The 57361-nt window shown below is 70.5% G+C and carries 46 protein-coding genes and 2 pseudogenes (1 of these 48 cut by a window edge); 18 read left to right on the top strand and 30 right to left on the bottom strand.

Annotated elements, in window-relative coordinates:
• The 4 genes in view from ABD331_RS47965 to ABD331_RS47950 are tightly spaced (at most 10 nt apart) and all read right to left on the bottom strand, a layout consistent with a single transcriptional unit that may run on beyond the window.
• Positions 1-188: the start of a CocE/NonD family hydrolase gene (locus tag ABD331_RS47965; RefSeq protein ID WP_344491361.1), read on the bottom strand. 1510 nt of this gene lie to the left of the window's left edge; the window shows 188 of its 1698 coding nt (coding positions 1-188); it begins with the start codon at positions 186-188; the stop codon falls past the left edge of the window.
• Positions 185-1207, bottom strand: a complete 1023-nt coding sequence (locus ABD331_RS47960) for an ABC transporter permease (protein WP_344491358.1) — start codon at positions 1205-1207, stop codon at positions 185-187. Before ABD331_RS47960 ends, ABD331_RS47965 begins: the two co-directional genes overlap by 4 nt.
• Before the next feature lie 4 nt (positions 1208-1211).
• Positions 1212-2717 (bottom strand): sugar ABC transporter ATP-binding protein, encoded by a 1506-nt coding sequence (locus ABD331_RS47955; RefSeq protein ID WP_344491355.1) that lies wholly within the window; start codon positions 2715-2717, stop codon positions 1212-1214.
• 10 nt (positions 2718-2727) lie between these two features.
• Positions 2728-3807 (bottom strand): sugar ABC transporter substrate-binding protein, encoded by a 1080-nt coding sequence (locus ABD331_RS47950; RefSeq protein WP_344491352.1) that lies wholly within the window; start codon positions 3805-3807, stop codon positions 2728-2730.
• 199 nt (positions 3808-4006) lie between these two features.
• On the opposite strand from ABD331_RS47950, the gene ABD331_RS47945 reads away from it, so the two are divergent.
• On the top strand, positions 4007-5008 hold the full coding sequence (locus ABD331_RS47945) for an alpha/beta hydrolase (RefSeq protein ID WP_344491349.1): 1002 nt from the start codon (positions 4007-4009) through the stop codon (positions 5006-5008).
• Positions 5009-5032: 24 nt separating this feature from the next.
• On the top strand, positions 5033-6082 hold the full coding sequence (locus ABD331_RS47940) for a helix-turn-helix domain-containing protein (RefSeq protein WP_344491346.1): 1050 nt from the start codon (positions 5033-5035) through the stop codon (positions 6080-6082).
• Here the strand turns inward: ABD331_RS47940 and ABD331_RS47935 are convergent.
• On the bottom strand, positions 6079-8232 hold the full coding sequence (locus ABD331_RS47935) for an alpha/beta hydrolase-fold protein (protein WP_344491343.1): 2154 nt from the start codon (positions 8230-8232) through the stop codon (positions 6079-6081). The genes ABD331_RS47940 and ABD331_RS47935 overlap by 4 nt on opposite strands.
• Positions 8233-8254: 22 nt before the next feature.
• Positions 8255-9568, bottom strand: coding sequence for an extracellular catalytic domain type 1 short-chain-length polyhydroxyalkanoate depolymerase (locus ABD331_RS47930; protein ID WP_344491340.1), 1314 nt, complete (start codon positions 9566-9568; stop codon positions 8255-8257).
• Positions 9569-10015: 447 nt separating this feature from the next.
• Between ABD331_RS47930 and ABD331_RS47925 the strand changes: the two genes are divergently transcribed.
• Entirely contained in the window at positions 10016-11455 is a 1440-nt protein-coding gene (locus tag ABD331_RS47925; protein WP_344491337.1) for an endo-1,4-beta-xylanase, read from the top strand.
• Positions 11456-11526: 71 nt separating this feature from the next.
• On the opposite strand, the gene ABD331_RS47920 is transcribed toward ABD331_RS47925, so the two are convergent.
• Positions 11527-14313 (bottom strand): glycosyl hydrolase family 95 catalytic domain-containing protein, encoded by a 2787-nt coding sequence (locus ABD331_RS47920; protein WP_344491334.1) that lies wholly within the window; start codon positions 14311-14313, stop codon positions 11527-11529.
• A 588-nt stretch (positions 14314-14901) separates the two neighbouring features.
• On the opposite strand from ABD331_RS47920, the gene ABD331_RS47915 reads away from it, so the two are divergent.
• From ABD331_RS47915 to ABD331_RS47905, 3 genes are read left to right on the top strand one after another with little or no spacing between them, the layout of a single operon-like run.
• Positions 14902-17610: a beta-L-arabinofuranosidase domain-containing protein gene (locus ABD331_RS47915; RefSeq protein WP_344491331.1), complete on the top strand. Its 2709-nt coding sequence runs from the start codon at positions 14902-14904 to the stop codon at positions 17608-17610.
• 35 nt (positions 17611-17645) lie between these two features.
• Complete coding sequence (locus ABD331_RS47910) at positions 17646-19622, top strand: family 43 glycosylhydrolase (RefSeq protein WP_344491328.1); 1977 nt, start codon at positions 17646-17648, stop codon at positions 19620-19622.
• An 11-nt stretch (positions 19623-19633) separates the two neighbouring features.
• Positions 19634-21079, top strand: coding sequence for a non-reducing end alpha-L-arabinofuranosidase family hydrolase (locus tag ABD331_RS47905; RefSeq protein WP_425566234.1), 1446 nt, complete (start codon positions 19634-19636; stop codon positions 21077-21079).
• A gap of 41 nt (positions 21080-21120) precedes the next feature.
• Here the strand turns inward: ABD331_RS47905 and ABD331_RS47900 are convergent, their stop codons facing one another.
• Genes ABD331_RS47900 through ABD331_RS47890 form a run of 3 tightly spaced genes read right to left on the bottom strand, consistent with a single transcriptional unit; the run spans position 21121 to position 24165 of the window.
• Positions 21121-21948, bottom strand: a complete 828-nt coding sequence (locus ABD331_RS47900; protein ID WP_344491325.1) for a carbohydrate ABC transporter permease — start codon at positions 21946-21948, stop codon at positions 21121-21123.
• Positions 21948-22892 carry a carbohydrate ABC transporter permease gene (locus tag ABD331_RS47895; RefSeq protein WP_344491322.1) on the bottom strand — a complete coding sequence of 315 codons (945 nt, stop codon included), beginning with the start codon at positions 22890-22892 and terminating at the stop codon, positions 21948-21950. The genes ABD331_RS47900 and ABD331_RS47895 overlap by 1 nt, the downstream gene beginning before the upstream one ends.
• Position 22893: 1 nt before the next feature.
• A complete protein-coding gene (locus tag ABD331_RS47890) occupies positions 22894-24165 on the bottom strand; it encodes an ABC transporter substrate-binding protein (protein ID WP_344491319.1) in 1272 nt (423 codons plus the stop codon).
• A gap of 197 nt (positions 24166-24362) precedes the next feature.
• On the opposite strand from ABD331_RS47890, the gene ABD331_RS47885 reads away from it, so the two are divergent.
• The 3 genes from ABD331_RS47885 (at position 24363) to ABD331_RS47875 (ending at position 27902) form a co-directional block, all read left to right on the top strand.
• Complete coding sequence (locus tag ABD331_RS47885) at positions 24363-25406, top strand: LacI family DNA-binding transcriptional regulator (protein ID WP_344491316.1); 1044 nt, start codon at positions 24363-24365, stop codon at positions 25404-25406.
• Between the two features lie 215 nt (positions 25407-25621).
• Positions 25622-26626 (top strand): LacI family DNA-binding transcriptional regulator, encoded by a 1005-nt coding sequence (locus ABD331_RS47880; protein WP_344491313.1) that lies wholly within the window; start codon positions 25622-25624, stop codon positions 26624-26626.
• A 259-nt stretch (positions 26627-26885) separates the two neighbouring features.
• Complete coding sequence (locus ABD331_RS47875) at positions 26886-27902, top strand: LacI family DNA-binding transcriptional regulator (RefSeq protein ID WP_344491310.1); 1017 nt, start codon at positions 26886-26888, stop codon at positions 27900-27902.
• A 49-nt stretch (positions 27903-27951) separates the two neighbouring features.
• On the opposite strand, the gene ABD331_RS47870 is transcribed toward ABD331_RS47875, so the two are convergent.
• Together ABD331_RS47870 and ABD331_RS47865 are read right to left on the bottom strand one after the other, a co-directional pair.
• Positions 27952-29082 (bottom strand): ricin-type beta-trefoil lectin domain protein, encoded by a 1131-nt coding sequence (locus ABD331_RS47870; protein ID WP_344491307.1) that lies wholly within the window; start codon positions 29080-29082, stop codon positions 27952-27954.
• A gap of 71 nt (positions 29083-29153) precedes the next feature.
• Positions 29154-30485, bottom strand: coding sequence for an extracellular catalytic domain type 1 short-chain-length polyhydroxyalkanoate depolymerase (locus ABD331_RS47865; RefSeq protein ID WP_344491304.1), 1332 nt, complete (start codon positions 30483-30485; stop codon positions 29154-29156).
• Positions 30486-31024: 539 nt separating this feature from the next.
• Here ABD331_RS47865 and ABD331_RS47860 point away from each other — a divergent pair.
• Positions 31025-31882 carry an SAM-dependent methyltransferase gene (locus tag ABD331_RS47860; RefSeq protein ID WP_344491301.1) on the top strand — a complete coding sequence of 286 codons (858 nt, stop codon included), beginning with the start codon at positions 31025-31027 and terminating at the stop codon, positions 31880-31882.
• Between the two features lie 222 nt (positions 31883-32104).
• On the opposite strand, the gene ABD331_RS47855 is transcribed toward ABD331_RS47860, so the two are convergent.
• The gene (locus ABD331_RS47855) at positions 32105-32920 is read right to left on the bottom strand and encodes a cytochrome P450 (RefSeq protein ID WP_344491298.1); all 816 of its coding nucleotides are present in this window, start codon (positions 32918-32920) and stop codon (positions 32105-32107) included.
• Positions 32817-33272, bottom strand: coding sequence for a cytochrome P450 family protein (locus ABD331_RS47850; protein WP_344491294.1), 456 nt, complete (start codon positions 33270-33272; stop codon positions 32817-32819). Before ABD331_RS47850 ends, ABD331_RS47855 begins: the two co-directional genes overlap by 104 nt.
• Positions 33273-33376: 104 nt before the next feature.
• Between ABD331_RS47850 and ABD331_RS47845 the strand changes: the two genes are divergently transcribed.
• Positions 33377-33955, top strand: coding sequence for a hemerythrin domain-containing protein (locus tag ABD331_RS47845; RefSeq protein WP_344491291.1), 579 nt, complete (start codon positions 33377-33379; stop codon positions 33953-33955).
• Positions 33956-34144: 189 nt separating this feature from the next.
• Positions 34145-34708: a hemerythrin domain-containing protein gene (locus ABD331_RS47840; RefSeq protein WP_344491288.1), complete on the top strand. Its 564-nt coding sequence runs from the start codon at positions 34145-34147 to the stop codon at positions 34706-34708.
• A 101-nt stretch (positions 34709-34809) separates the two neighbouring features.
• On the opposite strand, the pseudogene ABD331_RS61155 reads toward ABD331_RS47840, so the two are convergent.
• Together ABD331_RS61155 and ABD331_RS47825 are read right to left on the bottom strand one after the other, a co-directional pair.
• Positions 34810-35534: pseudogene (locus tag ABD331_RS61155) on the bottom strand (SigB/SigF/SigG family RNA polymerase sigma factor).
• 126 nt (positions 35535-35660) lie between these two features.
• Positions 35661-36908, bottom strand: coding sequence for a PP2C family protein-serine/threonine phosphatase (locus ABD331_RS47825; RefSeq protein WP_344491285.1), 1248 nt, complete (start codon positions 36906-36908; stop codon positions 35661-35663).
• Positions 36909-37658: 750 nt separating this feature from the next.
• Between ABD331_RS47825 and ABD331_RS47820 the strand changes: the two genes are divergently transcribed.
• Genes ABD331_RS47820 through ABD331_RS47810 form a run of 3 tightly spaced genes read left to right on the top strand, consistent with a single transcriptional unit; the run spans position 37659 to position 40165 of the window.
• Positions 37659-38456, top strand: a complete 798-nt coding sequence (locus tag ABD331_RS47820) for an ATP-binding protein (RefSeq protein WP_344491282.1) — start codon at positions 37659-37661, stop codon at positions 38454-38456.
• Entirely contained in the window at positions 38449-39831 is a 1383-nt protein-coding gene (locus ABD331_RS47815) for an ATPase domain-containing protein (protein WP_344491279.1), read from the top strand. The genes ABD331_RS47820 and ABD331_RS47815 overlap by 8 nt, the downstream gene beginning before the upstream one ends.
• Before the next feature lie 31 nt (positions 39832-39862).
• Positions 39863-40165 carry an STAS domain-containing protein gene (locus ABD331_RS47810; protein WP_344491276.1) on the top strand — a complete coding sequence of 101 codons (303 nt, stop codon included), beginning with the start codon at positions 39863-39865 and terminating at the stop codon, positions 40163-40165.
• 691 nt (positions 40166-40856) lie between these two features.
• Here ABD331_RS47810 and ABD331_RS47805 read toward each other — a convergent pair.
• Entirely contained in the window at positions 40857-41027 is a 171-nt protein-coding gene (locus ABD331_RS47805; RefSeq protein WP_344491273.1) for a hypothetical protein, read from the bottom strand.
• A 99-nt stretch (positions 41028-41126) separates the two neighbouring features.
• Here ABD331_RS47805 and ABD331_RS47800 point away from each other — a divergent pair, with 99 nt between their 5' ends.
• Positions 41127-42308: a CaiB/BaiF CoA transferase family protein gene (locus ABD331_RS47800; protein WP_344491270.1), complete on the top strand. Its 1182-nt coding sequence runs from the start codon at positions 41127-41129 to the stop codon at positions 42306-42308.
• 190 nt (positions 42309-42498) lie between these two features.
• A complete protein-coding gene (locus tag ABD331_RS47795; protein WP_344491267.1) occupies positions 42499-42708 on the top strand; it encodes a hypothetical protein in 210 nt (69 codons plus the stop codon).
• 149 nt (positions 42709-42857) lie between these two features.
• On the opposite strand, the gene ABD331_RS47790 is transcribed toward ABD331_RS47795, so the two are convergent.
• The 12 genes from ABD331_RS47790 to ABD331_RS47735 form a co-directional block, all read right to left on the bottom strand.
• On the bottom strand, positions 42858-43286 hold the full coding sequence (locus ABD331_RS47790; RefSeq protein ID WP_344491264.1) for an organic hydroperoxide resistance protein: 429 nt from the start codon (positions 43284-43286) through the stop codon (positions 42858-42860).
• Positions 43283-44077: an aspartate/glutamate racemase family protein gene (locus ABD331_RS47785; protein WP_344491261.1), complete on the bottom strand. Its 795-nt coding sequence runs from the start codon at positions 44075-44077 to the stop codon at positions 43283-43285. The genes ABD331_RS47790 and ABD331_RS47785 overlap by 4 nt, the downstream gene beginning before the upstream one ends.
• Before the next feature lie 2 nt (positions 44078-44079).
• Positions 44080-45174 (bottom strand): NAD(P)H-quinone oxidoreductase, encoded by a 1095-nt coding sequence (locus ABD331_RS47780; RefSeq protein ID WP_344491259.1) that lies wholly within the window; start codon positions 45172-45174, stop codon positions 44080-44082.
• Between the two features lie 182 nt (positions 45175-45356).
• Positions 45357-46811 (bottom strand): 2-hydroxymuconic semialdehyde dehydrogenase, encoded by a 1455-nt coding sequence (locus tag ABD331_RS47775; RefSeq protein WP_344491257.1) that lies wholly within the window; start codon positions 46809-46811, stop codon positions 45357-45359.
• Entirely contained in the window at positions 46804-48738 is a 1935-nt protein-coding gene (locus ABD331_RS47770; protein ID WP_344491254.1) for an ATP-dependent acyl-CoA ligase, read from the bottom strand. The genes ABD331_RS47775 and ABD331_RS47770 overlap by 8 nt, the downstream gene beginning before the upstream one ends.
• On the bottom strand, positions 48735-49889 hold the full coding sequence (locus ABD331_RS47765; RefSeq protein ID WP_344491251.1) for a thiolase family protein: 1155 nt from the start codon (positions 49887-49889) through the stop codon (positions 48735-48737). Before ABD331_RS47765 ends, ABD331_RS47770 begins: the two co-directional genes overlap by 4 nt.
• A 94-nt stretch (positions 49890-49983) precedes the next feature.
• Complete coding sequence (locus ABD331_RS47760; RefSeq protein WP_344491248.1) at positions 49984-50940, bottom strand: ABC transporter substrate-binding protein; 957 nt, start codon at positions 50938-50940, stop codon at positions 49984-49986.
• 89 nt (positions 50941-51029) lie between these two features.
• Complete coding sequence (locus ABD331_RS47755; protein WP_344491245.1) at positions 51030-51833, bottom strand: ABC transporter ATP-binding protein; 804 nt, start codon at positions 51831-51833, stop codon at positions 51030-51032.
• Between the two features lie 21 nt (positions 51834-51854).
• Positions 51855-52670, bottom strand: coding sequence for an ABC transporter permease (locus ABD331_RS47750; protein WP_344491242.1), 816 nt, complete (start codon positions 52668-52670; stop codon positions 51855-51857).
• Positions 52667-53551, bottom strand: a complete 885-nt coding sequence (locus tag ABD331_RS47745) for an ABC transporter permease (RefSeq protein WP_344491239.1) — start codon at positions 53549-53551, stop codon at positions 52667-52669. The genes ABD331_RS47750 and ABD331_RS47745 overlap by 4 nt, the downstream gene beginning before the upstream one ends.
• A 25-nt stretch (positions 53552-53576) precedes the next feature.
• A complete protein-coding gene (locus ABD331_RS47740) occupies positions 53577-55220 on the bottom strand; it encodes a thiamine pyrophosphate-binding protein (RefSeq protein WP_344491236.1) in 1644 nt (547 codons plus the stop codon).
• A complete protein-coding gene (locus ABD331_RS47735) occupies positions 55220-56029 on the bottom strand; it encodes a cyclase family protein (protein ID WP_344491233.1) in 810 nt (269 codons plus the stop codon). The genes ABD331_RS47740 and ABD331_RS47735 overlap by 1 nt, the downstream gene beginning before the upstream one ends.
• Before the next feature lie 128 nt (positions 56030-56157).
• On the opposite strand from ABD331_RS47735, the gene ABD331_RS47730 reads away from it, so the two are divergent.
• Entirely contained in the window at positions 56158-57150 is a 993-nt protein-coding gene (locus tag ABD331_RS47730; RefSeq protein ID WP_344491230.1) for a LysR substrate-binding domain-containing protein, read from the top strand.
• Between the two features lie 18 nt (positions 57151-57168).
• Here ABD331_RS47730 and ABD331_RS47725 read toward each other — a convergent pair.
• Positions 57169-57361 (bottom strand): annotated as a pseudogene (locus tag ABD331_RS47725) (methylmalonate-semialdehyde dehydrogenase (CoA acylating)); the annotation flags it as partial.

Raw genomic sequence — 57361 nt, 5'->3', positions numbered from 1 at the left:
GCGCGCACGATCTCCAGCCCGACGATGTGCTGCGCCATGAACGACGATGACTTGTCGTAGGGCATCCGCTCCAGCAGCACGGGAACGGGACCGTCGCGGTCGGGGAGCCAGATGTCGGCACGCAGCAGGACACCGTCGCTCATCGGCACGTCGGCGTCGCGCCGGACGGTGTAGGTCGCGGCGCTCATCGCAGGCCGCTCAGCAGGCTGGCGCGCAGCCGGTCGAAGGCGACCGCGAGGATGAGCAGCGAGCCGGTGGCGACCTGCTGCCAGGACGAGTCGACGTTCATCAGCGTGAGGCCGTTGCTGAGCACGCCCACGATGAGCAGCCCGATGATCGTGCCGAACACTCCCCCGGTGCCGCCCTGGAGGCTGGTGCCGCCGAGGATCACCGCGGTGACAGCGGCCAGTTCCAGCCCGGTGCCCGTGGTGCCGGAGGAGGAGCCGATGAGCGAGGTGTTGAGCAGCCCGGCCAGCGCCATGCACAGCCCGGAGATGACGAAGGCCAGGAACAGGTTGCGCTTGACGCGGATGCCGACCAGGCGGGCGGCGTTCGAGTTGGCGCCGATGGCGTACATCTCCCGCCCGTAGACGGTGAAGCTCATGATCAGCGCGAAGACGACGGCCACGGCGACGAACACCAGGGCCGGGACCGGGAGGTCGAGGAACGGGCGGGCGATGGCCCAGTCGAAGCCGTTCACCGCGATGTTCTGCCCCTCGCCCACGGCGAGGGTGAGCCCGCGGAAGATCGCCAGCGTGCCGAGTGTCGTGATCAGCGCGTTGATGCCGAGCACGTTGACCAGGAAGCCGTTGAGCAACCCGATGGCGACGCCGCCGGCGACCGCGACGAGGACGGCCTGCGCCGTACCGAGATGGGGTTGCAGCTCGACCAGCAGCAGCCCGACGAAGCCGACGCCGCTGCCTACGGACAGGTCGAACTGCCCGGAGACGAGCAGCAGGGTCGCGCCGGCCGCGAGCACGCCGGTGATCGAGATGGCCGTCAGGATGTTCGTCGCGTTGTCCCAGTTGAGGAAGTACGGGGAGTTGGCGGCGAAGAAGACGATCTCCAGGATCAGGAAGACCACCAGCGCGGCGCTGTTGGGGATCTTGGCCAGCGCGGGGAGCCGGCCGGCCGATGGTTCCGGCGTCGCCGGAGGCCCGCCCGCGGCCACCGCGTGCGGCCCGGGAGTGACGGCGCTATCGGACACCGGACTATCGGACACTGAGGGCTCCTCCTGCGGATTCGGTGAGTCGGTCGATGGTGACGTCGGCGCCGTCGAGCACGGCCACGACGCGGCCGCGCACCATGACGGCCGCCTGGTCGGCGACCGCGACGATGTCCTCGTAGTCGGAGGACGCGACGACGACGGCGGTGCCGTCCGCGGCGAGGCGGCGGATCGCCTGGTAGATCTCCTGGCGGGCGCCCACGTCTACGCCGCGGGTGGGCTCCGCCAGCACCAGCACGCGGGAGCCGCACTCCAGCCAGCGGGCGAGCAGGACCTTCTGCTGGTTGCCGCCCGACAGGGTGCCGATGCGCTGGTCGGGGTCGTCGCGTGAGCGGACGGACAGCGCGTCGTGCCAGCGCCGGTAGGCCCGCGACTCCCGCGCCCGCGTCATCAGGCCGCCGCGCCCGGCCAGCCGCCGCCAGCTCGGGGCGGCCAGGTTCTCGGCCACCGACCGGCCGGGCAGCACGGCCTGGCCCTGCCGGTCAGGCGGCAGGAAGCCGATGCCGTGGCGGATCGCGTCCGCCGGCGTGCGCAGGCGGACGGCCCTGCCGTCGAGACGGAGTTCGCCGGCGGCGAGTCCGCGCATGCCGAACAGTGTCTCGGCCACCTCGGAGACGCCGGAGCCGATCTTGCCGTACAGGCCGACCACGGTGCCGGGCACGGCCGGTAGCGACACGCCGGCGAAGTTGTCCCCGGACGCCTCGTGCAGGGTCAGCACCGCCTCGGCTCGCTGAGCGTGCTCGCCGGCCGGCTCGACGAACCGGCGGGCGGCGACGGCCCTGCCCACCATGGCTTCCACCAGGTCGGCCGTCGTGACCTCGGCGACCGGCCGGTCGAGTGAGATGCGGCCGTCGCGCAGCACGCAGGCCCGGTCGGCGATGCGGAAGACCTCGTCGAGCCGGTGCGTGATGTAGACGATCGCCACGCCGGCCTCGCGCAGGCCCGCGATCAGCTCGAACAGCCGCCCGGCCTCGACGTCGGACAGCGCCGCCGTCGGCTCGTCGAACAGCAGGCACCGGCTCTCCCCCGCCAGGGCGCGGGCGATCTCGACGATCTGCCGCTCGCCCAGCCGCAGCCGGCTGACCGGGCGGTTCAGCGGGATCTCCGCACGCAGCCTGGCCAGCGACTCGGCGGCGCGGCGGTGCGTCTCCTTGCGGCTCACCACGCCCAGCCGCCGGGGCCAGGCGCCGAGCACGACGTTCTCGGCGACGGTCATGGTGCCGGCGTCGGCGATCTCCTGCGAGATGAGGCGGATGCCCGCGGCGCGGGCGCCGGCCACGGAGCCGAACCGGCTGCGCCGGCCGCCGATGAGGATCTCGCCGCCGTCGGCGTCGTGGTCACCGGCCAGGATCTTGACGAACGTGCTCTTGCCGGCGCCGTTCTCGCCCAGCAGGGCCACCACCGAGCCGGCTTCGGCGGTGAAGTCGATGCCGTGCAGCACCTTGACGGGGCCGAAGGACTTGGTGATGCCGGAGGTCTTCAGGAAGGGCATCGGGGCGCTCCTAGCAGGCGTACGCGGGGTAGTGCTGCTTGACCGTCTCCTTGGTGACGAACTCGTGCGGCACCAGGAGCTCGGCCGGCAGCTTCTCGCCCTTCATCGCCTTGATCAGGTTCGGCACGAGGAGCTGGCCGTACTTCTCCGGGAAGTAGGCGACGCTGCCGAGCCAGTGCGGGGCGGTGTAGATGACGCAGTTCTTCGGGTTGAGGTTCTGCACGCCGAGGTACAGGTCGTCGGTCCGGTTCTGGACGCGGGCGGCGGCCAGCGCGCCGATGATGACGTCCTCGTTGATGCCCACGACGATCACGTGCTTGGCGCCTGGCAGGGCGGTCAGCGTGTCGGTCATCAGCCGCTGCGCCGGCTCGCTCAGGCCGCCCGGCCCGGTGTCGAGGGTGCGCAGGTTCCTGACGGCGCCGCAGACGCTCTCGAAGCCCTTGCGGATGCCGCCCATCCGCAGCTCGTTGACCTGGCCCACGGCCTTGGACTCCAGCGAGACGAACGCGTCGTACTCACAGTCGTTCTGCTGGGCGAAGTAGAGGCCGACGTTGTAGCCGACGAGCTGCCCGGCGTACTCGTTGGCGGCGCCCACGAATGTCGTCTGGCACGGCTTCTGCTCGATGTCCACGGCCAGCACCGGCACTGGCGGGCCCGCCTCGCAGATGCGCGGAGCGGCGTTGGCGTCGGCCTGGAAGGTGATCAGGCCTTTGACGCCCTGGGTCTTGAACTGCTTGGCGCAGTCCAGGGCCACGGCCGCGTCGGCCTTGGAGTCGCAGGTGATCAGCTTGGCGCCGGCCTTGCGCGCCTGCTCCTCGACGCTGCGCTGGACGTCCTGGGGGAATCCGACCGACAGGTTGAGCTGGGTGAAGCCGATGGTCAGGCCGTCCCCGCTGCCGGGGGCCGCGTCCTCGAACTTCGCGACGCCCGCCGGCGCGACCGGCGGCGGCGCGCTGGTGCGTGCTCCCCCGCCGCCGGCCGTGGTCGTGCCCGGCTCCTCGCCGCCGCCGCCGCACGCGGCCAGCGTGGCCGCGAGCACGAGGGACGCCGCGGCGGCGGCGACTGCCCGCGCCCGACTCCTTACCAACATGGATCCTCCAGTGCGTGATGATGCGCCGGTCGCCGCCCGGGGTATCGTGATCGATCCGGGGCTGACCAGGGCCGGCGTGGTTCCGGCACGTTGGGGAAACCATCACGCAACACGGCGTTCACCTCCACCCGACGCCCGTCGGGTATCGCCCGACAGTTGTCGGGTGCAGGGCGGCGGCTCGACCGGGACAATGGGCACCATGACAGACACGGGCAGCGCTCCCGCGCGGGTGACCGGACCGCCCCCGCCCTTCGACGCCGAGCTCGCCGCCGGGCTGGCCGTCGTCCAGGGCGGCGCGCCGGTGACGCTGACCCCGGACCTGATCGGCGCCCTGCGCACCGGCCACGTCGCCGCCCACGAGGTGGACGACGACGGCCTGCGCAGGGGCGGCGCCTACACCTTCGCCGACCATGTCGTGCCCGGACCGCCCGGCGCACCCGACGTGACCGTGCTGGTCTGCACTCCGGCAGCCGCGGGCGCGCCCGCCCCGGTGATCTACCACATCCACGACGGCGGCATGGTCGCCGGCACGCGCCGGTCGGGCATGACGCCGATGCTGGACCTCGCCGAGCCGCACGGCGCGATCGTGGTCTCCGTGGAGTACCGCCTGGCGCCGGAGCATCACCACCCCGCCCAGGTGGAGGACTGCTACGCCGCCTTGAGCTGGATCGCCGGGAACTCCGGCGCGCTCGGCGCCGACACCGGGCGCATCGTGATCGCGGGCGTCAGCGCCGGCGGCGGCCTGGCGGCGGCGGTCACGCTGCTGGCCCGCGACCGCGAGGGCCCCGCTCTGTACGGCCAGTTGCTCGGCTACCCGATGCTGGACGACCGCAACGACAGCTACTCCACGATCCAGATGCGCGGGTTCGGCGTCTGGGACCAGACCTCGAACGAGACCGGATGGCGGGCCATGCTGGGCGCGGCCCACGGCGGCGCGGACGTCTCACCGTACGCCGCTCCCGCGCGGGCCACCGACCTGTCCGGGCTGCCGCCCGCCTACATCGACGTGGGCTCGGCCGAGATCTTCCGCGACGAGGCCATCGCGTACGCCGACCGGATCTGGCAGGCCGGCGGCGACGCCGAGCTGCACGTCTGGCCGGGCGGTTTCCACGCCTTCGACGCCTGGATGCCGCAGGCCGCGCTGTCCCAGGCCCTGACCCGTGCCCGGCAGGACTGGCTGCGCCGCCTGCTGGCGACCTGAGCCGCAACGAAACACCATGGAGCCATGAGAGAGCTGGTCGGCCGCCTGGAGGCGCTGGACCCGGATGCCGGGGCCGCGCTGCGGGTCATCACGTACTTCGACCAGCTCATCGAGCGCCGGGCCGGGCTGGAGAACGTGGTCAGGGGCGCCGCCGTGCTGTCCGGGCATCCCGCCGTGCTCATCGACACCGAGCGCGGCCTCAGGATCCGCGTGACACCTGACGGCGCACGCACCGAACAGTCTCCGGCCACGCTCCCGGCCGAGTGGTGCCGGCTGACCGTCGACTCGCACATCACCGTCTTCCTGGAGCATCCTGGGCCGGCCGGGCCGGTCGAGGCGATGGTGCTCGAACGCACCGCGATGGCGGCCCGCACGATCCTGGACCGCACCCGCAGCCGCGCCCGGCCGCGCCCGCACCACGACGCCGAGCTGGTGGAGGTGCTGCTGGACGCCTCAGCGCCGGTCGAGGACCGCTGTCACGCCGCCAAGTCGCTGGGTCTGAGCCGGTCGGCGCCCGCACAGGTGATCGCCGGATTGGACGGCTCGCTGCAGGTCATCGCCGCCACCGCGGACGCGCTGCCGGACGGCCCGCGGGCCGGCGTCGGTCCCGCCGTGCCCCTGCTGGAGCTGCCGCAGACGGTCGCCGCGGCGCGGGCGGCGGCGCGCTTCACCGCCGACGGCACCCCCGCCGATCCGGGACCGCGGGTCGTCCACGCCGAGGACCTCGGCGGCCTGATCATGCTGGTGGCCGCGGTGGACGCCGGGCTCGGGGCCGGCCCCGACCTCGCGGCGGTGGAGCGGACGGCGGCGGCGGCCCCGTGGATGCCGGCGACCCTGGACCTGCTGGCCGGCGGGGCCAGCCTGCGCACGTCCGCCGCGGTGTTGCGGGTGCACCACTCGACCCTGCACGAGCGGATGGCCCAGGCCGAGCGGCTGCTCGGCTGGTCCCTGCGCGAGCAGCCCGGCCGGTTGCGGCTCACCGTCGCTCTCATGCTGCGCCGGCTGCACCGCAACACGGCGGCGAACCCCGTCCAGGGTGGACAGGCCGGTGAGTCGCACCGGCCTGTCCACTAGCGTTTGAACAGGCGTGGCGCCAAGTCGATGAGGTTCTTCTGCCACACGTCCCAGCCGTGCGGCCCCGGGGTGACACCGTCGAACTCGTAGCGGATGCCGAGCTGGTTCAAGGTGGTCAGGGAGGTCATGAACGCCGGGTGGACGAAGTCCGTCTGGTCGCCCACGTACAGGCGCAGCAGCTTGGTGCCGTTGTTGATCGCCTCGGCGTCGACGCCGGCGTCGCTGCCGAACCATGCCGAGAACACCGCGACGTAGCCGAACCGTCCGGGGAAGGCCTTGAGCACGCCGAACGTCTGCGCGCCTCCCAGGGAAAGCCCGGCGAGGGCCTGCTGCGCGGGGTCGCCGGAGACGTGGTAGCGGGCGCGGGCCGCCGGAACGACGTTCTCCAGCAGTTCCTTGTTGAAGTCGGGCACGTTGCCGTTGGCCATCACGACCACCATCGGCACCAGGTTCCCGTCGAGGAAGTGGTGGTCGAGGATCTGTTTGGCGCGTCCCATCTCGACCCAGTCCGTGTGGTTCTGGCCGCCGCCGTGCTGGAGGTAGAAGACGGGGTACGGCTGCGCGCGGTCCGGGTCGTAGCCCGGCGGGGTCCAGACCAGGGCGGTGCGGTCCTGGTTCGTCACGCTGCTCCGGTACGTCATGCTCTCGACCTTGCCGCCCTTATCGGCGGGAACGTCCGTGAGCAGGCGCGCCTTGGGCCCGTTGACGAGGAAGGTGCTCCAGTTCGGTTCGGTGGTCACCTTCGTCGGGTTCGACGCGTCCTTGACCGGGACCCCGTCCACGAACCACTGGTAGTAGTAGAACCACGGGTCGAGTGGGCCCATGGTGACCCGCCACCGGTCGCCGTGCCGGGTCATCGGGACGCGCAGCCAACTGCCGTTGCGGCCGTTGTTCGCCCACACCGTGACGCGCTGGGCAGCGGTGAACGCGGTCGTGGTCTCGAAGGTGACGAAGCCGTCCTCGGTCACGAACGGGGTGGGGGTGGTGCCGGGCGCCGGTGGGGCGAACTCGCCCTTCAGCGGCCGGTGACCGGCGCTCGGGCCGTGGTCGCGGACCTTGCGGAACAGCCGCGGCACGAAGTCGATCAGGTTCTCCTGCCAGGCGTTCCAGTTCGCGCCGGCGTCCGGGTTGACGCCGTCGAACTCGTACCTGACACGGGCGCGGTCCAGCGTTCTCGTCAGGCGGTTGGTGGCGTTGTAGGCGGGGTCGGTCACGTTCCCCGTGTACAGGCGCAGCAGCTCGACGTGGTGGCCGGTCACCTTGACGTCGGTGAGGAGACCCGAGAACGAGCCGGCGTAGGCGAATTGTCCCGGGCGGGTCAGCGCGGTGCGCAGCGCCTGCGACCCGCCCTCGGCCACCCCGGCGATCGCCTGACGCGCCGGGTCGCGGTGGACACGGTAACGGCCGGCGACCGCCTTCCGGAGGGTTTGCGGATCGTCACCGTCGCTGATCACGACCACCATCGGCTCCATGGCCTTCTGGAGCGACAGGTTGTCGAGGATCTGCCGGGCCCTGCCGAGGTCGAGCCAGTCGGTGGCGCTCCAGCCGCCGCCGGACTGCAGGTACAGCACGGGATGGGTCTTCCTGGCCGAGTACCCCGGGGGCGTCCAGACCTGGGCCTTGCTCCCGGCTCCGTAGGTCAGGGTCTCGATCTTGCCGCCCTGTCCCTCGGGCGCGTCGGCCAGCAGGCGGGCGGCGTCGCCCGGCACGAGGAAGGTGCTCCAGAGCGGCTTGGACGCCACCGCGGTGCCGCTGGTCGGGTCCTTGAGCCCCTTGGTCTCATCGCCGGTGACCTGGTAGGAGTACAGCCCGGGCCTGAGCGGGCCGAGAACTCCTGACCAGACGTCGCCCCGGCGGGTCAGACCGTACTCCGCCCAGGCGGAGGAGGGGCCGAAGTTCCCCTCGATGGCGAGTTGCGACACCGGGCCCACGGCGGCCTCGACGGCGGCCGCCGGGACGCTGAAGGTCGCGAAGCCGTCCTGCGAGAGGCTCAGCCACGGCGCGTCCGCGGACGCCTGCGGCTCCGATGCGAGCAGCGCCGCCGCGGACGCCGGCGGCCCCGGCGCGAGCAGCGCCGCCGCGATCGCCATCACTCCGGCGGCGATCGTCGCCACCAGCCGGCGCCCGCCCTGGTTGCGTAAGAATGGCATGCGAGAACTCTCCTTCAGAGGCTCAGGTGCGGGTCCAGCGCTGGTTGGCGCCGCTGTGGCAGGTGTAGAGCTGGAGACGGGTGCCGTTGGCGGTGCCCTGGCCGACCGCGTCCAGGCACAGCCCCGACTGCACGCCGGTGATGGTGCCGTCGGCGTTCAGCCGCCACTGCTGGTTGGCGCCGCCGTGGCAGGCGTAGATCTGGATCACCGCGCCGTTGCCCGCACCCCCGGCGTCCAGGCACTTGTTGCCGTAGACCCGCAGCTCGCCAGTTGAGGTGGCGGCCCACTGCTGGTTGGTACGGCCGTTGCAGTCCCACAACTGCACCGCGGTGCCGTCGGCGGTGGCCGCGTTCGGCACGTCCACGCAGCGTCCGGAGGCCACGCCCCTGACCGGCGCGCCGTCGGAAGGCGTCTGCGTCGGCGTCGTGGTGGACGAGCCGCTGTCCAGGCCGAAGAAGCGGATCGCGTACGCGGCCATCCCGGCGTGCGGCAGGTTGTGCCCCGCCCCGTTGATCGTGTACGACTCGACCTGGCCGGAGCCGAAGACCCGGCGGGTCCAGCCGGACTGCGGGCTGTCAGTGGCCGACGGGGTCTGGCTCAGCCCGTGCACGTTGGTCCACTGATCGACCTCTTCCTGCAGCATCGTGTACGGCAGGACGTTGTCGGCGGTGCCGTGCCAGGCCATCACCCGCGGACGCGCCCCCGTGTAACCCGGGTAGGCGTTCCTGGCCAGATCACCCCACTGCTGCGGGCTCTTGTCCCCGCACCCGGCCGGGCCGAGACAGCCGTAGGGGACGCCCGCGAACGGCGCACCCGCCTGGAACACATCCGGATACGTGGCCAGCAGGTTCAGCGTCTCCATCGCACCGGAGGAGAAACCGGTGGCGAACACCCGCTGCGGATCGCCGCCGTAACGCTGCAGCACATAGTTGGTCATGGAGACGATCGAGACCGGGTCGCTGCCCCCGCCGTGCCGCAGCGCCTCGGCCGACCACACGTCGAAACAGTTCGACATGCCGTTGGCGCTCTTGTTGGCCTGCGGATAGATGACGATGAAACCGTACCGATCGGCCAGCGAAGCGAACTCGGTGCCCTGATGGAAGCCCGGCGCCCAGCCGTTACAGCCGTGCATCGCCACCAGCACACCCGGCCGCGCGGCCAGCCTGTCCGGCACGTACAGGTACATCCGCAGGTTGCCGGGGTTGTTGCCGAAGCCCGTCACCTCGGTCAGCGCCGCCGCCGACGCCTGCGGCGTGACCGTGAGGACGGCCAGGGCGGTGGCCAACGCCGTGACCAGGACCGCCAGGGCGGCTCCGACGCCCGCGTACCTGCTCATACGCGGTTCGCTTCGCTTCATTGTTCCGCCTTTCGCTGTTAGCGCTAACAACCGCTGCCGGTCGGTGGTGCGGCGGGACGGAGCAAATACGAGGGGGAAAGGTACTGTCAAGAGCGCCTTAGCTTGCGGTCAGCCGGAGGGGGTAGCAGCCGGGCATGCTCACCTCGCTTTTTCCCCATTTCGGGGAGGCCGGACAGCGAGAGCGTCGCCATGAAACTTTCATGGCCGAAAAGTTTCAGGTACGACGAGTCGCACGTCGCACCAGGTTGACACGAGCCGTTAGGGTTCAGCGCCACCGATAATTTCAGTGATTTCTTGACAACTTTCGGCGAGCTTCGCACACTGAGTGCCCAGCGTGATCTCCCCTCCTGGTCCGGTAGCGCCCGACAGGCTGCGGCGTACGTCCCACCGGGCCTTTTCCCTTGATTCACGTACGGAGGCTCAAGCATGCGCATGTCCCCATCCCCCGCCCGGCGAGCTCTGATCGCCGGCGCGGTCGGCGCGCTCGGCCTGGTCACGGCTGTGGCGACGGCTCTGGTGACGGCCGTCCCGGCCGGCGCCGCCGAAAGCACCCTCGGCGCCGCCGCCGCACAGAGCGGCCGCTACTTCGGCACCGCCATCGCCGCCGGCAGGCTCGGCGACTCCGCCTACACCACCATCGCCAACCGCGAGTTCAACATGGTGACCGCCGAGAACGAGATGAAGATCGACGCCACCGAACCCAACCGGGGGCAGTTCAACTTCACCAACGGCGACCGCGTCTACAACTGGGCCGTGCAGAACGGCAAACGCGTGCGCGGCCACACCCTGGCCTGGCACTCCCAGCAGCCGGGCTGGATGCAAGCCCTGTCCGGCAGCTCGCTGCGGCAAGCCATGATCGACCACATCAACGGCGTCATGAACCACTACAAGGGCAAGATCTACGCCTGGGACGTGGTCAACGAGGCCTACGCCGACAGCGGCGGCGGCCGGCGCGACTCCAACCTGCAGCGCACCGGCAACGATTGGATCGAGGTGGCCTTCCGCACGGCCCGCGCCGCCGACCCGGCCGCCAAGCTCTGCTACAACGACTACAACATCGACAACTGGACCTGGGCCAAGACCCAGGGCGTCTACAACATGGTCCGCGACTTCAAGGCCCGCGGCGTCCCGATCGACTGCGTCGGCCTGCAATCGCACTTCAACAGCAACAGCCCCTACAACAGCAACTACCGCACCACCATCCAGAGCTTCGCCGCCCTCGGCGTGGACGTCCAGATCACCGAACTCGACATCCAGGGCGGCTCGGCCACCACCTACGCCAACGTCGTCAACGACTGCCTGGCCGTGCCGCGCTGCACCGGCATCACCGTCTGGGGGGTGCGCGACACCGACTCCTGGCTCGGCTCCGGCGCCGCCCCGCTGCTGTTCGACGGCAACGGCAACAAGAAGCCGGCCTACACCTCGGTGCTCAACGCGCTCAACGGCGGCACCACCACCACGCCGACGCCCGGCGGCAATGCCGGGCAGCTCAAGGGCGTCGCCTCCGGCCGCTGCGTCGACATCCCCAACGCCAGCACCACCGACGGCACCGCGGTACAACTCTGGGACTGCAACAATCAGACCAACCAGCAGTGGACCCAGACCTCGGCCGGGGAGCTGAGGTCCGGCGGCAAGTGCCTGGACGCCGGGGGCACAGGCAACGGCGCCAGGATCCAGATCTACTCCTGCTGGGGCGGCGCCAACCAGCAGTGGCGCGTCAACTCCGACGGCACGATCGTCGGCGTGCAGTCCGGGCTGTGCCTGGACGCGGTCGGCGCCGGCACCGCCAACGGCACCGGCCTGCAGCTCTACAGCTGCCACACCGGCACCAACCAGAAGTGGACCTACACCCCGGCCGGCGCGTGAGCCGCTGACCGCGCCACCCTCCCTCGGCCCCGGTGGGGAGGCCGAGGGAGGGTGGCGGCGTCTTCTCCTCCTCACACGTTCGTGATCGTCCACTGGTTGTTGGTGCTGTTGTTCGGCGCCCACATCGCCACGGTGGAGCCGGCGGTGCCGTTGCCCATGCCGTCCAGCGCGGTGCCGGTGCCCCGGTTGATGATCTGGTGCCGGCCGTTGCCCGTGCTGTTGAGCCGCCACTGCTGGCCAACGCCGCCGTTCCAGGCCGACTGCCGGGCGACGGCGCCGTTGGCGGCGTTGCCCCCGCTGTCGATGACCATGGCGTTGGTCCGGTTGACGATGCGGTACCAGCCGCCGCCCAGGTCCACGAGCTGCCACTGCAGGTTGGTGCTGCCGTCCCAGTTCCACTGCTTGAGGTTCGACCCGGCGGCGACGTTCCCGCCGCTGTCCAGCACCAGGCCGGTGGTCGCGTTGGCGATCCGCACGTAACTCGCCGGCGCGGGGCCGGACCCGGTCATCCGGTACGTGCGGCCGGCCTGTCCGGTCAGCCTGATGACGTCACTCTCGGGTGCGGTGACGGTGACGGTGGCGCCGGTGGTGGTGTCGACCACCTGGTAGGTTCCGGCGAAGATCCGGTTGCGTACGTTGACCGCTCCGTCACGGTCGAACCTGATGAGGATCTCGGTGGCCCCGCCGGAGCTCCAGGTCGCGTCCACGGTGTGGCCGCCACGTCCCCGAAGGCCCCGCACCTTGCCGTTCGGCCAGGCCGGCGGCACTGCGGGCAGCACGTGCAGCTCGCCGTTGTGGCTCTGCAGCAGCATCTCGGCGATTCCGGACGTGGCGCCGAAGTTGCCGTCGATCTGGAACGGCGGGTGCAGGTCGAACATGTTCGGCGCCAGCCGGGCCGTCGTCACCAGGAGGCGCAGCAGCGCGTGCGCCCGGACGCCTTCCTCCATCCGCGCCCAATAGTTGATCTTCCAGGCGAGTGACCAGCCGGTCCCGGCGTCACCGCGCAGTTCGAGGGTGCGCCGCGCGGCGGTGTACAGCGCGGGGGTGCCGCGCTTGCTGATCTGGTTGCCGGGATGCAGGCCGTAGAGGTGGGAGATGTGCCGGTGGGCGGGCTCGGTCTCGATCCAGTCGTACAGCCACTCCTGGATGTTGCCGCGCGAGCCGATCTTCATCGGCGGGAGCCGGTCCCTGGCGGCCAGGACCCGCGTCCGGAAGTCGGCGTCGACGCCGAGCGTCTGAGCTGCCTGGGCGCAGCCGTTGAACAGGTCCCGCAGGATCTGGTTGTCCATCGTGGGGCCCGCGCAGACGCTGACGCCCGCGTGATGGGCGAGTTCCGGGGAGTTCGACGGGTTGGTGACCAGGTAGCCGAGGTTCGGCTCCTGCACGAGGGTCTCGAGGAAGAACTGCGCGGCGCCTTTCATCGCGGGGTAGTGGCGCCGGAGGAACTCCTGGTCGCCGGTGAAGGCGTAGTGGTCCCAGACGAGGGTGGCCAGCCAGGCGCCGCCGGTCTGCCACATGCCCCAGAACGCGCCGTCCACGACCGACGTCCCCCGCCACGCGTCGGTGTTGTGATGGGTCACCCAGCCGCCGGCGTTGTACTGGACGCGGGCCGTCCGGGCGCCGCTGACCGCCAGCTCGTCGAGCATCGCGAACACCGGCTCGTAACATTCGGACAGGTTCGTCGTGTCCGCCGGCCAGTAGTTCATCGGCAGGTTCGCGTTGATGGTGTACTTCGAGTCCCACGACGGCGTCAGCGAGTCGTTCCAGATGCCCTGGAGGTTGGCCGGCTGGGTGCCCGGGCGGGAGGAGCTGATCAGCAGGTAGCGGCCGAACTGGAACAGCAGCGCGGAGAACTGCGGGTCGTCGGTGTTCGCGTGCTGCGCGATCCGCACGTCGGTCGGCTGGTCGGCCGCCGCGGTCCTGCCCAGGTCCAGGGTCGCGCGCCCGAACAACCGCTGGTAGTCGGCGACGTGCCGGCCGCGCAGGTCGTCGTAGGCGCTGCCGGTGGCCGCGTCCAGGTGGCGCCGCGCGATGCCCTGGTAGTCGCCGCCGGCGTCGCGGTAGTCGCGGTAGCTGGAGCCAATGGAGATCAGCACCGTCACGCTGTTGGCGGACCTGATCTGCAGGGTGCCGCCGGAGCTGCTGACGGTGCCGCCGTCGGCGACCGCGCGGGCCAGCGCGAGGAACCGGACGGAGCCGGCCACTCCTTCCATGTCGCCGGAGACGCCGTCGAGCCCGATCGTGGTGCCGTCCGGGCTGGAGCGGGTCGTGCGCTGCGGGCTGTCGAAGGTCGCGGAGAACGTGATCGAGCCCGGCCGGTCGGCGGTCAGGCGGATGGCGATCACCTGGTCGGGCGCGCTCGCGAGCGTCTCACGCCGGTACCTGACGCCGTTGTGCAGGTAGGAGACGGCCGTGGTGGCCGTGGTGAGGTCCAGGTACCGGTTGTACTCCGTGACGCCGGCCCCGCTGCCGAAGCCGAGCCGCAGGTCACCGACGGTCTGGTAGGCCAGCTGCCCCACCGGGGTGCCTCGCATGTTCTGGTCGATGAGGGTCTGGGCCTGGCTCCACTGGTTCTGGAAGACCAGTTGCCGGATCTGGCCCAGCGCCGCCGCCCCTCGGGGATTGCTCTGGTCGTACGGGCCGCCGGCCCACACGGTGTCCTCGTTGAGCTGCAACCGCTCGGTGTCGGTGTTGCCGAACACCATGGCGCCCAGGCGGCCGTTGCCGATCGGGAGCGCGCGCAACCAGTCGGCGCCGGCGCTCTCGTCGTACCACAGGGCCAGGTCGTTCGCGGCGCTCACCTCGGGAGGGGGCGCTGTGGCGGCCCGGGCGGCGGCCGTCCAGCCCAGCGGTAACATCGCGGCTCCTGCTCCGGCCGCGCCGAACTTGAACACTTGCCTTCGGGATAAATCAGCCATCTCGACTCTCGTTCGTCCGTCGGCCGACTCATGCGAGTCGCCTTGCTGGTGGATGCCTTACCGGGCACGAGCACGTCACGGACCGCGGATCTCCTGGAGGAAGGTAAGGCCCTGACTGCGGCCCGTCAACCACGGTCGGGGCGGAAACTTAATTCCTGGCGGCCAGGCCACGGACCAGCGGTAGGCTGTCCCGGCGCCGGGCAGGGCGCCTCTTCTTGGGCGGTTGACAAGAACTTTGAGGCAGCAACTTAACTTTTCAAGATTCGCAAGTTACTCTGTTGCTCTCTGGTAACGTCTGTGAAACTTTCAGAGACGCGGCCCGGTCTCGCTGGAGGTGAAACTCCAGGCGGGAAGGCACGGGGACGGCCTCGCCCGAACCGGTAGAGCTGAGTCTCTTTGACGCCGGACCGGACCGTCGGATGTACTCCGCCACAACGCACCCAACGGAGGAGGGCGACGCCATCAGATGTTAGCGCTAACAGAAGGCATGGCGCGGCCGGTCATCACCCCCTTTCCGAGGAGTTCCGCATGTCCCTGAGCCGTCGTCAGCTCTTACAGACCGCGGGCGCGACCGCCGCGTTCTCGGTCGTCGGCGCGTCCCCCGCCCTGGCCGCGGCGCTTTCCTGGGCCAGGCCCGACCTCGGCGTCTCGGCCTACGAGTTCGACCTCGGCCAGGTCCGGCTGACCTCCGGACGCTGGCTGGACAACCAGAACCGTACCCTCAGCTACCTGCGCTTCGTCGATGTCGACCGGCTCCTGTATGTCTTCCGCGCCAACCACAGGCTGTCCACCAATGGCGCGGCGGCCAACGGCGGCTGGGACGCGCCCGGCTTCCCGTTCCGATCCCACATGCAGGGCCACTTCCTGACCGCGTGGGCGCAGGCCTACGCCGTGCTCGGCGACACCACCTGCCGGGACAAGGCCGCCCGCATGGTGGCGGAACTGGCCAGATGCCAGGCCAACAACGGCGCCGCCGGATTCACCAGCGGCTACCTGTCCGGCTTCCCCGAGTCCGACATCACCGCCGTGGAGAACCGCACCCTGAGCAACGGCAACGTGCCGTACTACTGCATCCACAAGACCCTGGCCGGGCTGCTGGACGTCTGGCGGCTGATCGGCGACACCCAGGCCAGGACGGTCCTGCTGGCCCTGGCCGGCTGGGTGGACACCCGCACCTCCAGGCTGAGCTCCGGCCAGCTGCAGGCCATGCTGGGCACCGAGTTCGGCGGCATGAACGCCGTGCTGACCGACCTGTACCAGATGACCGGCGACTCCCGCTGGCTGACCACGGCCCAGCGGTTCGACCACGCGGCCGTGTTCAACCCGCTGGCCTCGGGCCAGGACCAGCTCAACGGGTTGCACGCCAACACCCAGGTGCCCAAGTGGATCGGGGCGGCCCGCGAGTACAAGGCGACGGGCACCACCCGCTACCGCGACATCGCCGCCAACGCCTGGTCGATGACCGTCGGCGCGCACACGTACGTGAACGGCTCCAACAGCCAGGCCGAGCACTTCCGCGCCCCCAACGCGATCGCCGCCCACCTGACCAGGGACACCGGCGAGGCCTGCAACACCTACAACATGCTCAAGCTGACCCGCGAGCTGTGGCTGCTGTCGCCCACCCGCGCCGACTACTTCGACTACTACGAGAACGCCCTGCTCAACCACCTGATCGGGCAGCAGAACCCGGCCGACGCGCACGGGCACGTCACCTATTTCACCCCGCTCAACCCGGGTGGACGCCGGGGAGTCGGCCCGGCCTGGGGCGGCGGCACCTGGAGCACCGACTACGACTCCTTCTGGTGCTGCCAGGGCACCGGCATCGAGACCAACACCAAGCTGGTGGACTCGATCTACTTCCACAACGGCACCACGCTGTTCGTGAACCTGTTCGTGCCCTCGACGCTCGACTGGAGCGGGCGCGGCATCACGGTCACCCAGACGACCTCCTATCCGGTCAGCGACACCACGTCGTTGCAGGTCACCGGCAACGTGAGCGGATCGTGGACGATGCGGATCCGCATCCCGGCCTGGACCCAGGGCGCGACGGTCAGCGTCAACGGAACCCAGCAGTCCATCGCCACCACCCCGGGCTCCTACGCCGACCTCACCCGATCGTGGACCTCAGGCGACACCGTGACCGTGCGGCTGCCCATGCGGGTGGTCATGAAGGCCGCCAACGACAACCCCGGCCTGCAAGCCGTCACCTACGGCCCGGTCGTGCTGTCGGGCGACTACGGCAACACCAGCCTGCCGGCCGCCCCCGCGCTGAACCCGTCCTCGATCACCCGCACCGGCACCTCCGCCCTGACCTTCACGGCCACGGCCGGCGGGTCGCAGGTCCGGCTGGGGCCGTTCCACGACGCGCACGGCCACAACTACGTCGTCTACTGGAACACCGGCGGCCCGGGCGCGGCGAGCTTCCGGCTGGTCAACGCGGCGAGCGGGCTGGCCCTGGGCATCCAGAACATGTCCACCGCCGACGGCGGCCCGGCCCTGCAGTGGACCGACAACGGCACCGCCGACCACGACTGGGTACCGGTCGTGGACGGCGACGCCCTGCGGTTGCGCAACGTGCACAGCGGCAAGGTGCTCGGCGTCGAGAACATGTCCACCGCGGACAACGCCCGGGTGCTCCAGTGGGGTGACACCGGCACCGCCGACCACCGCTGGACGGTCGCCGACGTGGGCGACGGCTCCGTCAAGATCCGCAACGTCCACAGCGGCAAGCTGCTCGGCATCCTGAACGGCTCCACCGCCAACGGCGCCCAGGCGGTCCAGGACTCCGACAACGGCAGCGCGGACAACCAGTGGCGGTTCGTGCCGAACGGGGCGCGGCGCATCCAGAACGCGGGCACCGGGATGGTGCTCGGCGTCACCGGCATGTCCACGGCCGACGGCGCGCTCGTCGTCCAGTGGGGCGACACCGGCACCGCCGATCACCTGTGGACGGCCGTCGTGGACACCGGCGGCTACCTGCGGCTGCGCAACTCCCACAGCCAGAAGGTGCTGGGCGTGGAGAACATGGGCACCGCCGCGGGGTCGCGCGTCGTGCAGTGGGCCGACAACGGCACCGCCGACCACCGGTGGCGGCTGCGCTACGGGACGAACGCCGCGTTCCGCATCCAGTGCGCCAACGGCGGCCGGGTGCTCGGCGTCGGCGGCACGTCGCAGGGCGCGCAGGTCGTGCTCGCCGACGACAACGGCTCGAACAACAACCTCTGGAGGTTCGTATGAGGCGCGTGCTCGCGATCCTGGCGTGCTTATCGCTCGTGAGCTTGCTTCTGACGCCCCAGGCGTCGGCCGCGACGGTCGACCCCAACGCGTGGTACGTGCTGGTCAACCGCAACAGCGGCAAGGCCCTGGACGTCTACAACCTGTCCACCGCCGACGGCGGCCGGATCACCCAGTGGACCCGTAACAACGGCAACCAGCAGCAGTGGCAGTTCGTCGACTCGGGCGGCGGCTACTACCGCGTCAAATCCCGCCACTCCGGCAAGGTCCTGGACGTCTCCGGCGCCTCCACGGCCAACGGCGCCTCCGTCGTCCAGTGGGCCGACCACAACGGCGCCAACCAGCAATGGCGCCTGGCCGACTCCCCCGACGGCCACGTCCGGCTGATCAACCGCAACAGCAGTAAGGCCCTCGAAGTGCAGAACGCCTCCACCGCCGACGGCGGCAACATCGTCCAGTACGACGACTGGAGCGGCGCCAACCAGCAGTGGCAGCTCGTCCCCGTCACCGGCGGCGGCAGCAGCTCCTACAACAACCCAGTCGTCTGGCAGGACTTCGCCGACGGCGACATCATCCGGGTCGGCGACGCCTACTACTACTCGGCCTCGACGATGCACTACTCGCCGGGCGCGCCGATCTTGCGCTCCTACAACCTCGTCGACTGGGAGTACGCCGGCCACTCGGTCCCGAGACTCGACTTCGGCTCGAACGCCTACGACCTCAACGGCGGCCGGGCGTACGTGAAGGGCATCTGGGCCTCGACCCTGAACTACCGGCCCAGCAACAGCACCTACTACTGGCTCGGCTGCGTCGAGTTCAACCGCACCTACGTGTACACCGCCTCCGCCGTGGACGGCACCTGGACCAAACGCTCGCAGATCAACAACTGCTACTACGACGCCGGCCTGCTGGTCGACACCGACGACACCATGTACGTCGCCTACGGCAACTCCACCATCAGCGTCGCCCAGCTCTCCCAGGACGGGCTCAGCCAGGTGCGCGCCCAGCAGGTCTTCCAGACCCCGAGCAGCGTCGGCACCCTGGAGGGCGCCCGCTTCTACAAGCGCAACGGCTACTACTACATCTGGCTGACCCGCCCGGCCAACGGCCAGTACGTGCTGCGCTCCACCTCGCCGTGGGGCCCGTACGAGATGCGCCAGGTCCTGCTCGACCTGCCCGGCCCGATCTCCGGCGGCGGCGTCCCCCACCAGGGCGGCCTCGTCCAGACGCAGAACGGCGACTGGTACTACATGTCGTTCGTCGACGCCTACCCCGGCGGACGTGTCCCGGCGCTCGCGCCGATCACGTGGAGCGGCGACTGGCCGGTCCTGCAGACCGTCAACGGCACGTGGGGAGCCAGCTACCCGAAGCCGAACATCCAGACCAGCCGCACCGTCGCGTCCATGATCGGCCCCGACACCTTCACCTCGGCCGGTCTCGGCCACCGCTGGGAGTGGAACCACAACCCCGACACCAGCCGCTTCTCCACCGGCGACGGCCTGCGCCTGCAGACCGCGACCGTGACGAACGACCTCTACAACGCCCGCAACACGCTCACTCACCGCATCCAGGGCCCGTCCTCGACCGCGACCATCGAGCTCGACTACTCGCAGATGGCCAACGGCGACCGCGCGGGGCTGGCGATGCTGCGTGACCAGTCCGCCTGGATCGGCGTCAGGCGTGACAACGGCGTGAACCGGGTCGTGATGACGAACGGCCTGACCATGAACGGCTCGTGGCAGACGACCGGCACCGGCACCGAGGCGGCCGGCGCGAACGTCTCCGGCGGCCGGATCTGGCTGCGGGTCAACGCCGACATCCGGCCCGGCTCCGGCCGGCAGGCCCGCTTCTCCTACAGCACCGACGGCACCACCTTCACGAGCCTCGGCCCGGCCTTCACGTTGAACAACGCCTGGCAGTTCTTCATGGGCTACCGCTTCGGGATCTTCAACTACGCCACCCAGTCCCTCGGCGGCGCGGTCACCGTGCGCCGCTTCGACCTCACCACCCCCTGAGGAGAGACCCTGTGAAACTCCGATCCATTCTGGCCACGGTGGCCACGTTACTGGCGAGCCTGCTCATCGCCGTGCAGCCCGCCGACGCGGCCACCGTCGACACCAACGCCTGGTACGTCCTGGTCAACCGCAACAGCGGCAAGGCCGTGGACGTCTACAACCTGGCCACCAACGACGGCGCCCGCATCACCCAGTGGACCCGTAACAACCAGAACCAGCAGCAGTGGCAGTTCGTCGACTCAGGCGGCGGCTACTACCGCATCAAGTCCCGCCACTCCGGCAAGGTTCTGGACGTCTACAACTTCTCCACCGCCAACGGCGGCTCCATCGTGCAGTGGTCCGACCTGAACGGCACCAACCAGCAGTGGCGGCTGGCCGACTCCGACAGCGGCTACGTGCGCTTCATCAACCGCAACAGCAACAAGGCCCTCGAAGTGCAGGGCGCCTCCACCGCCGACGGCGGCAACATCGTCCAGTACGACGACTGGGGCGGCGCCAACCAGCAGTGGCAGCTCGTCAAGGTGGACGGCGGCACCGGCAACCCCGGGCAGTGCGACCTGCCCTCGTCCTACCGCTGGACCTCGACCGGCGCGCTGGCCCAGCCGAAGTCGGGCTGGGTCTCGCTCAAGGACTTCACCGTCGCGCCCTACAACGGCAAGCACCTCGTCTACGCCACCACCCACAACACCGGCACGGCGTGGGGCTCGATGAACTTCACCCCGTTCACCAACTGGTCGGAGATGGCCTCCGCCAGCCAGAACACCATGAACAACGCCACCGTCGCGCCCACGCTCTTCTACTTCGCGCCGAAGAACGTCTGGGTGCTGGCCTACCAGTGGGGCGGCCCCGCGTTCTCCTACCGCACGTCCAGCGACCCGAGCAACCCCAACGGCTGGTCGGCGGCGCAGACGCTCTTCTCCGGCAGCATCTCCGGCTCCGGCACCGGCCCGATCGACCAGACCGTGATCGGTGACGACACGAACATGTACCTGTTCTTCGCCGGCGACAACGGCAAGATCTACCGCGCCAGCATGCCGATCGGGAACTTCCCCGGCAGCTTCGGCAGCACCTCCACCGTGATCATGAGCGACACGACCAACAACCTGTTCGAAGCCGTCCAGGTCTACAAGCTCCAGGGCCTGAACAAGTACCTCATGATCGTCGAGGCGATCGGCGCGCAGGGCCGCTACTTCCGCTCCTTCACCGCCACCAGCCTCAACGGCTCCTGGACGCCGCAGGCCGCCACCGAGGGCAACCCCTTCGCCGGCAAGGCCAACAGCGGCGCCACCTGGACCAACGACATCAGCCACGGTGAGCTGATCCGCACCAGCGCCGACCAGACCTTCACCGTCGACCCCTGCAACCTGCAACTGCTCTACCAGGGCCGCAGCCCCAACTCCGGCGGCGACTACGGTCTCCTGCCCTACCGTCCCGGCCTGCTGACACTCCAGCGCTGACCTGCCGAGGCGGCCCGGGTCTCCGGGCCGCCTCTCACGGGTCAGCCCTTGAAGGCGCCGTCCATGATCCCGGCCACCATGCGTCTGCCGACGAAGACGAACAGCACGATCAGCGGCAGGGTGGCCAGGAACGAGCCGGACATGGCCAGGCCGAGATCGATCGTGAAGCTGTTCTGCAGCGCCTTGATGGCGATCTGCGCGGTGTACATCTCGGGCGACTTCAGCACGATGAACGGCCACAGGAAGTCGTTCCAGGCGGTGACGAACCCGAGCAGCCCGAGCACGAACGCGGCCGGCCGCACCAGCGGGAACGCGATCCGCCAGAAGATCTGCCAGGTGCCGGCCCCGTCGATGCGGGCGGCCTGGAGGATCTCGTCGCTGATGGTGGTGGCCAGGTGCTGGCGCATCCAGAAGATGCCGAACGCGCTGGCCAGCCCCGGCACGATGAGCGCCTGCAGCGTGTCCACCCAGCCCAGCGAAGAGATGATCATGTACTGCGGGATGACGGCGAGCTGGGTCGGCACGGTCATGGTCAGCACGACGATGAGGAACAGCACGTTACGCCCGCGAAAGCGGAGCTTGGCGAAGGCGAACCCGGCCAGCGAGCAGAGCAGGGCGTGGCCCACGCCGATCGTGCCGGCCACCACGAAGCTGTTGAGGATCGAGCGCACGAACGGCACGGTCGAGAACACGAGCCCGGCCAGGTGGAAGAAGTTCCCCCCTGGCACGATCTCCGGCGGCAGCTTGGTGGCGGCCGCCGTGTCCGTCGTGGCCACCACGAACATCCAGTACAGCGGGAACGCGCAGGCCAGCGTGGCCGCCGCGAGCAGCAGATAGGTCCACCAGCGGACCCGGTCGGCTCTCTTCATCATCGCTCCGGGCGGATACGGGCGGACAGGACGTAGTTGAGCGCCGCGACGGCGATGATCAGCACGAACAGGGCCACGCCGATGGCCGCGCCGTAGCCGAACTGGAACTGGCCGAAGCCCTGCTCGTACAGGAAGAGCGTGAGCGTCTGGCACTGCCGTACCGGACCGCAGGTCAGCGGCGCGGAGCGGGAGGCGAGCAGCGGCTCGGTGAAGATCTGCAGGCCGCCGATGGTGGAGGTGACGATGGTGAACACGATGACCGGGCGCAGCGACGGGATGGAGATGTGCCGGAACTGCTTCCAGGCGCCGGCGCCGTCCACCGCGGCGGCCTCGTAGATCGTCCGGGGCACGGCCTGCAGCGAGGCCAGGTAGAGCAGCGTGGTGTAGCCGAACCAGCGCCAGGTCACCATCACGGCGATCATGGTGTGGCTCCCCCACACCGACTGCAGGAAGTCGATCGGCCCCACGCCGACGAACCCGAGCAGCCAGTTGAGCAGGCCGTAGTCGCGGTCGAACATCTGGGCGAAGACGATCGTGGTGGCCGCCACCGAGGTGATGTACGGCACCAGCATCGACATGCGGAAGAAGACCGCCAGCCGCAGCCTGGCGTGGTTGAGCAGGTGCGCGAGCACCAGCGCCACCAGGAGCTGCGGCACGGTGGACAGCAGCCAGATGCTGATCGTGTTCCAGACGGCGTTCCAGAACCGGGGGTCGGCGAGCAGCCGGCTGAAGTTGTCGAAGCCGATGAAGACGTGCTCGCCGATCGGGTTCCAGTCGAACAGCGCGATGTAGAAGGTGAACAGCAGCGGGAACAGCCCGAAGACCGCGAACAGGAGGAAGAACGGCGCGATGTAGGCGTACGGGGCCACCCGCTCGCCCAGGCTCTGCCGCACCCGCCCCTCGGTCTCGGGTATGACCCGGGGCGGGCTGAGCGTCGTGGTCATGTCACTTGCCGATCGCGGTCTTGATGTTGGCCAGCGCCGTGTCCCAGGCCGTGGCCGGATCGCCCTTGCCCTGCTCGACGTTGGTGATCGCGTTCAGGAACTCCTGGCCGATGGCCGCGCTCTCCGGGCCGATGAGGAACGGCTTGAGCCCGAGCAGCGAGTCGGTGTAGATCTTGCCGATGGGCGCGTCGGAGAAGAACGGGTCCTTCGCCCCGAGAAGCTTCGGGTCCTGGTACACGGACGGGGTGGTGGGCAGCGCGCCCGAGCCGACGAAGTGCTCGAGCTGGCCCTGCGGCGACTGCATCTTGGAGATGTAGTCCCAGGCCGCCTTCGGGTTGGCCGCGCCCTTGGGAATGGCCAGGTAGCTGCCGCCCCAGTTGCCGGCGCCGCCGGGGATCTTGGCGACGTCCCACTTGCCCTTGGTGGCTGGGGCGTTGCTGCGGATCTGGCCGAGCAGCCAAGACGGCGCGGAGATGACGGCGTAGTCGCCCTTGCCCATGGCGGCGCTCCACCCGTCCTCGAAGGAGCTCTGCTTGGCGGTGATGCCGGCCTGCGCCGCCTTGATCCCCAGGTCGAACGCCGTCTTGACCTGCGGGCTGGTGGCGTACACGACGTTGCCCGAAGGGTCGTGGTACTTCTCGGGGCCCTGGTTGACGGCCTGGTAGAAGACGCTGGTGCCGGCGTTGTCGACGAACGCCTTGCCGGTGGCGGCGGTGTACTTCTTGCCGGTCTCGATGAAGGCGTCCCAGGTCGGCCAGAGCTTGCTCACCTCGTCGCGGTCGGTGGGCAGCCCGGCCTCCTTGAACAGGTCGGTCCTGTAGGCCACCGCCATGCCGCCGACGTCGGTGGGGATGCCGATGATCTCGCCCGTCTTGGCCGTGGGCTGGCTGATCACCCAGTCGAGGTAGTCGCCCTTGATCTTGTCGGCGCCGTACTGCCGCAGGTCCTGGAAGTTCTGCGGCTGCTGGACGAACTTCGGCAGGTCGTCGCCCTGGATGAGCACCAGGTCGGGCACCTTGCCGCCGGCCAGCGCCGTGGTCAGCGCCTGCGCGGTCTCCGTGGAGGTGCCCACCTCGGTGAGCTTCACCTGCACGCTCGGATTGATCTTCTTGTAGTCCTCGACGGACTGCTTCTGGTTGATGCCGCTGAAGGACCAGAACTCAAACGACTTGCCGTCGCCTGAGGGTTGCGTCGCGCCGCCACCACCGCAGGCGGCGGTGGTCAGGACGAGCGCTGCGGCGAGCACGATCGGGGTGGCGGTACGGAGCTTCACAGGTCATCTCTTCCTGAGTCGTGCGTCCCATGGACGGGGGGTTCGTGAGACACTCGCTGCTCTGAAACTTTCGGAAGCAAGCACGATAGTTAATTCGGGGACCATACGTGCGGTGTCGGAAACTCGTCAAGAACCTGCCCGCAAGAACGCCGAAACGTGAGAGCGTAAGCACCGAAAACGGTCGTTAGAATCCCGGCATGAGCACGGCCGCTGGCCCGTCCGACGACGGCGCCGCCAAGTCCCCGCCGTTGACCATCGCCCAGCTCGCCGAGCTGGCCCACGTCTCCATCGCCACCGTGTCGAAGGTCGTCAACGGCCGCGCCGAGGTCGGGCCCGAGACCCGGGCCCTCGTCGAGCGGCTCATCCGCGAGCACGGCTACCGGCCGCAACGCCGCCGCACGACCGCCGCGCCCCTGGTGGAGCTGGTCTTCCACGCGCTGGAGGGCGAGTACCCCACCGAGATCGCCAGAGGGGTCGAGCGGGTGACGCGCAAGCACCGGCTGGCCGTGGTGCTCTCGCAGCTGCACCGCCGCGACACTCCGGGCAAGGGCTGGATCGAAGGCGTGCTGAGCCGCCGTCCCACCGGCGTGATCTCGGTGTTCTCCAGCCTGACCGAGGCTCAGCGCGAGCAGCTCGCCACCCGCGGCATCCCGCTCGTCCTGCTCGACCCGAGGGGTGATCCCGCACCTCAGGCCCCTTCGGTGGGCGCGAGCAACTGGAACGGCGGGCTGCTGGCGACCCGCCACCTGCTCGATCTCGGGCACCGGCGCATCGCCGCCATCGCCGGGCCCGGCCACGCCCTGCCCAGCCGGGCCCGGCTGGACGCCTTCCGCACCGCGCTCGACATGGCCGGCGTCCCCGCCGACCCTGAGCTGATCGGCCGGGGAGACTTCCTCGTCGAGGGCGGCCTCGCCGAGGCCGAGCGCATGCTGCGGCTGCCCGACCCGCCCACGGCCATCTTCACCTGCAACGACGGCCAGGCCTGCGGCGTCTATCGCGCCGCCCACCTGCTCGGCCTGCGCATCCCCGACGACGTGAGCGTGGTGGGCTTCGACGACCTGCCCGCGGCCCGCTGGATGAACCCGCCGCTGACCACCATCCGTCAGCCACTCGCCGAGATGGCCGCCACGGCCACCGAGATGCTGCTCAAGCTCGCTCGGGGCGAGCTGCTGACGCAGCATCGCGTGGAACTCGGCACAGAACTGATCATCAGGGAGAGCACCGGGCGGCCGATCGGCTGACGAAAGTTAATCGAGTTTTGCCGAAAACTATCCTTGACAGCTTTCGGCGCGGCGACCTAGCGTGTCGCCCAGGCCGCGAACCGTACTCGTGATGTTAACGCTAACAACCGTGTGACGCCGAGGAGTTCCCCACGCATGAAGCCGCTCCCCCCACCCACAGCCCGCCGCCGGAGAGGAAAGCATTGGGGCCACCCGCCGAGCACCGTTCACCGGTCATGGCCGACGTCGCCAGACTCGCCGGCGTGTCACACCAGACCGTCTCGCGGGTGCTCAACGGGCATCCCAGGGTCCGCGCGGAGACACGGGCGCGGGTCCTGCACGCCATCGACGTTCTCGGCTACCGCCGTAACATGACCGCGCGGGCGCTGGTCACCCGCCGCTCGCACAGGCTCGGCGTGGTCAGCTTCGACACCATCCTGTACGGCCCGGCCAGCACGGTCCACGGCATCGAGCGAGCTGCCAGGGAAGCCGGCTACTTCGTCACCATCATGAGCCTGCGCACCATCGACAGGGCCGGCGTCAACGAGGCCATCGGCCACCTGGCCGCCCAGGGAGTGGACGGCGTCGTCGTGGTCGCACCGCAACACGCCGCCGCCGAAGCACTCGCCGACCTGCCCCCGGGACTGCCGGCGGTGGCGGTCGAAGGCCGCCACGAAGGCCACGTGCCGGTGGTCAGCGTGGACCAGTTCGCCGGCGCCCGGCAGGCGACCGCCTACCTGCTCGGCCTCGGTCACGAAACCGTCTGGCACGTCAGCGGGCCGGACGACTGGCTGGAGGCGGAGGGACGGCGCGAAGGCTGGCGAGCCGCGCTGTCGGCTGCCGGACGCACCGTCCCCGACCCGCTGGCGGGCGACTGGACCCCCGCGTCCGGCTACCGCGCCGGCAGAGCGCTGGCCGGCCGCGTCGCCGACGTCACCGCGGTGCTGGTGGCCAACGACCAGATGGCGCTCGGCCTGCTGCGGGCGTTCTCGGAGAGCGGCGTCCAGGTGCCCGGGCAGGTGAGCGTGGTGGGCTTCGACGACATCCCGGAGGCGGCGTACTTCACTCCTCCGCTGACCACGGTCAGGCAGGACTTCGGCGAGGTCGGCCGCCTCAGCATCGGCCTGCTGCTCAAGCAGATCGATCCGGCCGGGGCGTCCGGCCACGAGCACCTGGTCGTTCCCCCGCAGCTCATCGCCCGGGACAGCACCGACAGGGCGAGAACCGCTCGGCTCCCCTGATCGACCTCACCGGCCAGCCTCGATAAGGTCAGCGCTCATCCTGATCGACCTCACCAGCCAGCCTCAAGCGCTCATCCTGATCATCTTTCCGGCCAGCCTTGAGAAGGTCAGCGCTCATCCTGATCGCGGTCGGGGGCTCCTGCATCCAGCGGAAGGCGGACGTGATCGCCTTCTCGCCGCACGAGCCCGGAGAGCAGAACATTGATCTTGACGAGGCGGCAGCGCCCGCCCTGCCGCCCCGCGTGACTAGACTGCCGCCATGACCACGGAGTCGTCCCCTCTCACCATCGCCCAGCTCGCCGAGCTGGCCGGTGTCTCCACCGCGACGGTCTCCAAGGTCGTGAACGGCCGTTCCGAGGTGTCGGCCGAAACCCGCGCCGCCGTGGAGGAGCTGATCCGCCGGCACGGCTACCGCCGCCAGCGCCGCCGCTCCACCCCGACCGGCCTGGTCGAGCTGGTCTTCCACGCGCTGGAGGGCGACTACCCCGTCGAGATCACCAAAGGGGTGGCGCAGGTCGCGCGGCAGCACGACCTCACGGTGGGCATCTCGGACCTGCGCCGCGACCCCGACGCGGCGGACGAGTGGCTGGAAGGCGTGCTGCGACGCCGCCCGAGCGGCGTGATCGCGGTGTTCTCCGGCCTGACCGAACCTCAGCACGAGCAGCTCGCCCGGCGTGAGATCCCCCTCGTCCTGCTGGACCCGGCCGACGCACCGGCGCGGAACATCCCCTCCGTCGGGGCCGGTAACTGGAACGGCGGCCTCACCGCCACCCGCCACCTCCTGGAGCTCGGGCATCGCCGCATCGCCATCATCACCGGGCCCGACAACGCCTTGTCCAGCCGGGCCCGCCTCGACGGCTACCGCACCGCCCTCGACATGGCGGGCCTGCCCGCCGACCCGGCACTCATCGGCCGCGGCGACTTCCTCATCGAAGGCGGCCTGGCCGAGGCGCACCGTCTGCTACGCCTGCCCGACCCGCCCACCGCCATCTTCGCCACCAACGACGGCCAGGCCATCGGCGTCTACCACGCCGCCCACCAGCTCGACCTGCGCATCCCCGACGACCTCAGCGTCATCGGCTTCGACGACATGCCGTCCATCCGGTGGACCATCCCGCCGCTCACCACCATCCGCCAGCCCCTCACCGACATGGCCGCCGCCGCCACCACGATGCTGCTGACCCTCGCTCAAGGCGAGCCGCTGCCGCAGAACCGCGTCGAGCTGGCCACCGAACTCGTCGTCCGCGAGAGCACCGCTCCTCCCCCACCTGCCTGAACCGGGGCGCGCCCGCTGGAAGCGGCAGGTGCGGGAGGGGGCGAGGTCGTCAGCCGACGCGGGTCCAGCGCTGGTTGGTGCCGGTGTGGCAGGTGTAGATCTGGAGCTTGACGCCGTTGGCCGTGGAGTAGCTGGGCACGTCCAGGCACTTGTTGGCGCCCACCGCGGTGATCGTGCCGTCGGCGTTGAAGCGCCATTGCTGGTTGCTCTGGCCGTTGCAGTCCCAGATGCCGACGCCGGCGGCGTCGGCGGTGCTCCGGTTGGACACGTCCAGGCACTTGCCGCCGTAGACCCGCAGCTCACCGCTCGCGGTGGGCGTCCACTGCTGGTTGGGCTGCCCGCTGCAGTCCCAGATATGCGCCTGCGCGCCGTTCACCTGCGAGGCGCCGGAAACGTCGAGGCACCGGCCCGAGCCCACGCCTCTGATCGCGACCGCGCCGGAGGAGCCGTCCCCCGGCTGGCCGATGCTGCCGGACACCGACTGCAGCGCCGCGTACCAGGCGGCGGCCATCTTGTCGTAACCGCCGGCGGTCGGGTGGACGCCGTCGATCAGGTCGGCGGTGGTCAGCTTGCTGTGCATGTCGACCAGGTGGACGCGCTTGCCGCTGCTCGCCTTGCTCTGGACGATGCCGGGAACGGCCGCGTTGAACGTGCGGGCGGCGGCTTCCTGACCGGCGTTGGACAGCGGGATGATGGTGGCGACTAAGACGTCCGCGTCGGGCACGGCCGCGGTGATGTGGTCGATCAGCGTGGACAGCCGTTGCGGGGCGCCAGCCACGTTGTAGTTCTGCAGGATGTCGTTGGTGCCCAGGTGGAGCAGCACCGTGCGCGGCGTGTATGTACGCAGCCAGCCGGTGATGTTGGCGTCGATCTGGTCGATCCGCCAGCCCGGATGGCCCTCGTGATCGTGGTCGCCCAGGTTGCCGGGCCCATTGAACTGCGAGCCGACGAAGTCGATCGTGTAGCGACCGCCGGCCAGGCGCTGCCATAAGCCGATCCGGTACCCACCCGGCACCTGCGTGCCCTCGGTGATCGAGTCGCCGAGCGGCATGACCCGTACCCCGCCGTTCGACTCGGCGGCGGCGGCCCCCGCACCCATCACGGTGCCGGCCACCAGCAACGCCATCATGGCGAGCACGGCGGCCCACCTGTCCTTCCACGACCTCTGTGCTGCGGACACCAGGACCTCCCTGTGGTCATGTCTGTCATCGCTGAAGTGCTATGGCGCGCCGCCTGGTGGCGCCGCTGGGCTCAGGTGCGGGTCCAGCGCTGGTTGGCGCCGTCGTGGCAGGTGTAGATCTGGAGCCTGACGCCGTTGGCCGTGGAGTAGCTGGGCGCGTCCAGGCACTTGTTCGCACCCACGGCGGTGATGCTGCCGTCGCTGTTGAGGCGCCACTGCTGGTTGCTCTGGCCGCTGCAGTCCCAGATGATCACGCTGCTGCCGTCGGCGGTGGCCCGGCCGCTGACGTCCAGGCACTTGCCGCCGTAGACGCGCAGCTCACCGGAGGCGGTGGGCGTCCACTGCTGGTTGGCCTGTCCGTGGCAATCCCAGATCTGCGCCTGCGCGCCGTTGGCCTGCGAGGCGCCGGCGACGTCGACACACTTGCCTGACGCCACGTTCTTGATCTGGCCACCGGCCGTCGGGTCCGGCGAGGACGTGTCGAGGCCGAGGAAGGACAGGGCGTGGGGGAACATGCCCGTCAACGGCAGGGAGTGACCGTAGCCCGCGAAGCTGAACCCCTCGACGGGGGGGCGGTCGCCGGTGCCGCCGTACCGGGTCCGGGTGACGCCCGGAGCCGGGCTGTCGGTGAGTGCCGGGGCCTGGTTCACCCCGTTCAGGTTGGTCCACTGCTTGATCGCCTCGCCGAAGTTGGCGTAGGCCAGCGTGGTATCGGTGGTGCCGTGCCATAACTGCATCCGCGGGTAGCGCCCGCTGTAGCCGGGGTACATGGCGCGGGCCTGGTCGCCCCACTGCTGGGCGGTCTTGACGAGCTGGCCGCCGGAGCACTGGCTGTTCCACAGCGACCCGTTGGTGGTGGCGAAGCATCCGGCCGGGACGCCGGAGAACGCCGCGGCGGCCGAGAACACCTCGGGGTACTGCGCGGCCAGCACGTTGGTCATCATCGCGCCCGAGGAGAAGCCGCTGACCACGATCTTGGCGGGATCGATGTCGTAGCGCTGCCGGGCGTAGGCGACCATCGACATGATGCCGGTCGAGTCGCCGCCGCCGTCGCGCGTCAGGGCTGCCGGGGTGGAGACGTCGAAGCACTGACCGCTGCGGGTGGCCTCCGGCACCACGATGAGGTATCCGTACCGGTCGGCGGCGGTGACGTAGTCGTGGCCGACACCGTTGAACACCCCGGCGGCCGAGCCGGTGCAGTAGTGCACCATGACCAGCAGCGCCGGCTTCACCGCGACCCGGTCCGGGACGTACAGGTACATGTTCAGGTTGGTCGGGTTGTTGCCGAACCCGGTCACGCGCGTGAGCGACGCTGCTTGGGCCGGCTGGGCTCCCAACAGCAGGGCGGCGGCCAGCAGGGGTGCGGCGACGGCTGCGAGTGCTCTGCGTAATGCTCGGATCACACGATGTCCTTCCACTGAGTGCCACTCGCTTTGTTAGCGCTAACAATTCTGACGGTGGAACTCTTAGGTCGGTGAAGGTAGTGAGACGCAGCAAATCTGATGCAGAAAGATACTGTCAAGAGCCCCGTAGCTTGCGGCATCCACTGAGGACCGCAGCCGGACAGGCTTACCTCGCACTATTGCGTCAGAATGCGTTTTCACCTGCGGAAGGATGGCCGTGAAACTTCCATGAGCGCTGCATCGCGAGATCCCGACCGAAGCGCCGAACCCCGCGCTCTACCAGCACAACCGGCGCAGGCCAGGTCGGAGGTCGCCGAACGTTTCGACCTCTTCCTTGACAACTATCGAGGAAGTGCCAAACTGGGTGCCCGAAGTGATCTCTCCTGCCGGGCCGGTGGATTTCGCGGCCGAGGCGGCTGCGGCGCGCATTCGCGCGTGGCCTGCGCCGTAACGCCGGACCGGGCAACGAAACATACGGTCGAAGCGCGTCCGGAATTCTCTGGCCCTCACGCAAGGCCGCCGATGACAAGGAAGAGAAGATGACGCACAGCGACGGTGTGACAGATCCACCGGCCTCCCCGAACACCGACGCTCCGGCCGCGAGAATCAACCCTCACATTCCTCATCCGGCTCGCATATATGACTACTTACTCGGCGGCAAAGACCACTTCGCCGCCGACCGCAAGGCCGCCGAGGCGCTCATCGAGGTGTCGCCGGGCACGCGCGAGGGCGTACGCGCACATCGCGCCTTCCTGGGCCGGGCAGTGCGGTATCTGGCGGCCGAGGCCGGCATCACCCAGTTCCTGGACATCGGCACCGGGATCCCCACCCAGGACAACACCCACACGATCGCCCAGAAGATCATTCCCGAGGCCCGGGTGGCCTATGTGGACAACGACCCGATCGTCCTGGTCCACGGCCGCGCCCTGCTCACCGGCGACCCCGCGGGCACGACCGACATGATCGAGGCGGACCTGCGCCGGCCGGAGAAGATCCTGGCCGATCCCGCGGTGCAGCGCGTGATCGACTTCACCCGTCCCGTCGGCGTCATCCTGGCCGGCGTCATGCACTTCATCACCGACGAGGAAAAACCGTACGAGCTGGTCGAACAGCTCAAGGCCGCGGTGCCCAGCGGCAGTCACCTGCTGCTGTCGCACATCACGCTCGACTTCACCGACCAGGTGCGCCGCGAGGAGTTCACCAAGCCCTACGACAACAGCACCGCCCCCATGGTGCCGCGCACCTTCGAGGAGACCCTGCGCTTCTTCGAAGGGTGGAACCTGGTGGACCCGGGCCTCGTCGAGGTGGTGACATGGCGGCCGGATCCCGTCGAATACCAGGAGCTCATTCCCGGTGGTCACGCCTGGGCCTACGGCGCTCTGGCCGGCAAGCCGTGAGAACACGCTGCGTGGGCCGAGCGGGACGCTGACATGACCGACACCGCCCACCTGGAGAACCGCCTCGACCGGGCGCCGCTCTTGACGCGGGGACCGTAGGAAGCCTGCACGAAGGTCAGGACCGGGCAGGTTCAGGCGAAGTCGGCCGCGTGGTCGGTCGCCCGCTGCCTGAGGGTCACCTCGGCGGCGAACGGCGGAGCCGCCCCGAAGGTTACGAGCTGTTCAGAACGAAGCTGGACCGCTGCGTCCAGGTCGTTTTCCAGCCGTGACAGGTGATGACGCCGGCGGGCTCGGGATCGCAGACTTTAGGAGGGTCAGGACGAAGCCGCTCGCGGGCCGGGTGGGAATCCGTCGCAGGGAGATGGTCAGGTCCTGTTCGGGGACGTCGTAGTCCAGGAGGGCGAGCCGGGCCGCCAACGTCCGCAGCAGAGTGAGCGTGATGCCCTCTCCTGGGCAGCGGTGGCCGGAGCGCGGGTCGCCGCCGCCCTGCGGGATCAGCTCGAAGGCGCCGGGCTCGCGGCCGACGAACCGTCCGGGGTTGAACGTGTACGGTTCGTCCCACAGGTCAGGGTCGTGGTGCTGGCCGTAGACGTCGAGCAGCACCAGGCTGCCCTGCGGGATGCGTTCCCCGGCCCAGGACAGGTCGCGCACCGCCCGGCCGCCGACGAACGGCGCGAACGGGTAGAAGCGCCGAACTTCCTGCGCGAACGCCTCGGCATGGGCTTCGTCCCCGTCGCGCAGCGCCTTGCGCTGGTCCGGGCGGCGGTGCAGGGCGTGGGCGGCGAAGGCCACGTACCAGGCGACCGCCGCGGTCGGGCGGATGACGTTGAGCAGTTCCACCGCCGCAGTCCGGGCGTCGAGCGGGTCGCCGTCGGCGTCTCGGTGACCGGCGACGACGTCCAGCGCGGAGCCCGCCGAGGCGGTGGTGGTGCCGTCACGCACCTGCCGTACCAGGCCGGTCAGCCAGGCCTCGCGGCGTCCGCGCGCGAGCCGGGCCCGCCAGTGCCGGGGCCCGCCGCTGCCGAAACCGTCGACCATGGCCGTCGCTCCACGTGCCGGCCGTCTCGTCCCAGGCCGCGCTGGTGTGCGCCACCAGGGAGCCGACGCCCTCACCCGTCAGCAGCGAGGTGAACGTCGCCTTGCGCACGCGATGGGCCGCGCCGTCCAGAGTGTGCACCGCGCCGTGACCGATCAGCGTGCTCGTGACGGGCTCGGGCAGCGCCGTGCGGCGGCGTACGTGGTTCTCGTCGTAGAAGAATCGCGCCGCGTCAGGCCCGCACAGACCTGCCGCCCGCCTGCCCATCAGCCGGGTGTGCGCCACCTGTCCGGAGGAGCGCCGGCGCAGGGCGGGCAGCCATCCGTAGCCTTCGAGCAGCAGAAAGAGCAGCATCTCCCACCAGCTCTCGCCCGGGTCGACCAGCGACTCGTGGTGGGTGACCGCCTACCCGGGGCTTGCCTGCGTGGCCCGCGCGGCGCTGGGTAGGCAGGAGCGTCATGACGAGAACCGCTCCAGAGACCATGTCCGAGACGGACGTCATCGACCTGCTGCTGGCCCAGCACGCGATGATCAGAGACCTGTTCGACGAGGTCGAGCACGCCCCCGCCGACCGGCGCGGGGAGGCGTTCGCCCGGCTGGTGCGCATGCTGGCCGTGCACGAGACGGCCGAGGAAGAGATCGTCCACCCCTACGCCCGCCACAAGATCGACGGCGGCGACGGCGTCGTCGACGACCGGCTCGCCGAGGAGAACCAGGCCAAGGAACTCCTCATGCGGATGGACCAGGCCGGCCCGGACGCCCCCGACTTCACCCGGAACCTGCTGGCCCTGCGCCTGGCCGTGGAGGCGCACGCCCGCAGCGAGGAACGCTACGAGTTCACCCAGCTCCGCGGCCACACCACCGAGGCCGAACGCCGCGCCATGGCCGTGGGCGTCAAGGCCGCCGAGGCGATGGCCCCCACCCACCCGCACCCCGGCACCGAGTCGGCGACCAAGAACGTCCTGGTCGGCACGCCGGTCGCGATGATGGACCGGATCCGCGACGTCATCCGCCAGGCCATGGGCAAGCAGCCCTGACGCAACTGGCCGTCCCCTACCGAGCAGTCAAGAGCCGGCGGCCGGACGTTCGCGCGTCCGGCGCTCCCGGTCATGGCCGGTGCCGTATGGCACAACGGCCGGCTGGTGGGCGCATTTCGCCGCCGTACCGGCTCATGACCTCCATGAGGGCGGCGCTTGACGCTGGGCGAGCAGGGTAGCGAAGCGGCCATGGCAGATGACGTCATCACCCTCATCCAGGCCGACCACCGCAAGATCGAGGAGCTCTTCGCCAAGCTGACCAGCGGCAAGGGCGATCGGCCGGCCATCGTGGCCACGCTGCACGCGCTGCTCACCGCCCACGCCCGCGCCGAGGAGGACGTGGTCTACCCCCGCCTCGACGCCCACCACGGCCTGGAGGAGCACAAAGAGGCCGAAGTGCTGCTGGACGCCCTGAAACGGGCCCGGCCGGGCAGCCCGGAGTTCACCAGTGCCCTTGCCCTGCTCGCGCTTTTGGTGAGCCACCACGTTCAGGAGGAGGAGAGCACCCTGCTGCCCTTGCTCGCCCGCACCTCAGGCGAACGGGAGCTGCGCGACCTGGGCAAGGCGTTCCGGCAACGCCGGCAGCAGGAGCTGCGCGCGCTGACCGTCCCGCGTAAGGCCCGCCCCGCCTCTGGCCGAGGCGGACCTACCAAGACGCAACTGTACGAGCAGGCACGCGAGGCGGACATTCCCGGGCGGTCGCGCATGAGCAAGGAGGAGCTCGGGAAAGCCCTGGCCAAGACCCGTTCCTGAGCGCCCTGGCGATACCGCGAGCGCCCGCCGGAGGCCCAAGGCCGCGCGGGTGGAGATTCAGGCCGACGAGTACGTGGTGGCGTTCGCGATGGCCGCCGCTCTTAACTGGCGAGTTCCGTGCGAAGCCGGGCGAGGACGGCGCGTAGGAGACGGGAGACGTGCATCTGCGAGATGCCCAGTTCGGCGGCGATCTGCTCCTGCGTCAGGTTGCCGTGAAAGCGCAGCAGCACGATGGTGCGTTCCCTGGTGGGGAGGGCGTCCAGGAGCGGTTTGAGCGCGTGTCTGTCGAGCAGCGCGGCCAGCGGGTCGTTCTGGTCGGCCAGAACCTCCGCCCAGGGACCCGCCTGCCCTCCGCTGCCGGCGGGGGCGTCCAGGGACAGAGCGCTGTACGCCTCCGCCGCATCGAGCGTGAGCAGGACCTCCTCCTCGGACAGCCCATGCCGGCGGCGAGTTCGGGCACGGTCGGCGAGCGCCCGTGGAACTGGCTGAGGTCGGCGATGAGCCGGTTGAGCCGCGAGCGGCGCTCCTGGTAGCGGGCGGGCACCCTGACCGCCCAGGTGTGGTCGCGGAAGTGCCGCTTGACCTCGCCTGACATGGTGATGGCCGCATACCCGCGGAAGTCGTGGCCGAGACCGGCGTCGAAGCCGGTGATGGCCTTCATCAGGCCCAGGCAGGCGGCCTGGAGGAGGTCGTCGAGGGGTTCACCGCGTCCGCGGTAGCGCCGGGCGATGGCGGCGGCGAGCGGCAGATGCATCCGTACCAGGTGCTCGCGCAGCCGTTCTCGACGGGCCACCGGAAGGTGTGGCGTGGCCAGCTCCGTCAGCAGGTCCTCGGCCGTCCTGCTTGCATCGTCGGCGGCCACTTGCGGACCCTCCTTCCCCGGCCGGCTGGCCAACCTGCTTCCCCTCCCCTACCCGGGCTCCCCGGCGGAAACGGAGGCGTGCCCGCAGCGTCACAGCATGAGCTGCTCGTATCGTCTGCTGCGCCACTCGACCGTCACGACGGTGGCGTCGTCCTGAAGGCGGCCACGCTGGTGCTCCATGATGGTCTGGATCAGCCGTCGCAGCGTCTCCGGAGCCGACATGCCGTCGGCTTCGCGCCGGACGATGAAGTCGATGAAGCGTTCCAGCCCGAACAGCTCCCCCTTCGGGCTCTGCGCCTCGATGACGCCGTCGGTGTAGAACAGCAGCCGGTCCCCCGGCTGCAACTGGTAGCGCAGCAGACCGGTGCGGACGCCCATCCGGAACCCCATCGGCGGGTCGGGCTCGCTGTCCAAGGTGGCGACCTGCCGGCCTTCCCGCAGCACCAAGGGGGGATGGTGGCCCCGGTTGACCCAGCTCAGCCAGCCCGTCCGCAGGTTCAGGTCCGCCAGGATGCCGGTGGCGAAGCGCCCGGTGAACTGCTCGGCTATCGCCGCGTCGATGGCCTCGGTCGTCCCGGCGAGGTCCTCGCCCTGGCGTCGGTTGTTGCGGCAGGCGCCCATGGCGATGGTGGCGGTCAGCCCGGCGGAGGTGTCGTGCCCCATCGCGTCGAAGATGGACACGTGCAGTGTGTCGCCGTCGATGGCGAAGTCGTAGGCGTCCCCGCCGACCTCGTACGCCGGCTCCAGCGCGGTGCTGACCACCACCTGATCGTTGGCGAAGGTGCCCGACGGGAGCAGGTTCCACAGCACCTCGGCCGACAGGGTCATCGGCCGGGCGCGTACGAGGCGGGCGTAGGAGTCGCTGTGCGCGCGCTTGCTGATCACCAGCAGCGCGACCAGGGAGCCGAGCTGGGCGGCCAGCAACTCGGCGGCCGGCGCGCCCGGCGGCACGGTCACCCCGAGCACCCCGACCCGTTCGGTGCCGTCCAGCAACGGCACCCACAGCCGCCGCGGCTCCGCGCCCGCGGGCGGCGGCTGCGCCGTCTCCCCGTCGGCGGGGTCGGCCACGTGGCGGGCATGGACGATCTCCACGTCGCGATAGGCGCGGCCCGCCACCGTGGTGTCGATCCCGATCGGCTCCAGCGGTTCACCGGACGCGTCACGCTGCCCGGGCAACGGCACGAGATGCTGCTGCTGCAGGTCGGCGACGTACACCATCGTCTGGGAGAACCCGGCCCGCCGCGCGTGCTCGGCGACCAGGCCCGGCACGTCCTCCATCGCGGACAGATGATTGACCCCCAGCAGACCGCCCAGCATCCCCTCACCGTCACCTGCCATCGCGGTGCCTTTCCTAGGAGAACCGTGCCATCACCATAGATCGTCAGCTCAGGTTCGCGGGTGACCGTCCGGGGCGAGGCCCTCCCTCCCCGGGAACCCGGCTTCGCGCAGGCATGCCCGCACCTTCGGATCCGGACCGTTCATCGTCTCGTCCCTGTCCTCGTGGTGCGAGCGCTCTGCCCGCGCACGGCGGGCTCACACGCGGCGCCGGGTCCGGTGCAGCGGGAGAGCCACGGCGCCGGGATCCAGCACGCCTATGACCGGGCCAAGCAGGCCGTACGCCGTGCAGACCGACCGCGGGCTGACGCTGCGCAGCGGCCGGCACCACTTCTAGAACAAGCGGGACGGCTGCGTACGAGCGGTGTTCCAGCCCTGGAGCACCGCGTGACGGGAGTGGAGCCCCATGCCGTCACGTGGTGAGCCGTCAGTGGCGAATGTCGGGACAGTGGCGCGACGAGCACGGCGTCCGGCGAGGCGCACGTCTGGCGGCCGGGCACGAACCAGACCCTGTGCGGGCTGGCGCTGAGCCGGGCGCGCCTGGGCTGCCGTCGAGAAGGTAGGGAGCAAGAGCCGCCGCGGACCCCACCCGATCGGCAACTGACGTGGCCGCTGGTGCATGAGGTACTCCAGAGGGCGGCGGCCGGCCATCAAGGCGTTGCGGGGTGCATAGCCGGGCTCAGGCCGGGGCATGGGGTGGGCGATGGCGCCGCCCGGTCTGCGGCGGGTGGAGGGCCGGAGGGAGGCCCGGTTATGGCCTTGATGCCTGGCTTGGAGCCGAGTGAGCCGGTTGAGCAGCTGTTCCCGGTGAGTCCTGGGGTGCTGGCTGACATCCGGGCCTTCGTCGGCAGCCTGGCCGAGGAGGCGGGGTTCGCCGAGCGGGAACAGGAGCGGATCGTGCTGCTCACGCACGAGCTGTCGGCCAACGCGATCGAGCACGGCGCCAGCGAGGTGGTCGGCGTGCGGTGGGAGGACACCGGCCAGGGTGTCTGGATCACCGTGTCCGACCAGGGCGTCTTCGACGTCGGCGTGACGCCCGGCGATCGCGGGCGGGGCCTGCGGATCGTTCTCGCGATGGCCGATGAGGTCACGTTCCGGCCGGGTCGGCACGGGGAACCGGGCACGGTGGTCCGGCTGCGGGTGCCCGTCCGCGCCGGGCGCGCCGGTGCGGCGGCGGCTGGTCCGGCCCTGCCTCGGGTCCTGCTCGTGGACGGTGACCGGTTCGCCGGCCGTTCGTTGTCCTCGTTCCTGGACGCCGAGGGCTACCCGACGGTGGTGACGGGGTCGGCGCAGGCCGGCCGCGCCGAGTCGGTGAGCCCGCCGCGGCTGGCGATCGTCGACCTGATGACCTCCGACGGGCTGACCGTCCAGCTGTGTGAGGATCTGACGCGGGCGGGGGTTCCGGTCCTGGCCATGTCGATCCTTCCGCCGCCGGAGAACCTGCGCTCGAGCCGGTTCCTGCGCAAGCCGGTGCATCCTCTGGAGGTGCTGGCCGCGGTGCGGCTGCTGACCGAGCCGTCCGGCGCCGCCTCGGAGGTGCCCCATGCCTGAGCGGCGGTTGGAGAGCGGGCAGGCCCGGCTCGACGCGATCCTCGGCGGCGGTCTGATCAACCCGTCCGTGGCCCTCATCGCGGGGCTGCCGGGCAGCGGCAAGACGGTGCTGGCGCAGCAGTACGCGTTCGCGAACGGGACCGAGCGACTGCCCGCGATCTACTTCAGTACCGTCGCGGAACCGTTGAGCAAGATCCTGTACTTCGGCGAGGCCCTGACGTTCTTCGACCCTGGCCGGGTCGGTCGGGACGTGCTGTTCGAGGATCTCAGCGGCGAGCTCGGCGACAACGGCCTGAACGGCATGCTGAGCCGCATCAGCGGCCGGGTCGCGCGACAGCCGTGTTCGCTGCTGGTCATCGACAGCTTCCGGGCACTGCGCTACCGGGAAGTCGGCGAGCGGGAGTTCGAAGGCTTCGTCCACCAACTGGCCGGCCAGCTCGCCGCGACCGGCACGATGGCGCTATGGCTCGGCGAATATCGGCGCGACGAGCTGGAGGGCTGCCCGGAGTTCGCCGTCGCCGACGCCGCCGTCCTGCTCGCCACCGAGGCCTCCGGGCAGCGCGACAACCGTGCCCTTCGGGTGCTGAAGTTACGCGGCAGCGGTTTCCGCTCCGGCGCGCACGCCTACCGCATCGAAGGCGCCGGGGTGCGGGTGTTCCCCCGGCTCAGCGATGTCGACGCCGGAGCGTACGAACTGGGCGAGCGGCGGGCGACGTCGGGCATCGCCGCGCTGGACGAGCTGGTCGGCGACGGCTACTGGCCCGGCTCGGCCACCTTGGTGATCGGCCCTTCCGGGTCCGGCAAGACGGTGATGGGCCTGCAGTTCGTCTACGGCGGGGCGAGCCTGGGCGAGCCAGGGGTGTTCGCCTCGATGCAGGAGAACCGCGTCCAGCTCGAACGGATGATCAGTGGCTTCGGCTGGGGCTCCGGCTCGCGGGCCGCCGTGCTGCGCTGCGACTCGCCGAACGACATCTACATCGACCAGTGGTACTACGACCTGCTCGAAACCATCAGAGCGGCCGGCGCTCATCGGCTGGTGATCGACAGCCTCGGTGACCTCGCGGCGGCCTGCCCCGATGAGAAGCGGTTCAGGGAGTTCGTCTACGCGCTGCTCAACCACTGTTCGCGGGCGGGCATCAGCGTCCTGCTGACCCACGAGTCGGCCGAGTTGTACGGCCACACCAGGCTGTCCGAACGCGGGGTGTCGCACCTTTCCGACAATGTGATCCTGCTGCAGTATGTACGTAACGAGACTCACGTCGGGCGCGCGCTGACCGTGCTGAAGACCCGAGCGAGCCGTCATGTCCCGCAGCCGCACGAATTCGACATCACCAAAGATGGCATCAACATCAAGGCACCCCTCAAGGCCGTTTGAGGCGCACCGGGATCACGAACACCCGCACACCGTGCGCCTCAGCGGCGAGCTGGACGTGACCGGCTGCGGCGTCCTGGAGACCGCGCTCAGCCAGGCGGCGCGCCCGGGCCGCGACCTGATCGTCGACTGCGCCCGGCTCGGCTTCATCGACGCGGCCGCCATCGCCGTGCTGGTGCGCGCCGCCCGGATGATCGGCGAAGGGCAGCTACGGCTCACGAACGTGCGAGCCGGCCTGGCCGAGCTCATCGATCTGCTCAACCTGCCCGCCACGGTGCCCAACCTGCGCTGGGACAGGTCGAGAGGTTTCAGCGCCCGCAACCATGACACCAGGTGACTTCGGCACGGGCCTGGCCGGCTGGGGCATGATCTTCCAACGGTGGAGCCGCTGATGAGTGGCGCTCAGGAGCCACGGCCGGCGGATCCGGACTGGCGTGATCGCATCGGCGCAGCGCCGTGATCGGCAAGCCGGGGAGCGCGACCGGCTGGCCGGCGCCCGTGACGAAGCCGCGCGGCAACGCGACCACTCGGCCACTCGGCCACCAAACGGGATCAGGCGGCCGGTGAACGTGAACGTGATGCCGGCCGCAGCGAGCGGAGCGGCAGGGCCGTCTCAGGCGCCACGAGGGCGAGGTCGCGCATGAGCTGACCCTGCTGGAGAGCGAGCGGAGGCTGGCGGCGATCGAGCGGGCCGAGGACCGGCAGGCCAGCGCTGTGGATCGGTAAGCCGCCGCCGGCGATCGGCGGGCCAGCGGCAGGGACCGGCTCAAGGCGGCACAGGACCGGCTGGAGGCGGGTGACGATCGGCGGGTCGCCTCCGGATGGCGCAGCCGCAGGCGTATCACGTTCGGTTAGAACCGCCGCAGACGCATCACGTTCGGTTAGAACCGGCGCAGACGCATCACGTTCGGTTAGAACCGCCGCAGACGCATCACGTTCGGTTAGAACCGCCCGGATGGCCCAGCCGCAGACGCAGGACGTTCGGCTGGAACCGGCCGGAGGACGGGCCGTCCCGCCTCGCGGCGACGTCAGGAGGGAGCGTGATGCCGTTCGACAGCCCTCATGGTCCGCCCGACATCCCCCGCGATGATCGCGTGCACCAGCTCGGCGTGCACGTCCAGGCGCAGGCGGAGATAGTCGTCGTCGCGGCCGTCGTCGGGGTCGGCGTGCTCCGACAGGTCCGTGATGAAGCGGGTCATGCTCGAAGGCGTCCGCTTCTTCACCCGCGCGAAGGTCATCACCAGCCGCTGGCTCGACCCCAGCCACGGCGGCATCAACCTCGGCTTCCCGGAGAACACATGAGTCACGGGCCGCTCGCCGGAATCGTCGTGACGGACCTCACGCGGGCCCTGGCAAGGCCGCACGCCACCATGATGCTCGGCGACCTCGGCGCCACCGTCATCAAGGTGGAGACCCCCGGCGCCGGGGACGACACCCGGGGCTGGGGGCCGCCCTTCCGCGACGGCGAGTCCACGTACTTCCTGTCCGCCAACCGCAACAAGCGCTCCATCGAGCTGGACCTGAAGTCCGACGACGGCAGGCAGACCCTCGAAGCGCTGGTCCGCAAGTCCGACGTTCTCGTGGAGAACTTCCGCACCGGCGTGCTGGAACGCCTGGGCTTCGGGCCGGAGCGGCTGGCCGGGCTGAACCCGCGCCTGGTGGTGCTCAGCATCAGCGGGTTCGGCCACGACGGGCCGGAAGGCGGCCGCCCCGGCTACGACCAGATCGCCCAAGGCGAGGCCGGGCTCATGTCGCTGACCGGCTCGGCGCCGGACGACCCCCAGCGCGCCGGGGTGCCGATCGCCGACCTGCTGGCCGGCATGTACGGCGCCTACGGCGTGCTCGCCGCCCTCATCGAACGGCAGCACACCGGGGCGGGCCAGGTCGTGTGCACCTCCTTGCTGGCGGCCGTCGTCGGAGTGCACGCCTTCCAGGGCACGAAGTGGACCGTGGCCGGTGAGATCGGTCACGCGCAGGGCAACCACCATCCGTCCATCTCCCCGTACGGGCTGTTCCGCGCGCGGGACGGCGCCGTGCAGATCGCCGTCGGCAGCGAGAGCCTGTGGCGGCGTTTCTGTACGGCGTTCGGCCTCGACCCGGACCAGCCGGGCAGGTCCACCAACCCCGAGCGGGTCGCTCACCGCGGCGCCGTGATCGAGCTGGTCGAGGAACGCTTCGCGGAGCACGACACCGCGACGCTGCTCGGCCTGCTCGCCGAGGCGGGTGTGCCCGCCGGGAAGGTACGCGACGTGCGCGAGGTTTACGAGTGGGACCAGACCCGCAGCCAAGGGCTCCTTCTCGACGTACGGCATCCGGCGCTGGGGCCGATCACCCTGCCGGGGCCGCCGCTGAGGTTCTTCGACCCCGGCGGGGCCGAGCAGACCTTCACCGGGCATCTCCCGCCGCCCGTGCTCGGCGCCGACTCGGCGGCGGTCCGCGCCTGGCTCTCCGGCGAGACCCCGCTGCCGGAGAGCGCGTAGCGATTCGTGGCGCGTCGCTTGATAGGCACCTGGTCGGCGATGGTGGCCGGCAGGCGCGGCGTACCGAAGCGCCAGGCGTACCAGTTCTGAGGCCAGCCACCGACCAGCAACAAGGACCGGCCCGCCCCTCCTTGCACAATGTGCAGGCAGGATGTCGCCCACCCGGACATGAGTGTTGTCGAAGACGTCGGTGAAGCCGGCGACCCGGTCGAACGCACCCCCACTCCGGAACGGCTGCGGGCCTGGTTTACCGCCCGGCACCGATCCGGCGCTGGCCTGCTGCTCCTTCTCCCCCGCCTGGACGGCGCAGGTCGAGGTGCATCGGGTCGTGGCGATCCAGCCGGGCGAACGGGTCGCGGTGACGGGCGCGGCCGGCGCGGTCGGCGCGGTCGGGCGGTGACCGTGCAGCTCGCCGCGCGGGGCCGTCGTGAACATCCTCTGCTCCGATCCGCCGCGCGTCATGGATCGGCGCCGAGTCCAGCACCCGCCCGCGGCCGATCAACCCGCCCGGCCGGCGACCGCTACGGTCCGCCCAGGGATGCGCGCGACTCAGCTTCCGGGGGACAGGGTGAGCTTCACGGGGATGTTGCCCGTGACGGCCTTCGAGTAGGGACACTTGCGGTGGGCAGCCTCCAGCAGCGCCTCCGCGGTCTCCGGCGGCACGTCCGGAGCGGTGACGACGAGCTCGACGGACAGGTCGAAGCCGGCGCTCCCGCCGGCGATCGTCACCCGCGCCTCCACCCGTGCGTCGCGCAGCTTGACGCGTTGAGCGCGGGCGACGGAGGTCAGGGCTGAGAGGAAGCAGGCCGAGTACCCGGCGGCGAAGAGCTGCTCGGGGTTGCTGACGTGCCCGCCGGCTCCGCCCAGGCCTTCGGGGATTCCCAGGTCGAGCTCGATCAGGCCGTCGTCCGAGCGGACGCTTCCTGAGCGTCCGTCACCGGTGGCGAGGGCGTGGGCGGTGTAGCTGAAGGTGGTCATCGTTGGGTCCCCTTGACGAGAGTGAGCAGTTCTTTCACGGCTTGCGGCGTCGCCCTGGCGAAGGTCCCTCCGCGAGAGACCGGGGTTCCCATGGCTCGGGTGATCGCGACGGACGCCTCCGCCTGCCGGACCGCGAGCAGGGTCGGGTTCGCGACCAGCGCGCCCGGCACCTCGACGTGGTCGCGGGCGCTGAGCAGGGCGAACAGGCCTCCCGCCGACATCACGACATCGACGCCGCTCTCCTTGACCATGGTGATGGCCAGCGAGACGAACGTGTCCTTGATCGACTGGTACGCCACGTCGTCGTCGTAGGCCGCGACCGCCTGGTCGGGTGTGATCCGCAGCGGCCGGACGTCGACGACCCGGGACGACAGTCCGTAGCGTGCTATCTGCTCGCTGTGCCACGAGAGGTACACGGGGTCGAGGGTGACGAGGCCGATGCGGCCGCCCAGCATGCAGGCCTGGAGCATGCTGGCTTCGCCGTGCCCGATGACCGGGATGTCGACGGCCGTCCGCGCCTCGTAGAGGCACGCGTCCTGGAAGTGGCCGACCAGGACGGCGTCGAAGCCCTCCTCGGCCGCCGCGACGATGCCGACGACTGACTGGACGCCGCAGCGCAGCTCGCTGAGCCTGCCCAGCTGGGTGTCGGCCGGGCTGATCCCCCGCACCTCGTAGGTGACCCCGGGCGCGGCGATCTCGGTGAGGTAGGCCTGCAGCCTGGAGAGGTAGGGCTGGTGGACGGCCGGGTCGGTGAAGCTCTGGTACAGGATCCGGGAGGGAGGGCTGCTCATGGTCAGCTTTCGGGTGTCGGGGGCAGGCCAGGGTCGGCGAGGAGCAGGACCTTGCCACGGTGGTGGGACTGTTCGAGGAGGCGGTGAGCCTCGGCGGCCCTCTCCAGCGGGAGGGCCGCGTGGGTGGTCGGGACGATCGCGCCGCTCTCGTACAGCGGCCACACGTGCCGCACGAGGTCGGCGATGATCTGGTCCTTCTCGTGATCGGGTCGCATCCGCAGGCCGCTTCCGGTGAGCGTCAGGTTGTTCCTGAGCAGCGGTTCGAGGTCGATCGGGGCCTTCGAGCCGCTCTGGTGGCCGATCACGACGAGGCGTCCGCCGCGGTCCAGCACCCGCAGGTTTCGTTGCAGGTAGTCCGCGCCGACGATGTCGAGCACCACCGCGGGACGGATGCCGCGATCGCGCAGCTCGTCGGCGAAGTCCTGCCGGCGGTGATCGATCACGAGATCGGCGCCCAGCTCCTCGACGAACCGGGCTTTGTCGGGCGAGCCGACCGTGGTCGCCACCCGTACGCCGTGGGCGGCGGCGAGCTGCACGGCCGTCGCGCCGATGCCGCTGGCGCCGCCGTGCACGAGCAGCCAGGACCCAGGTTCGGGCTTGCCGGGCATGTAGAGGTTCGACCACACGGTGGCGGCGGCCTCCATCAGCCCGCCGGCGTCGACGGTGGAGACACCGGCGGGGACCGGCGCTAGGTGTGCGGCGCGCACGGCGACGTACTCGGCGTACCCGCCTCCGGGGAGGAGCGCACACACCTCACGGCCGAGCAGGTCGTCCGCGACATCCGGACCGGCCGCGACCACGACCCCGGAGACCTCGAGGCCGAGGTCGGCGACCGCTGCCGCGCCGGGGTAGTCGCCGGCTCGTTGCATGAGGTCGGCCCGGTTCACGCCTGCCGCGACGACGCGCACCAGCGCTTCACCTCGCGCAGGTTGCGGCAGGGCCCGCCGCGTCATCGTCAGGACCTCTGGTCCACCCGGCCGGCTGGCGACGACGGCTCGCATGTGCTGCGGGAGTGGCCGGCCGGGCGGCACGTGGTGGGCGTGCCCCTCACGGCCGGGTGGCACGTGGTGGGCGTGCCCCTCGGTGGCGGGGATCACCTGCTCACCCCCTTCCCAGGATGCGGGGCGCCGCGGTGCTCGCGGGCGCGGGCCACCGCGTCCTCGTGGAACTGTGCGAGAGCGGCGGGGTGAGGTGAGTGGTCGGCTGGGTCATCGCGCTTCCTCCTGAGGGGTGGTGCCGGGCAGGTGCGGTGGAACGGGTTGCCGGGCTCCGGCCGCGCTCACAGCGCCACGCACACGTTCGTCGTCTCGGTGTAGAAGTCGAGCGAGTGACGGCCGCCCTCGCGGCCGATGCCCGACAGTCCCATGCCGCCGAAGGGCGATCGCAGCTCGCGCAGGAACCAGGCGTTGACCCACGAGATCCCGGTCCGCATCTGGGCCGCGACCCGGTGAGCACGACGGAGGTCGGACGTCCAGACCGCCGCCGCGAGCCCGTAGTCGGTGTCGTTGGCCCGCCTGACCGCCTCCTCCTCGGTGTCGAAGGGCATGAGCGCCGCGACGGGACCGAAGATCTCCTCCCGGACGACCCGGTCGTCGTCGTTCAGGCCCGTCCAGAGGGTCGGCTCGACCCAGAAGCCCTCGTTGAGTACACCGCCCGGGGCAGCCGCCCGTCCTCCCGTCAGGGTCTTGGCGCCCGCCTGCTCGGCGAGGCCCGCGTAGTCGAGGATCTTCTTCTGGTGGGCCCGCGAGATCACCGGGCCGGTCGTCGTCGCCGGGTCCGAAGGCGCTCCGAGACGCAGGGCCTCGGCCGCGGCGACGAGCCGCTCCGTCACCTCGTCGAAGACGGGGCGTTCGATGTAGACGCGCTCCGTGCACAGGCACACCTGCCCGGTGTTGGCGAACACGGAGCGGGTCAGCCCGGCGACTGTGGCGTCGAGGTCGGCGTCGGCGAAGACGAGGGCCGCGTTCTTCCCCCCGAGCTCGAAGGACACCGGGCGGATGCGGGGTGCGACGGTCTTCATGATGCCGGCGCCGGTCGCCGTCGACCCGGTGAAGGTCACGCCGTCGATGCCCGGATGACTGGTGAGGTGCTCGCCTGCCGAACCGGCGCCGAAACCGTGGACGACGTTGTAGACGCCGTTCGGCACGCCCGCCGCGGCGAGCACCTCGGCGAGCAGCGTCGCCGAGCCCGGTGTCTCTTCGGACGGCTTGACGACGACGGTGTTGCCGCACGCCAGCGCCGGCGCCAGCTTCCAGGTCAGGAGGAGGAGCGGGAGGTTCCACGGCACGATCGCCGCCACGACGCCCAGCGGCTTGCGGACGGCGTAGTTCAGCGCCTGCCGGCCGTCATCCAGGTCCTGGAGGTAGGACTCCGCTCCTTCGGCTGCCACGACATCGGCGAACGCCCGGAAGTTGGCGGCCGAGCGGGCGATGTCGAGAGCGCGAGCGCCTGCTTCCGGCTTGCCGGTGTCGGCGACCTCGGCGGCCAGGAGGTCGTCGGCGCGCCGGTCGATCTCGTCGGCGATCCGGCGGAGCAGGGTGCAGCGCTGCTGGACCGTCGTCCGGCCCCAGGGGCCGTCCAGCGCCGCGCGCGCCGCCCGGACCGCCTGGTCGACAAGGGTGGCGTCCGCCTCGTGCACCCAGGCGACCTGCTGGCCGGTCGCCGGGTTGATGTCGGCGAACGCCTCCGCGCCGTCGATGAAGCGGCCGTCGAGGAAGTTCTTGTACTCACGCATGGGAGGTCCGTTGTGTCGGGGCCGAGTCGGGAGCCGTCGGCCGGGTGCGAGGTGGCTGGCGGTCCCATGCGCCGTCGGTTCCGCGGCTGCGGAGCTCCGGCTTGCGGACCTTGCCGTTCTCGGTCAGCGGGAGGGCGTCGAGCCGGACGAGGAATCGGGGGATGGCGTACGCCGCGAGGCGCGGGCCGCAGAACTCGACCAGGTCCTCGAAGTCGAGTTGCGCGGCTTCCTTGGCGACGACCGCCGCCATGACCTCGTCCTCGCCGAGCTCGGAATCGACGGCGTAGACCGCCACCTCCGCCACGGCGGGGTGCGCGCGGAGCACGTCCTCGACCTCCACCGACGAGATGTTCTCGCCGCGACGCCGGATCACGTCCTTGATGCGGTCCACGAACCGGATGGATCCGTCCGCTTCCACGCACACGCGGTCGCCGGTGTGGAACCACAGGTCCTGCCAGGCGGCGGTGGTCGCTTCGGGCATCCGGAAGTAGCCGGACGCGAAGGCGAAGGGCTGGTCGCTGCGCAGCAGCAGCTCACCCGGGGTGCCGGGCGGCACGTCGGCGCCGTCGGCGTCGACGATCCGCATGTGGAAGCCGGGCTGCAGGGTCCCGATGTGACCTGGTCGTTCCTCGCCCGGCCGGGTGGCCACGACCGCGTTGGTCTCGGTCGATCCGTAGCCGTCGAGCAGCGCGACGCCGAACCGCTCGCGGAACGGTCTCAGCAGCCGGCCGGGTGTCGCCGGCGACAGCGCGAGCCGTACCTGGTGGGCGCGGTCCTGGGCCGACGGCGGCCGGCTGTCGAGGATGCCCACCATGGCGCCGAGCAGGTAGGTCACGGTGGCGCCGCTGGCGGCCATCTGCGACCAGAACCGGGACGCCGAGAATCGGCCGCCCAGGACGTAGGTCGCGCCGCTGACCAGGGCCTGGCTGAAGGCGTTGAGTGCGTTGGTGTGGAACAGCGGCAGACAGGTGTGCAGCACGTCGTCCGGCCGGATCCCGATCTGGTCGCTGACGTTGTTGCCCCACCACCAGAACTGCGCGTGCGGGCACACGACTCCCTTGGAGACGCCGGTCGTGCCCGATGTGTACAGGATCGCGGCGGGGTCACCGGGGGCGACGACGGCCGGCGGCACCGGCGCCCGCATGGGCTCTGTCCGGTCGCCGAGGACCCATCTCGCCTGCAGGTCCGGCAGAGCCGGGAGACCTTCGAGGTGAGGTTCGATGCCGGCCTCGACGATCAGGAGCCGGGCCTGTGAGTTGGCCAGGATGTGGTGCAGCTGCGCCCCGCGGACGGCGGTGTTGATCGGGACCGCGACCGCGCCCAGCCAGGCCGCGCCGAGCACGAGGTCGAGGAGCTCGACGCGGTTGGCGGTGAGGAAGGCGACTCGTTCGCCCGGGGTGACGCCGCGGGCGGCGAGCGCACCCGCCGCGCGCGCCACCGCCTCGGCCATCTCAGCCGCCGTGCGGTGGACGTCGCCGCAGACGAGGGCGGGGGCTTCGGGCGTCAGCGCCGCCCGGGCCAGCAGCATCCCGGGGATGGTGCACTCACGCAGCGGTGTGTCCCGCGGCAGGCGACGGGGGTCGTCGCCGGTGTGCGCGGGGTCCTCGCCGGCGTGCGTGAGGTCCTCGCCGGTGTGCGCGGGGTCCGGGACGAAGGCCGCGGGGCCCGGCGTGGCGGGAGAGGTCGTGAGCGGCAGCTCCCGATGCGGCGGAAGGCTCTCACCGATCAGCCGCGCGACGACCTGCAGGCCGGCCGCGTACTCGACGGTGAGGAGCGTCGTGCCGTCGCTGGTCCGCGTGGAGGCGACGACTCGGCCCCGCTCGACGCTCACCTCGTCGAAGCCGTCGGCGCCGCACCCGGGACACAGCAGCCGCCGGGGGAAGAGGTGCTTGCCGCAACCACCGCAGCGCTGGACGTGGAGGCTCACGCGACCGCCTCCAGCACTGCCACGTTGCCGCAGGACCCGTGCCTGTAGAGCACCATGCCGTAGCCCGTGACCACGCCGATCCTGGCCTCGACCTGCCGGCCGGAGGCGCGCCCGCGCAGTTGCTGGACGACCTCCACCAATCCGTGCATGCCGCCCCCGGCTCCTGCCTGGCCGGCGGAGAGCTGGCCGCCGGACGTGTTGACCGGCAGCCGCCGGGTCGAGATCTGCTCGGCGATGACGGCCCGGATCGCTCCGGGGTGGGTCACCCCGAGGTCGACGAGCTGGGACAGCACCATCGCCGGGTAGTCGTCGTACACGCTGATCACGTCGGCGTCGGCCGGCGCGACACCCGCGCGGTCCCAGGCGGCGGGGGCACAGGTGGCGACCGCGGTCCGGATGCCGTCGCCTGCCTGGTCGTCGGCGTTGTAGGCGGTGGTGACCGCCAGCACCCGGGCGCGGCGGCCCGTGGCCCGCTCCTCGGCGGCGACCACGACGGCGTCGGCGCCCGTCACCGGCGGGACACAGTCGAAACGGCCGAGCGGTGACGCGACCAGGGGCGCGTCGAGGTACTCCGCCAGCGTCATCGGCGCGCGGTACACCGCTCCCCGGTTCAGCCCGGCCCAGGCGCGCTGGGCGACCACGAGGTCGCCGTAGTCCTTCCGGTCGAGCTGCCAGGCGGCCATCTGCCGTTGTGTCAGCATCGCGAACAGGGCGTTCGGCCCGGTCATGGGAAGGCCGGCCAGGTGGTCGACGGTCGCCTGGTTGTAGGCCCTGACCAGCTCGGTGTGGGCGGTCTTGTCCATGGCGTCGCCGGCGACCAGCACGACGACGGACGCGTCGCCGGCTTCGACGGCCCGCACGGCGTGCTGCAGCATTCCGCCGGCGCTCGCGCCGCCGTTGGTGTCCTGCATGATCCAGCGCAGGTTGAGGCCCAGTCGCCAGGCGAGGTCGATGGCGTGGTCCGGGCCGAGGGTGAAGCTGGCGACACCGAGCCCGTCCACGTCCCCCGGTTCGAGGCCGGCGTCGCGCAGGGCCCGGACGACTGCGTCACGCAGCACTCCTGCGGTCGTGGTGCCCGCGCCGGGGTGGCGGGTGTAGGGCGACTCGGCGGCGCCGACGATCGCGACGTGGTCGCGGGTGGGATGAGGCATGGATCTCCTCCGGCGGGCCGCGCCCGTGAGGGCGTGGCCCGCGCTGGTGGCGGGGGTTGTGGGCACGTTCGTCAGCGAAGCCGACGAGGGGTGCTCATTTGACGTCCTGATAGAGGTCGGTCGCTTTGAAGGAGGTCTTGAGCAGGCCGACCTTGACCATCAGGTCGATGACGCTCTGGACGCCCGCGGCGTCGTAGTCGACCTGGTACTGGGGAAGCCGCATCTTGGCGGCGACTTCCGCGGTCATCTTGGTGTACTTGGGCATCATCGCCGTCGCCACGCCGCGCGGGTCCGCTTCGATGTCGGCGACCGCCTTGGCGAGCGCGGCGCGGAAGGCCGCCACCGCGCCGGGCTGGTCCTCCAGGAACTTGGCGGACGTCGCGAACAGGCCCTGCGGCCCCTTCTGGTAGCCGACCAGCCGGATGTCGAGGGTGGCCTGGGTCGCGCTGAGGGTCGGCTCGGTCTGGAAGATGCCGTCGACGTCGCCGGCCTTGAGGGCGGCGGCCATGTTGGCCTGCGGGATCTCCACGTAGGTGACGCTGGCGGGGTCGAGGCCCTGCTGCAGCAGCTCACCCCGGAACCAGACGTCGCCGACGGAGCCCAGCGACGGGGTCGCCATCTTCTTGCCGACCATGTCGGCCGGCTCCTTGATGTCGGAGTCCGCCAGGACGTAGAGGCCGGACGCGTACTCCTCGGTCCCCGCGATCGCGGGAGCGGCGATGGTGACCGGGATGCCGGAGGACCGGGCGGTGATCAGCGAAGGGTAGGACACCAGGGCCAGGTCGGTGCTGCCGGAGACCAGGGCGTTGATCGTGGTGGCGCCGTTCGCGGCGGGCCTGAGCTCGACCTCGAGGCCCTCGGCGGCGAAGTAGCCCTTGGCGATCGCGTCGTACACCGGCAGCGAGTCGCCGACCGGAGGGATCGAGAGCGTGACCTTGGTGGGGCCGCCGGCTGACGCGGGGGCGTCGTCGCCGCCGCACGCGCTGGTGGCGCTCGCCAGCAGCAGTGTGAGCGCGAGCACGCCGAATTGTCGCTTGGTGCGCAGGTTCATGGGGGGTTCTCCTTCGAAGTTGCTTCGTCGCACGGGGCAGGGGCGGTCTCGGGCGCCGGGTGCGGACGACCCGCGCCCGGCGTCGTCCGTCAGTGGGAGGTTTCCGCGGTGGACAGGCCGCCGGGACTCGCCTCCCGGATCAGCCGGGCCACCTCGCTTCTCGTCTCGACGAACGAGGGGTTCTTCCTGGTGCGGATCTGGTCCCGCGGGAAGTCGAGCGGCACCGGGACGTCGGCCGTCATGACGGTCGGAGCCTTGCTGAGCGACAGCACCCGAGTGCTGAGGTAGACACTTTCGTCCACGTCGTGGGTGACGAAGAGGATCGTCACGTCGAACTGCTCCCGGACGCGGAGCAGCAGATCTTCGAGGTCGGAGCGGGTCTGCGCGTCGACGGAGGCGAACGGCTCGTCCATCAGGAGCAGCTCGGGCCGCATCGCCAGCGCCCGGGCGATGGCGACGCGCTGCTGCATGCCGCCCGAGAGCTGCCAGGGGTACTTGTCGGCCGCGTCGGCCAGGCCGACCGCGGCCAGCGACTCGGCGGTTCGTGACCGCCGCTCGGCCTTCGCGACCCGGCCCAGGAGAGGGAACTCCACGTTGGCGCCGACGCGCCGCCAGGGGAACAGCGACGCCCGGTAGTCCTGGAAGACCATGGCGAGGCCGCGGGGCACGCCGGTGATGACCTCCCCCGACAGCGCGATCGTGCCGTGAGTGGGCCGGAGCAGACCGGAGAGGGTGCGCAGCAACGTGGTCTTGCCGCAGCCGGACGGGCCGACGATCGAGGCGAACTCGCCGCGCCTGACCTCGAAGTTGATGCCGTCGAGAACCGTCTGGTCGCCCTGGCGAGTGCGGTAGGTGTGCCGGAGGTCCTCGACCTCCAGGAGTGCGTGGGACATCGCGGAGCCTTTCGGGCCGGGTCAGTCCTGGACTGACATCTGAAGGCGGTGCCAGCGCAGAACGCCGGCCTCGATCCCCGTCAGGACGAGGTTGGACAGGTAGCCGAGCAGCGACAGGGCGACGATGAACGACCACATGGGCAGGAACTGGAAGGAACGCTGGGCCTGGGTGAGACCGAACCCGATGCCGTCAGAGGCCGCGACCAGCTCCGAGGCGATGAGCAGGATGATGCCCAGCGACGTCGAGATGCGGATGCCGGCGAAGATGCCCGTACTGGCCGAGGGCAGGATCACCTGGAACAGGACGCGCACCCATGACACCCGCGCCACGCGAGCCGTCTCGACGTAGCCCTCCGGCACTCGCCGTACGGCGCTGTAGGTGTTGAAGAGGATCGGCCACACGGCGCCGAAGGCGATCAGCGAGACCCGCATCGTCGTCCCTGTTCCGACCAGGACGAGCGCCAGGGGAAGCAGGACCGGCCCCGGGAGGGCCCGCATGAAGTGCAGGATCGGCTCGACGAGGTGGGCGACGACCGGGATCCGGCCGAGGAGCACTCCGAGCGTGATGCCGATCGACCAGGCGATCAGGAGGCCGATGAGGAGCCGCTCCAGACTCGGGGTGATGTCGACGAAGAAGGCGTCGGTCACGATGCCGCCGGACAGCCCGTCGGAGAACCACCGCTCCCGCAGGTCGTCGAAGATCTGCAGCGGTGTGGGGAAGAACAGTGATTCTGAGCGTGCCGTCGCGAGCTGCCACACGAGCAGCAGCAGGGCCGCGGCGCCCCAGCCGACGGCGGCGCGAAGGACGCGTTCGTTGCTCCTGACCGAGGTGTTCACGAGTCCTCCCGGTGTGCCCAGCCGGCGAAGCGGCGCTCGAGTGCGGTGACCGCGGCGTTGACCAGGAGCCCGAGTGCTCCGGCGATGACGACACCTGCGCAGACGGTGTCGATTCCGCCCGGGAGCATGCTCTGCTGGAGCAGCCAGCTGCCGAGCCCGTCGCGGCTACCCCCGATGAACTCCGCGCCGACGCACAGGATGAGCGCCACGGAGGCGGTGATCCGCACGCCGGTCAGCACCGAGGGCACGGCGGAGGGCCAGACGACGCGGAGGGCGACCGTTCGCTGTGACCAGCCGAACGAGCGTGCGGTGGCCCAAGCCGTGCCGTCCGTGGAGTGAACGCCGTGAATGGTGTTGACGAGCAACGGCCAGACGCACCCGAGTGCCACCACGACCGCCTTCATCTCCAGCCCCTGACCGGCCACGAGCACCAGCAGAGGGACCAGCCCGACAGGCGGCAGTGGCCGGAGCAGCTCGACCACGGTGGCGGTGGCCGCGTGCAACCGGTCGGAGAGGCCGAGCACCAGCCCCGCCGGGACCGCGATCACCACGGCCAGGGCGAAGCCGACGAAGGCCGCCCACAGCGTGGCGCCGATCTGGCCGAGGAAGGCCGGGTCGCCGAGGAGCGCGGCCGAGCTGGCGAGGGTCGTCGACGCGGCGGGCAGCACGTCGCGGGGCAACAGGTCGTACCTGGCGACCACCTCCCACAGGGCGAGGAAGCCCAGAACCCCCGCCACGCCGCGGGCCGCGATGATGGAGCGTTCGATGATTCGGTCACTGCGAAGCACCCGCCCGGGAGGGCGCGTGTTGCCGTCGGCAGCGTGTGGGGTCACGCTGACGGTCTCGGTCGCGGTCAGCGCCACTGGCTGCCTGCTGTCCATGTCTCCTCCAGACCTCGCGCTCGGCTCAGTGGCCGAACGCCTCCTGCAGCCACCACGAGCCCTCGCGCGAGAGCACCTTGGCGTCGATGACCATCGGGCGGCTCGGACCGGTCGAGATCCAGTCCTTGACCGGCGCGAGGTCTGCCGTCTCCCGGACGGTGATCGCCTCGCAGCCGTGGCCACGCGCGATGGCGGCGAGGTCGCTGTCGGGGAAGACCACGGCGTCCAGCGGCGGGCCGTCGAATCCGAAGTGGTGCACCTCGGCGCCGTACATGGCGTCGTTGTAGATCACCACGAGAAGGGGCACCGCGAGCCGGACCGCGGTCTCCAGCTCGGTGATGCCCATCAGGAATCCGCCGTCCCCCACGCCGACGACGGGCAGCCGGCCGGGTTGGGCGAGCGCGGCGCCGAGGCCGGTGGCCAGGCCCAGCCCGACCGACTGGAACGCCTGGGTGAAGCAGAAGCCGTACTCGTCGGGGACGTCGAGGTACATGCTCGGGTAGCCCAGGAAGTTGCCCGAGTCCACCGACACGATCCGCTCGCCGGGAAGGAGCCGGTTGAGCTCCATCGACAGGGTGCGGGGATCGATCCGCCCGCCGGCCGACTGGTCGGTGAAGTCCACCTGGTTCCAGCGCAGCGAGGACCGGATGCGCCGCCCCACCTCGGGCGTGCGGTAGCCGCGACGGTCACCGCCGGCCGTCTCACGCAGGGCTGCCGTGGTGGCGCGAGCGGTTTCCGCGACGCCGCCCCACAGGCCCAGGTCCACGTCTCGGTTGCGGCCGATGGCCTCGGGGTCGATGTCGACCTGGGCGACCTTGGCGTGCTCGCCGATCAGCTTCCCGTGCCGCATCGTCCACATGTTCAGCGCGCAGCCGAAGCCGACCACGAGGTCCGCGCCGCTGACGAGCTCGGCGGTCAGCGGAGAGCTGAAGCCGCCGGACACGTCGATGCCCCAGGGGTCGTCGTTGAAGAGGCCCCGCGCGACGGCGGACGTGGCGAGCAGCGCGCCCGAGGCGGCCGCCAGCTCCCGCAGCGCCGTCTTCGCGCCGTCCGCCCGGCTGCCGCGCCCCGCCACGAAGACCGGCCGTTCGGCGGCCTGGATCAGCTCGACGAAGCGGGCGATGTCCCCGGGTGCGGGCTGGGGCAGGCCGAGGGGGTCGAACGTGCGCCGGCGCGCGTGGGCCGGCAGCTCCCTGTCCTGGACGTCGATGGGAACGTTGAGCACCACGGTGCGCTGCTGGTGCTTGCAGGCGGCGTAGGCGCGGGCGACGTCCACCAGAGCCGTTTCCGGCGAGCGCACCCGCATGGCGAGCGCTCCGGCGCCCTCGGCCATGCCGGCCTGGTCGATGAAGAAGTTGGAGGTGGGCTCGGTCGCCTCGGCGGTCAGGACGAGCAAGGACGTCCTGCTCTTGGCCGCTTCGGCGATTCCGGTGAGCGCGTTGGTGTATCCGCAGCCCTGGTGGAGCGAGAGGACGGCGACTTCGCCGGACATCCGGGCGTAGGCGTCGGCCATCGTGGCCGCTCCGCCTTCGTGGCGGGCCGCGACGAACCGGGCGCCGTGCGCCATGAGCGCGTTGGTGTAGTGGAAGTTGCCGCTTCCGACCACGCCGAAGGCGACCCGGACCCCGAGGCCGGCGAGCTGCTCGCCGATCGCGTCACGAACCAGCATCAGTTCACCTCCGAGACGTTGCCGGGAACCAGCGCGAGGACGCGGGCGGGGCTGCCCGATCCGCCCACGATGGGGAGCGGGGCGACCACGATCAGCGTGCCGGTCTGGGGGAGGAGGTCGAGGTTCTGCAGCTGGGTGACGCCGTACTTGCCCGCGCCGAGCAGGTAGGTGTGCACGGGAAAGGCCGGGTCGAAGCCGAAGGCCTGGCCGGCGTCGGTGCCGACGGTCTCGACGCCGAAGCCGACGATGGCGGTCTCCTCGGCGAGCCACCTGGCGCATTCCGGCGTCACCCCGGGGGTGTGCGGTCCGCGGTCGTCGGCGTTCAGGAACAGGTCCTGGTCGAGGGACCGGGCGGCCCAGCCGGTGCGGTAGAGGAGCCAGCCGGCCGGCAGCGCTCCGTGCTCGCGCTCCCACGCCCGCACGTCCTCGACGGTGAGCAGGTAGTCAGGGTCCTGCGCGGCCTCGGCGGTCCTGTCGATGACCACGGCGGGCCTGACCAGGCGCTCCGCCGGCACTTGGGAGACGTCGCCGTGCTCGACGCCGGTCACCCAGTGGCAGGGCGCGTCGAAGTGGGTGCCGACGTGCTCGCCGGTGTGGATGCCGTTCTGGTAGGAGGTCTCGCCGCGCTCGTCGTACCTGGCGAGCTCTTCCAGCTCGAAACGCGGGATGGGGGCCATCCCCTCGGGGAGCGGGAGGACCGGGGTCGACGAGGAGAGCGGCGCCGTCAGATCGACGACGGTGACGGCGCCGGACGCGAGGGCGTCGCTCCAGTTCGAGGGCTGGAGCGCCGGAGAAGCCGGAGGATTCATGCCGAGAATCCTGCGCGCGGTGAGACGCGGACCACCAATGCTAAAGCAGGCCTAGGTATAACCCCTTGGGTATGCCGGCGCCCTACGGTATACGCTCACGACATTGACGGAGCACTGGAGACGAGGTCATGGTGGTGGAGGCCCAGCAGCCGTTCGGCGGTCGACTGAAGTTGCGCCATTTGATCCTCCTCGTGACGATCGCCGATGAAGGGTCCTTCGTGAGGGCCGCCGAGGCCCTCTACGTGTCCCAGCCGGCGGTCACGCGCAGTGTCCACGAGCTGGAGGACCTCATCGGCATGCCCCTGTTCGTGCGCGGGCCGCGAGGTGTGCTCCCCACGACCGCCGGGGAGATCCTGATCGAACGGGCCAGATCGGCGCTGGGCAGCCTTCGCCGGGCGTCCGAGCAGATCGAGGAGGTACGCCAAGGAGGCGCGCGGCCCCTGCGGGTGGGGACCAACCTGGCCGGCGCCTACGCGTTGCTGCCACAAGCCGTCGTCGCGGTCAAGCAGACGCATCCCGAGATCTCGGTCTCCGTGGTGGAAGGCACCGCGGAGGTCCTGGCCACCAGCCTGCAGCGGAGCGAGGTCGACCTGCTGGTGGGCCGGCTGGACCCCGGAACCTACCGCGGGGCCCTGCACCACATCCGGCTCTACGACGAGGCCGTGCGGGCTGTGGTCCGCCGTGGCCACCCGGCGCTGTCCGCGTCACCGCAACTGGCCGACCTGTTGTCCTATCCGTGGATCCTGCCTTTGCAGCCGAGCACCTTGCGGACCGAGCTCGACGAGATGTTCGCCGCCGCCGGCCTCAAGGCGCCGCGCGACATCACCGAGTGCTCCACCCTGCTGACTTCGCGCGAGATCGTCCTGCAGACCGATTCGATCGCGCCCCTGCCCATGCTCATCGGGGTGCGCGACGACCTGCTGGACATGCTTCCGCTTCACCTCGACACCGTCCCTCGCGCGATCGGCATCACCCTTCCCGCGGACCGCTCGGTGAGCCGCGAAGCGCGAGTGCTGGTGGACGCGCTCACCGAGACCGCGCGGCTGCTCGCGGCGGAGCTGCGCAGCGCCGCGCAGAAGCGCGCGGAGCCGCGGATCTCCGGTCGCGCGGACCAGGCGTGAAAGCGCCTCAAGGGCAGGCTAGGCGTTCGTGGGGAAGCCCAGGTTGACACCGCCGTGCGAGGGGTCGAGCCACCGGGACGTGATCACCTTGCCGCGGGTGTAGAAGTGCACGCCCTCGGTGCCGTGCACGTGCGTGTCGCCGAAGAGGGACGACTTCCAGCCGCCGAAGCTGTAGAAGGCCATCGGCACCGGGATCGGCACGTTGATGCCG

Origin of the sequence: Nonomuraea monospora (genome assembly GCF_039531895.1) — a bacterium.
GTDB lineage: Bacteria > Actinomycetota > Actinomycetes > Streptosporangiales > Streptosporangiaceae > Nonomuraea > Nonomuraea monospora.
The sequence above is the reverse complement of the archived record's forward strand: the minus strand, read 5'-3'. Positions and strand labels throughout refer to the sequence as shown.

Coding starts and splice junctions, on each gene's coding strand:
- ABD331_RS47860 (WP_344491301.1), top strand. CDS start 31,025: ATGACGCACAGCGACGGTGTGACAGATCCACCGGCCTCCCCGAACACC.
- ABD331_RS47730 (WP_344491230.1), top strand. CDS start 56,158: ATGGTGGTGGAGGCCCAGCAGCCGTTCGGCGGTCGACTGAAGTTGCGC.
- ABD331_RS47840 (WP_344491288.1), top strand. CDS start 34,145: ATGGCAGATGACGTCATCACCCTCATCCAGGCCGACCACCGCAAGATC.
- ABD331_RS47850 (WP_344491294.1), bottom strand. CDS start 33,272: ATGCTGCTCTTTCTGCTGCTCGAAGGCTACGGATGGCTGCCCGCCCTG.
- ABD331_RS47900 (WP_344491325.1), bottom strand. CDS start 21,948: ATGAAGAGAGCCGACCGGGTCCGCTGGTGGACCTATCTGCTGCTCGCG.
- ABD331_RS47760 (WP_344491248.1), bottom strand. CDS start 50,940: ATGAACCTGCGCACCAAGCGACAATTCGGCGTGCTCGCGCTCACACTG.
- ABD331_RS47820 (WP_344491282.1), top strand. CDS start 37,659: ATGGCCTTGATGCCTGGCTTGGAGCCGAGTGAGCCGGTTGAGCAGCTG.
- ABD331_RS47805 (WP_344491273.1), bottom strand. CDS start 41,027: ATGACCCGCTTCATCACGGACCTGTCGGAGCACGCCGACCCCGACGAC.
- ABD331_RS47885 (WP_344491316.1), top strand. CDS start 24,363: ATGAGCACGGCCGCTGGCCCGTCCGACGACGGCGCCGCCAAGTCCCCG.
- ABD331_RS47800 (WP_344491270.1), top strand. CDS start 41,127: ATGAGTCACGGGCCGCTCGCCGGAATCGTCGTGACGGACCTCACGCGG.
- ABD331_RS47745 (WP_344491239.1), bottom strand. CDS start 53,551: ATGGACAGCAGGCAGCCAGTGGCGCTGACCGCGACCGAGACCGTCAGC.
- ABD331_RS47930 (WP_344491340.1), bottom strand. CDS start 9,568: ATGAGCAGGTACGCGGGCGTCGGAGCCGCCCTGGCGGTCCTGGTCACG.
- ABD331_RS47825 (WP_344491285.1), bottom strand. CDS start 36,908: ATGGCAGGTGACGGTGAGGGGATGCTGGGCGGTCTGCTGGGGGTCAAT.
- ABD331_RS47765 (WP_344491251.1), bottom strand. CDS start 49,889: ATGCCTCATCCCACCCGCGACCACGTCGCGATCGTCGGCGCCGCCGAG.
- ABD331_RS47940 (WP_344491346.1), top strand. CDS start 5,033: ATGAGAGAGCTGGTCGGCCGCCTGGAGGCGCTGGACCCGGATGCCGGG.
- ABD331_RS47875 (WP_344491310.1), top strand. CDS start 26,886: ATGACCACGGAGTCGTCCCCTCTCACCATCGCCCAGCTCGCCGAGCTG.
- ABD331_RS47915 (WP_344491331.1), top strand. CDS start 14,902: ATGTCCCTGAGCCGTCGTCAGCTCTTACAGACCGCGGGCGCGACCGCC.
- ABD331_RS47785 (WP_344491261.1), bottom strand. CDS start 44,077: ATGAGCAGCCCTCCCTCCCGGATCCTGTACCAGAGCTTCACCGACCCG.
- ABD331_RS47735 (WP_344491233.1), bottom strand. CDS start 56,029: ATGAATCCTCCGGCTTCTCCGGCGCTCCAGCCCTCGAACTGGAGCGAC.
- ABD331_RS47775 (WP_344491257.1), bottom strand. CDS start 46,811: ATGCGTGAGTACAAGAACTTCCTCGACGGCCGCTTCATCGACGGCGCG.
- ABD331_RS47845 (WP_344491291.1), top strand. CDS start 33,377: ATGACGAGAACCGCTCCAGAGACCATGTCCGAGACGGACGTCATCGAC.
- ABD331_RS47740 (WP_344491236.1), bottom strand. CDS start 55,220: ATGCTGGTTCGTGACGCGATCGGCGAGCAGCTCGCCGGCCTCGGGGTC.
- ABD331_RS47955 (WP_344491355.1), bottom strand. CDS start 2,717: ATGCCCTTCCTGAAGACCTCCGGCATCACCAAGTCCTTCGGCCCCGTC.
- ABD331_RS47790 (WP_344491264.1), bottom strand. CDS start 43,286: ATGACCACCTTCAGCTACACCGCCCACGCCCTCGCCACCGGTGACGGA.
- ABD331_RS47935 (WP_344491343.1), bottom strand. CDS start 8,232: ATGCCATTCTTACGCAACCAGGGCGGGCGCCGGCTGGTGGCGACGATC.
- ABD331_RS47920 (WP_344491334.1), bottom strand. CDS start 14,313: ATGTTACCGCTGGGCTGGACGGCCGCCGCCCGGGCCGCCACAGCGCCC.
- ABD331_RS47950 (WP_344491352.1), bottom strand. CDS start 3,807: ATGTTGGTAAGGAGTCGGGCGCGGGCAGTCGCCGCCGCCGCGGCGTCC.
- ABD331_RS47895 (WP_344491322.1), bottom strand. CDS start 22,892: ATGACCACGACGCTCAGCCCGCCCCGGGTCATACCCGAGACCGAGGGG.
- ABD331_RS47945 (WP_344491349.1), top strand. CDS start 4,007: ATGACAGACACGGGCAGCGCTCCCGCGCGGGTGACCGGACCGCCCCCG.
- ABD331_RS47880 (WP_344491313.1), top strand. CDS start 25,622: ATGGCCGACGTCGCCAGACTCGCCGGCGTGTCACACCAGACCGTCTCG.
- ABD331_RS47815 (WP_344491279.1), top strand. CDS start 38,449: ATGCCTGAGCGGCGGTTGGAGAGCGGGCAGGCCCGGCTCGACGCGATC.
- ABD331_RS47925 (WP_344491337.1), top strand. CDS start 10,016: ATGCGCATGTCCCCATCCCCCGCCCGGCGAGCTCTGATCGCCGGCGCG.
- ABD331_RS47855 (WP_344491298.1), bottom strand. CDS start 32,920: ATGGTCGACGGTTTCGGCAGCGGCGGGCCCCGGCACTGGCGGGCCCGG.
- ABD331_RS47755 (WP_344491245.1), bottom strand. CDS start 51,833: ATGTCCCACGCACTCCTGGAGGTCGAGGACCTCCGGCACACCTACCGC.